This window comes from Anaerosporobacter mobilis DSM 15930, from assembly GCF_900142955.1.
Classification (GTDB): Bacteria; Bacillota; Clostridia; order Lachnospirales; family Lachnospiraceae; genus Anaerosporobacter; species Anaerosporobacter mobilis.
In genome coordinates, this window is the sequence record NZ_FRCP01000011.1 from 57,672 (window position 1) to 115,342 (window position 57,671).

Genomic DNA, 57,671 nt, shown 5'->3' on the forward strand with positions numbered 1-57,671 from the left:
GTAGGACAGAAATTTTAGGTTTTTTGGACTATATTTAAAATTAATCCCTTAACTAAGAATTAAAAGGTATAGAATAGAAAACAATTGTTCTATAGGAATGAATATTGTTATGTGCTTACCTTTTTAATTGAAAGAAGAAATTGAGGAGGATTTAGTGATGAAGAAAAAAGTTTATTTATTTCCGGGGCAAGGTTCACAATATATTGGAATGGGAAAGAAATTATGTGATACATACGAAATAGCAAAAAAAACTTTTGACGAAGCAAACGAAATATTGGGGTTTGATTTGAAAAAATTGTGTTTTGAAGGAAACATTAATGAATTAACAAAAACGATTAATTTGCAACCTGCACTACTTACTTATAGTGTAGCATCATATCTAGCTTTCACAGAAGAGTATGGTGCAAGACCAGATTATTTAGCTGGGCATAGTCTAGGCGAAATATCAGCGTTAACTTGTGCTGGAGTTATTAACTTTAATGATGCTATAAAAATAACATATAAAAGAGGAAAACTAATGCAGGAAGCTGTTGCAGACGGAATTGGTTCAATGGCAGCAATACGTAACATAGAGGCTGCAAAAATTGAGCAGGTTTGTCATGAAATTTCTGGACAAAATGGGTATGTTGCTATATCTAATTATAATTCCAGAAACCAGATAGTAATAGCGGGATATAAAAATAATGTGGAAGCTGCTATAAAGAAGCTGGAAGCGATAGGCGCTGATGCAAAACTTTTAAATGTTAGTGCACCATTTCATTGTAAATTAATGGAACCAATTACATCGGCTGTTCAAGATGAATTAAGCAAGTATACATATAATGATACAAAATATAAAGTAATGTCAAATGTGACAGCTAGACCATATGAAGGCAAGGCGGAAGTAGTTAAATTACTTACTGAACAGATAACAAAACCAGTACGATGGATGGAGATTATGGATTATTTACGTAAAAAATCCGTTGAGATAGGTATTGAACTAGGTGCAGGGCATGTGTTAAGAAGTCTTGATTCAGCAATTTATGTTTTCTCATATGATGATGACAATGATAAAAAAGCTATTAAAGACTTAGATTTGGAAAGTAAGTTGCCGTTTTTCTCAAGAGCTATGGGAATTATAACCGCTACTCCAAATACAAATTGGGATGAAAATGAATATCAAAAGGGTGTTGTTGAGTCATATAAAGTAATTCAGAAATTAAGTGAGACTTATGAAGCTAATAAAACAGAACCTAGTGAAGAAAATATGAGATTTGCAACTGACATGTTAGTAACAGCACTTAAGACAAAGGGAGCAAAGAGAGATGAAATTATATCTAGATTAGAACAATTATTTTGGGACACCAGAACAGAAAATATATTTACAAATATAACAGCTTTTCTGTAAAAGAATGCAAACACATAGGGGGAATTGTTAATGAATCTGGACGTAGATATGAGCAAAATATCCTATAATATTAACAATGATGATACTAAGAAAATATTTATGAATAATGAGCAGCTCCTTGATCATGATATAGCTGTTATAGGAATAAGTGCTAGAATTGGAAGAGCCAATAATGTAAATGAATTTTGGGAATATATTAGTAGTGGAATAGACTTAATAGAAAAATTTCCAGATAATAGACAAAAGGATATTGATACATATATAAACACTGTATTTGGTAAGAAAAAAAATGATTTTGTTGAGATGGCATATCTAAAGAATATTGATCAGTTTGATGCAAATTTTTTCCGTATGGCGCCGATTGAGGCAGAATTGCTTAGTCCTGTGCAGCGAGTGTTCTTAGAGGCTATGGTTGTAGCAGCAGAAGATGCAGGGTATGGTGGCGATCAACTTAATGGAACCAACACTGGAGTTTATGTAGGCTATAACAGTAGTAATATGAATAATTATTTTTCGATGATATCTAATTTATGTTCAGACAAAATGGATTTAGCTTTAACAGGAAATATTGATTCAATTATTGCAAGTAGATTTAGCTATTTATATAATCTCAAGGGTCCGGCTGAAGTAATAGATACTGCATGTTCTTCCTCATTAGTGGCTGTACATACTGCATGTCAGGCTATAAGAAGTAGAGAAGTAGATATGGCTTTTGCGGGCGGAATTAAGATATGTCTTATTCCTAGAAATCAAGAAGATAGGGATATTGGTATTACATCTTCCTCTGGAAGAACGAAAACCTTTGATGAGAGTGCGGATGGAACTGGTGCGGGTGAAGGGGTAGGCATTGTTCTACTGAAACCTTTACTGAAAGCGATTGAAGATCATGATGTTATACATGCTGTGATTAAAGGCTCTGCAATAAATCAGGATGGTTCATCCGTTGGAATAACAGCGCCAAATTCGCAGGCACAAACAGATGTATTAATAAAAGCTTGGGAAGATGCAAATATAAATCCATTATCGATCCAATATTATGAAGCTCATGGAACAGCTACAAATTTGGGAGATCCTATTGAAATAGAGGCCCTTAGTAAAGCAATAAGAAAATACACTATGAAAAAGCAAGCATTTGCTATAGGCTCTGTAAAAACAAACGTTGGGCATTTGGATTGTGCTTCTGGTATAGCAGGTCTTATAAATGCAATTATGATGTTAAAGAACAAGAAAATTGCACCAAATATACATTACAAACGTGGTAATAAAAAAATAGACTTTATAAATAGCCCTGTATATGTAAACGATAAACTTCGTGATTGGGAAAAAAATAAACATCCAAGGAGATGCGGTATTAGTTCTTTTGGAATCAGTGGAACAAATTGTCACATGATATTAGAGGAAGCACCTGTTGAAAAGAAAGTTGAAAGTAAGGTGAGTTCTCAGTCTTACCTTTTGACAATATCCGCAAAATCCAAAGATGCATTACAGGAACTTATGAAACAATATAATGAGTTTTATCTGCAACATCCAAAAGAACGCAAAAATATGTGTTATACTGCCAACACGGGAAGAGGGCACTATAATTGGAGAATGGCAGTAATTTTTAGGGAAACTCAAGAAAGTTTATTTACTGATGAAGAATTAGAAACGTGTAAAGGGTTGTTCATTAATGAAGTGAAAGTTGGAGATTATGAACTTCACCAAGAAGATGATAGATTTATTTCTTATGAGAAGAAGCTTGAACTTAATAGTAAGGCTAAGCATATAATGAGAAATATTAAGGTTGGACTTGAAGATGGTGAAAGAAAAGTTCTATTAAAGAAATTATCTGAATGTTATGTTCTTGGTGCAGATATAGAGTGGAGTCAAATATTTATAGGTGATGATATTTGTAAAGTTAGTATTCCAACATATCCTTTTGATACTAGGAGATGTTGGATAAACAATGGGAATTATATCAATAATAGTTTAAGTATGAGAGAAAGCATCAGAATGCACCCATTAATTGGCCAATGCTTAACAAACTTTACGGATGTCATCTTATTTGAAACAGACGTTAATATTAATAATACTTGGGAATTAAAAGAACATATTATCGGAAAAAATTATGTATTACCGGGTACTGCATTTGTTGAGATGTTACACGAAGCTGGAAAAATCTTTTTTAAAACAGATGGAATTACCATTCTTAATACTGTTTTCCTTATACCATTCATGTGCAATAGAGAAGAAACAAGAAGAGTACAAATTATTGGTAGAAAGCAAAATGATATTCTCGAAGTAAATATAATAAGTACATTGGATACAGAAGCGAATGACAGTTGGGTTAATCATGTATCCGCTAGAATTAGTAAGAGGAAAGAAGAAAAACATGAAAATTTAGATATTGAGTTATTGCTAGAACGATGCAATAAAATAATTCAAGTGTATTCACAAGACAAAAAAGACAATGGTCATGTTAAAGTAGCAGATAGTTGGAAAACAAATAAATTGCTTCAGTTTAATGATGAGGAAATTATTGGTTATTTTGAATTATCAAGTGAGTATTTGGTTAAATTAGATGGATACTTTTTATACCCACCATTATTAGATGGTGCTGTAAATATTGGCAATGTACTTACAAAAAGTGGGGTGTGTTTGCCGTTGTCTTACGGTAAGGCGGATTTTTTTAAACCATTGCCAAAGGCTTTTTATAGTTACTTGCATAAAAAGAAAGATGGAAATAATGGTAATATCACTACTTTTGATGTTTCTATTATATCAGATGAAGGAGAATACATAGGATTCATTGAAGATTATGTTTTAAAAGAATTAAGTAATCTAGAAATGAAAAGAATTAAAGGAGAAACCTCTTATTCATTAGTTTTGAAAGAAAAAGAAAATGAATCAAAAAACCTAATAAATCAATTTCCGACAAAAACTGCATTGCTAATTATGAGAGATACACAAAAAGGAAATGATATCTATAAGAAAGTAAAGTCACTAAATTTTGAAAACTATATTACAATTATTCTATCAAATGTATATGAAGAAAAGAATGAGAATTGCTATCAGATAAGATGTAATGAGGAAGATTTTAAGATGGTATTTACCCAAATATCCAATCAACACATTGATACGATAATTCATATTGCATCCTATGAAGATAATAGAGAAGATACGATAGATGACTTAGATAAAAAAGTCAGTAATAGTATGAAAAGCCTATATCTCTTATTACATAGTATGTCATCTCTTCATATGAAAGTGGATAATTTTACGGCAGTCATTGACAACTCAATCAGCGTAAATGGAAAAGAAGATGGAATTAATCCCATAAACAGAGCCTTCACAGGCATGATAAAGTCAGTTGCCAAGGAATATACAAGTATGAATTTCAAAGTAATCGATTTGGATACCATAACTGATATGGGTAAGTTTGGTTTTGAGATTCTCTCAAAGGATCAAACAATACTAGTTGTCTTTCGTAATAACGTAAGATATATTGAGTATTTTACTGAAAGTGTAGAAGAGGTACAGACAGACTTTGAGATAAAATCTAATGGTGTATATATTATAGCTGGTGGACTTGGAGGTGTTGGGCTAGCACTTACTCAAAGCTTAGTGCAATTGAATAACAAAATTCATATAACTATATTATGTAGACATAGTATGGATCAAATAAATGATCAGGTGAAAGTAAAAAGAATACAAAGGCAACTGAATGAAATTCGAGAGATATCAAATGGACATACAACGGTAGAAATTTTGCAAGCGGATATTACAGATTATGAAACAATGACCCATACAATTGACGAATTACGTTATAAGTATGGGAGAATACTAGGTGTCATTAATTGTGCAGGAGTTTCAGGAGATGGTTATCTGATTCGAAAGCGATGGGCGGTTTTTTACCAAGTTCTTCAACCTAAAATATTTGGAACATGGATTTTAGATAAGCTAACGCAACAAGATAATCTGGATTTCTTTATTATGTGCTCATCGTTATCCTCAATTTTTGCTTCAAGTGGGCAAAGTGATTATGCCGCAGCAAATTCTTATTTGGATAGCTATTCTGAGATGAGAGAAAAAAAAGGAAAACCTACCTTGGCTATTAATTGGACAGGATGGAAAGAAGTTGGTATGGCTGTAGATAACCAAGTTAATCAGAATGAAAGTATATTCCAATTTGTAGATACACAAAGAGGGCAGGAAGCTTTTGTATATGCACTTTCACTCCAACAACCACACTTAATAGTAGGTGAACTGAATTATGAGTTTGTGCAAAAACATAAAGAATTTTTTAGGAATAATATTGAATTTTCTCAAACAATAGAAAATAAATTGAGAAGGTTTGATCAATCAAGTGTGTATGATATGGAGAGAGAGGAGTATACAGTGCAAATTATTAGCAATGGTAAGAAAGAAGTGACGCAAACAGAAAAAACCGTTGCGAATGCAATGGCAAGAACACTAAATTTTAGTGAAATTAATATTGACGATAAGTTTTTTGAAATGGGGGGAGATTCCTTATTGGCGACAGCCTTAAAGAAAGAATTAGATAAAGATTTTCCTGACGTTGTTGATATTACCGATATATTTACTTATGTATCTGTTACAGAAATAGCAAAGTATATAGATGGTATTATTAAGGCTCAAGAGCAAAAACAAGAAATGGCAGAAATGGATGATTCAGATGTGGAACTGAAAGAATTACTTAAATTACTTGATGCTGGAAATATTGATTTAGAAGATGCAAAAAAAATGTTGATAAATTAGGAGAAATTACATATGGATCGAATAAAAAATTATATATTAGAACAGGTAAGTAATAAGAAGATATCTCAAGAAGATGCATTTAGTATGTTAAAAGAATTAAAAAATACTGATGAATTACATGAAGAGGTAGCGATTATAGGATTAGCATGTACATTACCAGAGGCTGAGAATCCTGAAGAATTTTGGAATAACTTAATTAATGAATATAAAAACCTTGTTCCTTCACCACCAGAAAGATACGCACTATTTGAGCCACTTCAGAACCCACATTATGCAGAGTTTTTAGGAATGCACCCATTAGGAAAAAGGGATAGCAATGAAGAATCTGATAAAAACTTAGTTGCTTTTATTAAAGATATTGATAAATTTGATGCAGCGTTTTTTGGGATTCCTCCAAGAGAAGCAAGATTTATTCATCCAGGACAGAGAATTTTCTTGCAAACAGCATGGTCTGCTATTGAGGATGCAGGATATGGTTATGATACAATCGTTGGTAGTAATACTGGAGTTTTTGTAGGAGAAGATCATAATAACACGTTACCTTATAAATATATCACAGAACCAGATCAGATGCATTTAACAGGATCTTGGGAAGGTATAATGGCTAGTAGAATTAGTTATATATTTGATTTAAAAGGTCCTGCAATGGTTCTTGACACGGCTTGCTCTTCTGGTTTAATCGCTATACATCAAGCATGTAATGCGTTGAGAAACAAGGATTGTGAAATGGTAATCGCTGGTGGAATTTCTTTAGGCGGAGGTACAACAGGAACAGCACTAGAGGAAGGGGAGGATACAGCTGACGCGCTTGCATCGGTTTCTTCTGATGATGTTGTTCGTACTTTTGATAAAAAGTGTTCAGGAACCGTTTTTGGAGAGGGTTGTGTGGCTATTACATTAAAGCTACTAAAAAATGCAATCAAGGATGGCGATCATATATACGGGGTTATTAAAGGTAGTGCTATTAATAATGATGGTGCATCGAATGGTATAACGGCTCCGAATCCTCTAGCACAAGAAGATGTAATTAAAGAGGCTTGGGAAAAATCAAACGTTAATTGTGAAAGTATTCAATATATAGAAGCACATGGTACAGGTACGATATTAGGTGATCCAATTGAAATTAAAGGAATTACAAATGCATTTCGTAAGTATACAAAACGTAAACAATTTTGTGGAGTAGGTTCCTTAAAAACAAATATGGGGCATATGGTTGCAGCAGCTGGTTGTGCCAGTGTTATGAAAGTAGTATTAGGTATGAAACACAATGTAATACCTGCTAGTATGTATTTTGAAGAGCCAAATCCACATATCAATTTCTGCGAATCACCTGTTTTTGTAGTTGACAAGCCATATAAATGGAATAAGAGAGAAATGCCTAGAAGAGCGGGAGTAAGTGCCTTTGGCTTTAGTGGAACAAATGGACATGCAGTAATTGAGGAGCCACCAGTATTGCCAGAGCGCATTGAGGTTGTGGATAATAAGTTGAATGTAGTTTGTCTTTCTGCAAAAACCGAAACAGCATTATTTAACCTGCTAAAAAGCTACCAGACCTTTTTAGCAGACAATGAAGAATTAAATATGAAAGATGTTTGTTTCACTGCAAACACAGGTAGAGGCCATTATGACTTCCGAATTGCAATGTTAGTAGATGGACAACAATCTTTCAGAGATAATATCAATTTGTTAGTTAATGAAGGATTACAGTCTTATATGGAACGAAAGATATATTTTGGACAATATAAAACAGTATCGGACATGAGACAATTATTAAATGAGAATGAAGTTAAGGAGAGTAGCATTCATCAAATGAATAGTGAAGTAGAAGAACAATTAAATCACATAGATTCATTGGATGACAACAGTTACAATGTAATGCTAGAGTCCATCTGTGAAGCATATACAAAAGGAGCGACGATTGCATGGAAAAAACTGTACATAAATAGACAAAACAGAAGAGTAAGTTTACCAACGTACCAATTTGATAAGACGTTTTTCTGGGCAGATGTGAAAAAAACGAAACTTACCAATTCCGTTGTAGACGATAACAGTGAAAAAATTCATCCATTGGTTGATAAACTAGTTGTTTCAACTATGAATGAAGATATTTATAGTGTGAAGTTATCACCTAACTCTCATTGGGTATTAAAGGAACATGTGATTCTAGGGAACAGTACAGTTCCAGGTACGGCCTATATTGAAGTAGCTAGAGCTATAGGAGAACGCTACTATCATACGGATGCTTTAGAACTAGAGAATGTAATGTTCTTAACTCCTTTAGTAGTACCAAATGATAGTGTAGTGGATGCACAAATAGTTGCACATAAAGACGTGAACAAAATAAGTTTTGTCATTTCAAGCTTAGTAAAAGATGAGAAAAATGAATCTGAGACTTGGGTTATATATTGTAAAGGTGATATTAAGGTAAATACAAATGCTACATTAGAAAAGTTAGAGTATAATCAAATGTTTGAACAAGAAGGTATCGTTAATTCGCCTACAAACATACCAGCGATAAATGCACAAGGTTTGATGGGGCTGGGAGATCGTTGGAACAATGTTTTACGTTGTGGCAGATTGGATAACATTGCAGTTTGTGAAGTAAAGTTGCCTGATGAGTATATAGGGGATTTAGAGCAATTTAAATATCATATAAGTGTACTTGATATGGCGGTTAATCGACCTGTTCAAGAATTTACTTCAGGAATATATCTACCATATTATTACAAAAAACTCACGATGCATGGACCACTACCAGGACATGTATTCAGTAAGGCAATTTTGCTGAACAAAAATTCCAATAATGATGAAACTAAAACATATGACATAATTATTTCGGATATAGATGGGAAGGTGATTGTCACCATAGAAGGTTATGTAGTTAAGAAAGTAAACGTACTAAATGATTATGTTGCTAATGCCTTCTTTGGAATTGAATGGGTTGAGGTGGAATCGAGAATTGCATTTAAGAATGCATTTAAGAATGTATTGATGTTTAGAAACAAAACGAAATTCTCGTCACAATTAGAGGAAAAGGTAAAGAGTAGCGCACAGAGAGTAATTACTGTTGACTATGGAAAGCAGTATGAAAAAGTCAATGAAAATGAATATATCATTTCAACAAAGGAAGAAGATTATTACACATTGATGAAAGAAATCTCTTCTTGCGAAATCACAGATATTGTACATGCAAAGACACTTGATTTTAACATGGAATATAAAGATATTATTGATTATGAAGATGCACAAAAAAATAGCATTTATAGTTTATTCTTTATAACTAAGTCAATGCTCAAGAACAAGATTGGAAGAAATATCAACTTCATTTTAGTTACGGATTATGCACAAGAAATTGATAAAACGGAGAGAACGATAAAACCTCTAAATGCTGCATATATAGCATTAGCCAAGACAATTAATATGGAATATCCAGATATTAAAATTAGAAGCATAGATATTGATGAAAGTACGGATTTTGATAGGATCTATGAAGAAATTCAAAATGGAGAGTATAATTTACGTACTGCATTTAGAAATAATAAGAAATATAGAGAGAGATTATATAAAAAGGATCTAACATCTACGGAGAAAAAAATCAATGAAATAAAGGTTGATGGTACTTACATAATTACTGGAGGGACAGGTGGTCTTGGTTTAGAAGTTGCAAGATATTTATCAATGAAGAATAAGTGTAATATTATTCTTATATCAAGAAAGACTTTGCCTGATCGAACAATATGGGCTGATATTATTGAAAATGGAAGTGACCAAAAGTTATGTAAAATTATCAATAAAATTAATGAAATTGAAAAAGAAAATTCAAATGTTGAAGTGCTATCTGGAAATGTAAATGATTATACCAGAATGAAGGAAATTATAGAGTATTTGATAACGAAATATCAAACAATTAATGGTGTATTTCATTGTGCTGGTATTGCAGGAGATGGTTTCTTATATAATAAGAGTGAAGAAGCGTTTGCAAGTGTATTAGAACCAAAAATTGCTGGAACTAAAGTTATGGAAGCTTGTACCAAAGAGTTGAATTTGGATTTTATGATATTATTTTCTTCAATGATTACCTTTTTTAGTGCGCCTGGTCAAGGAGACTATACCGTTGCGAATGCGTATCTAGATTCATTTGCCCAATATAAAAATAAAATGAATCAAAGAACATATGCGATTAATTGGCCTGGTTGGAGTGAAACTGGTATGGCAGTTGATCACAACCTAGTAGATGGTGCAACATTATTTAAGTCATTATCAACAAATCAAGCCCTTTCTGCGTTGGATACGGTACTTAGTACAGGGATAACGAATATTATTCCTGGTGAAATTGACTATGATTTATTAAGTACAGTAACTAATTCTATGCCTATGACACTTTCAAGTGAAATAGAAAAAATAGTAGCAAGAAGGAAGGATACAGGAGAGGTTAAGCAAAGAAGTAACAAATCATATGAGAATATTGAATCGAGAGAAGTACTTATTTTAGGAAAAGCGCAGGACGAATTTACAGAGACGGAAATTAAATTGTCAAAGTTGTATGCAGCGGTATTAGAACTAAAAGAAATTGATATTTATGAAAGCTTTAATGCTATGGGGGGCGACTCTATTATCGCAACAGAAGTGTACAAGTTACTGAATCATTTTTATGAAGGAGTATCGGAAGTTTCTGATATGTTTGTGTATCCAACAATATTTGAAATGGCTCACTACATTGATAGTAAGCTTCAAAATGAAAACAATGAGAATGTTTTATTAACGGAACATAACATTGACAACATGATGGAAAAATTTGAAGAAGGCGAAATAGATGTTGATGATATGATTAGTTTCTTTGATTCAGATGAAGAGTAATTTCATGAGTTCAGAATCTAAAATATAATTTTAGATTCTGAACAGCCAATGTTTTATAACAAGGAACGTAGAATAGGAGCATCTATGAATAATCTAGCAGTAATTTTTCCAGGAGATGAATCTTTTTTTCCTGGGATGGGTAAAGAATTACATATCAATTTCTCTAGAGCGAGAGAGTTATACAAGGCATTAGAGACAATAATAAAAAAAGATATTATTATAAGTCTATTTGACGATATGAGTGATACAAGGTTGACGCAAGAAGAAAAGAATCTCTGTGTCTTCATAGCCCAAGTTATTAATTATGAACTATTTACTGATATATATGCAATAACACCAAAGTACTTAATAACAGAGGGAATCGGTCTGTTAGCTGCTTTAGTATGCGAAAAGTCTATTACGTTAGAAGAAGCAGTACATATTATACAAGCGGGATCGTCTTGTTCAAATATCAAATCTTATACTAAAAAGTATTCCATTATAGAAGTATCAAAAGAGATACATTCAATTGAAGAACAAGATTTGGTACGAATTCAAAATAATATATATAATGAAGCGGAATTTGATGAAGAAGCTTGTCTGAGAAGACTAACAGAGGTAGGAGTAGAATTTTTAATTGAAATTGGACCGAATAATCGATTATCAAAAGAATTATGTAATAAAAATAGTGAAATCCGTTGTAGTTATTTAGATGTTGAAGATGATCCAAATTGGATATTGGAAAATTTGTTATATAAAAAGTTCTTTAATATTCAAGTGATAATTAATCGGATGTTTGGTATTGCAGCAGCCACAAAAAACAATAATGAAAACTATTCAGATTATGAACAAGAGGTAATTCAAAATTATACAAATCTAAAAGTGTTATCAGAGAAAGAAAATCCTCAAAATACGGATATAGAAAAGGCATATGAATATTTGAAAAAAATTCTCACATATAAAAAAGTATCAACAGAGGAAATACTATATAGAATTCGAAACTTGAAAGTAGAGACTTTATGTAACACGGATAGTTTTGTAATTTGATATTGCGGGTAGGAGAATAGTATGATAGACGAAAAAGAGTTAAGTAAATACATCCTAAATGAATACAAAAATGGAAACATTAAAAAAGATATAGCGCTTGAATTGGTCAAAAAAGTAAATTATAAAGACTCAAAGGAAACGGATGTCGCTGTTATAGGAATGGGGTGTCGATTTCGAAAAGAAGATGATTATAACTTATATTGGAATGGACTAGAGAATAAAAAAACTTGGATTGACCGTTGCAAGTTAGATCGAGTTTACAGCTTTGAAAAGGTCCTACCTGAACATTGTCTTGATGATATAGCCACTCATAGCAAAGGATCATTTATTGACAATCTCTTTGATTTTGATTATGAATTATTTGGGTTGACAAAAGAAGAAGCAAAAGGAATGGCACCGGGACAAAGAATTATGTTAGAGACTGCATATAGAGCTTTGGAGGATGCTGGATATTTGGGTGAGAGATTGGTTCAGAATAAAACTGGTGTATATATTGGTAATAACTTTTTAAGTGAACTTATAGTATCGCATCCTGCCCTTATTATGCACAATGGAATTGGTGGTAATGAAGAATTATATTTTAACTGGTCAAGTGGCTTAGCAACGAGGATATCTAGGCAATTTAATTTGCGAGGACCGTCGTATGTGCTAGATTTGAGCTGTGCCTCCTCTAGTATGGCAATCTTAAATGGGTATCAGTCTTTATTAGATAAGAAATGTGATATGGTACTTATTGGAGGAATTAATGTTAGTTATAAGCCGTGTATTCGAGTACCAGGAACAGATTTAATACACGAGCATGAAAATGATATAATACAAAAACCATATGATGATAATCCTGGAGGATCCTATCTTGGTGAGGGTGCTGGAGCATTACTGTTAAAGCCACTGCGCAAGGCGCTTGAGGATGGAGACAATATACATGCAATTCTCAAAGGTGGAAGTATTATGAATACAGGATCTGAAGTGGGATTTTTATCTAGTAGTGCGGTATCAATAAAAAATATGATTACAGATTTGTTTAAAAAATTAGATGTTAATGTAGAAAGTATTGGCTATATTGAAGGAGAAGGATATGCTCAAAGAATTGAAGAGATTATACAAACTTCTGGAATTAATGAAGCATTCAAATCTTTGACGAATAAAAAGCAATTCTGTGCGATTGGAAGTATGTCTCCAAACGTAGGATATACACAAGCTGCTATTGGTGTTTTAGGTGCTATTAAGGGGATTTTATCCATGAAAAATAATATAATACCACCTATATATCATTTTATGAAACCAAATACAATGTTTAATTTCGCAAACTCTGCTTTTTATATTAATGATATAAAAAAACAATGGGACAGACTAGAGAATGAAAAACATTCTTTTGCCGCATATTCTTTTGCTTATGGTGGAAATAACGCCTTTACAGTCTATGAGGAAGCTCCAGTAAGAGATACTAAGCAATTTCCTCAGAAAGAATATTTATTTGTATTAACTGCAAAATCACAAGTAGCATTCAAAAGCAATTTAAACAAGTTTATTGAATTTCTTTCCGGTGAAGTTAAATCAAGTTTGTTAGATATATGCTATACAGCTGCGGTTGGTAGAGAGCTGTATTCAGAAATTCGGCTAGCTATTGTGACTAGTAATATCGATGAACTAAAAAACAAATTAATAGAATTTGCGAAAAACGGTACTGTTACGAATAGCGTTTACTATGGAGAAACTAACAAAAAAATAGAAAATTCGAAGAAGAGTACGGTACATATTATTGATGATCAAGATAGATTAGCTAGTATTGCTTCTCAATTTGTTCAAGGTGAGAAGTACAAATTTGGGAATTTGTATTCGGAAAGTAATGCAAGAATATGTCCATTACCTAACTATCAATTTGATAGAAAACGATGTTGTATATTTGATGATTTTACTAAAAATGAAAAACTAATGTCCTAATATATCTTATATTATTAAGTTGTTTATTCACACATTTATTCTCACATGTATATTTAATTATCAGAAGAAGATGTAAACACGTAGGCAAAATAAACTAATAATAGTAAAATAATAGAAAAATAAATTGACATAAAACAATATTTGGAATAATATAGTGTATATGTGATGCATACTAATGTGTGTGACACAATAGTTTGTATCATGTTAAGTTTTATGTATTTATTTAAATTATATGTTTATAACTTCTGTAGTGAAATTACATGAAAATGAGAGAAGGTGTAATATGGAAGCAAAACTTGTTACAGAGATGAGTAGAGGTTATCTTCAATTAATTGTTTTGGAGTTACTCGACGAGCCTATTCATGGTTATGGATTGTTGAAGAAATTGAGAGAGATTGGATATGATTCAGTCGAGGCAAATACTTTATATCCATTACTATGTCGTTTTGAGAAAAATGACTGGGCTCAAAGTCAATGGTTGCTAACAGAAGGGCAACCACAAAAGCAGTATAAGATTACTGAGACTGGAAGCGAGATTCGAAGACAGCTTAACTATTTATGGGAACAACAATGTGAGATTATGAAAAAAGTAAAGGGGAGATTAGATGACTAGCAATTTGAAAGAGTATTTGAGTGAAGTAAATCGTTATCTTTATATGAATGAAGATAGTGATAAAGAAGATATTATTCGAGAAATACAAAATTATATTCAGGATGAGACAAAAAGTTTGTATGGGATTGTAAATGAAGAAAATGTACAAATAGTTATTAACAAATTTGGTACAGCAAAGGAAATAGCAAACAAATACATGAATGAATTGGAAGATACTTCCTTGCCAAATAAAAAGTTTTTTTCCGTAATTCTGGGTGTTGTTTTTGTTATTAGTACAAGTATTTATCTTTTTATGATTGTTAATGGTGTAAATGGTTTTGAATTCTTAGAATCTTATTCCGATAGTAATCAGATTATTTTACGAGTATTAAGTATTGGTATCATTTTAATAATTGATTTAGGCTTATTATTACCTTTTGCAATCGGAATGCGTGGGAAACAGGACAATTATAAAGTTGCACGCTTCATCTATAGTGCAAACAAAGAGACTAATTTAGCGAGTATCAGTTTCTTTCGTTCAAGATCAAGAAAAAATAATTTCATTCAATTTCTAGTAAGTACAATAGTGCTATTAGTGGAAGGTATTATATTAAAAAAATACAACACGTTATTTGTTATAGCAAGTACAAATCAAGAAAATGTATTCAAAGCAGATAATGAGGTTTGTAGAGTTATATCTATGATTATCTTATTTACAACATTACTACATGTGATTTTTTATCTTGTTTCTATGTTACTTCACAAAACATCAGAAGGTATTGTTTTATCCTATATTAGATTTGTTTTATTATGGGCCGTTTTAAATGTACTTGCTTTTTATCAGTTAAACGATCCTAATATACAGTTGATTACTGAAGATATGACATATTTGAAAACCGTTTATATTATTGTAATTGTTATATTTGCATTTGATTCCATTAAGAGAAGTATTTCGTCAAGTATTAAATATAATTTAAAAAGTAAATAAACTTAAATAATTAGGAGGTAAGTAAATTGATTCTAGATGTTAAAAAAATAACTAAAAAATACAATAAATTAGTAGCCGTTAATGATATTAGCTTACAACTAGAGGAAAATGAAATATTAGGATTATTGGGCCCAAATGGAGCAGGAAAATCAACATTTATTAACATGATTTTAGGACTAACAAAGGTTGATAGCGGAACAATAGAAATATTTGAAAAGAAATTAAACCGTATAATTAAGAAAAAGATAGGATATGTTCCACAAGATATTGCAGTATGTAATGAACTAAATGCCTATGATAATGTAATGTTTTTTGGAAAACTGTATGGGCTAAGAGGTGATAAGTTAAAGGAGTCTGTTAAAAAAGCAATGGAATTCACTGGACTATGGGAACGTAGAAAGGAAAGTCCGAAGAAGTACTCAGGGGGAATGAAGAGACGACTTAATATTGCATGTGCAATTGTACATGAGCCCCAATTGCTTATTATGGATGAACCTACAGTAGGTGTTGATCCGCAATCTAGAAACAATATTCTTGAGACAATTAAGAAGTTGAATGAATCGGGTACTACCGTTATTTACACGTCACATTATATGGAAGAGATAGAAGAAATTTGTACGAAGGTTGCTATTATTGATAATGGGGAATTAATCATTGAAGGCACTAGTGATAGCATTAAGAATGAAGTTCTTACGGAAAAGTTAGTTAGACTACAACTTGAAGATGAAATAGAAAAAAGCATTGAATTAATTAATGATATAGAGGGGGTAATTAGCTTATCTATAAGTGGTGATACTGTGACGATTAAATCGAAAAAAGAGATTGATAATCTTGCTATAATCATTGAAAAGCTAGTGAAAGCGAATATAAAAATAATAAGCATTAACATTGAACAACCAACGTTGGAAGCCGCTTTTCTTTCATTGACAGGAAAAACACTAAGAGATTAGATATGGAGGATATGGATGAATATTATAGATATTGCTTATTATACAATAAAAAGAGTTCTTAAAGATAGAAAATCAAATATTGTAAAAATATTTGTACCAATAATAGCAATAATAATTTTGGGAGCTGCTTTGAAGGGATCATTTGAAGTTTCAAGTATGGATATTATTGAAGTAGGATATTTGAATCTTGATGAAGGTAGTACCGGTGATACAGTAATTGAGATGCTCAAAGAAACCGAATCCATTAACAAATTAATTCATTTGGTTGAAGTATCATCTATAGAGGAAGCAGAAGAAATGGTGATTAATGATAAAATTTCATCTTTTATAGTATTAGATAAATATTTTACTAAGAAAGCACAATCAGAAGAAAAAAACGCTATAAAGATATATTCAAGTGAGTATTCAGACTATCGATTGACAGTTGTACAAAACATTATGGATTCCTATGCCAATATATATAATACTTCAGTAGCAGTGATTGGAGTAACTAAAAATCCAGTAGAATTTGATACAACAGAGGTTGTGAAAACAAATAGTATTTCAATTGATGGTAAAAAACCTAAAGCAATTGACTATTATGCGGTAACCATTCTTGTCTTAACCCTCCTTTCTGGTGCTGCATATGGATGTGAGTTAGTTGGTGAGGATTATATTGATGTTATGGGTAAAAGAATTAGAAGTACTCCGGTCAATCCGATTCATCAATATGCAGGGAAGATGATTGGAGCTTGCTTGTCAAATTTTATCCAGGGATTAGTAATGGTTTTATTTACTAATTATATTTTAGATGTAAATTGGGGGAGTAGCCTATTGCCAATCATTGGATTTACCTTCTTGGCATCTATGTTTGCAACAGCAATGGGAGCAATGTTTTGCATTCTTTTTGGAGATATCAATCGTGCTGGTGCATTAACGAATCTGCTTGTACCTATTTTTACGTTTATTGCGGGAGGTTATATAAAGATTGATTTTGGTAATATCAAATATTTGTCTCCTAGCCAATGGGCACATACTGCATTTTTTAATACAATTTATGATGGGGACAAAAATCTTGTGCTTATGAGTGTGTTGATGCTATTTGGAGGAACGCTTATTTTATCAACTATTTCAATTATTGCAGCAAGGAGGCGAAGTATTTGACAATATTATTTAGTAATATTAAACGTATTTTCAAAAACAAATTAAATTTAATATTTATGCTAGTTATTCCAGTATTATTGACAGTGGTTGTAATTGTTGGATCTTCTGGTGGTGCGGTATATAAAGTAGCTTATATTGATAAGGATAATACTAAACTAACTGAAATGTTTTTGCAAGAGCTCCAAGCTAAGTCAGATACAATTAAATTAGTTGAATGTAAAGAAGAAGACATTCAAAATTCTTTAATAAATAACCAGTTTGATTGCAGTATTATTATCGAAAGTGGGTTTACACAACAGGTTATTGAGGGTAAGGAGGCACAAGTTGACTTTTATTGTATAGAAGGAACAAATGCAACTGAGCCAATTAAAATTTCGATAAGTAGCTTTTTTAATTCAGTGAAGACAATAGGTAATTCCGCTCAATCAGACGAAGAAGTTTTTTACGCTTGTATGGAAAAGTACTTAAATGGCTCAATTCAAATTGAAAACTTAAAGTTCGGTGGTCAAGAGGAAGGAACACAGAGAAGAACATTATCAATTGGATTTTTTGCAATGGGTCTGATGCTGTTAATGATGTCAGCGACTACTTTAATTCTTAAAGATAAGGAATCAAATGTGTTTACAAGAATTGCCACAACACCAGTGTCTTTGAAAAGTTATTTCATACAAAATATCTTGAGTTTTATCCTTGTTTCATTAATACAAATTGTAGTTGTCTTACTTATTTTATGGAAGGGATATCAGATGGATTTCTCAGGTGTATTCCTACAATTAGTATTATTGTCCTTATTTTTTGCATTATCATGTATATCTATAGGTATTATTATTTCAAGATATGCAAAGAAGTCATCGCATGTTAATGCTTTTGTAACGTTACTGACAATGCCTATGCTAATGTTAGGAGGATGTTTATGGCCATTTGATTATATGCCAAGTACACTTCAAAATATTGGGAAATTTTTGCCGACCAGATGGTATATGCAAGCTGCAACCAATGTTCTTGAAGGAAAAAGCTTATCCAGTTGTTACATTCAAATGCTGTTATTGTTGTTTTCTTCAATTATTATGCTAGTTTTAGCATTTGCAAAAAAAGTTAATGCAGCGGAGTAAGAAGTACAGAAGTAACGAATTGTCTTGATGCTAATTGCAAAGGATGGGTGAAGCGCATGAAAAAAATAATGTTTGTGAATCTATATGATTTTACAAGCTTAAAGAGAGTTCAGATTCCTTTGGGAATTCTTTCGCTATATTTCATTGTAAAAAAAAGTGATAAATATGACGTTGAGATATGTGACTTTAACGATATATATTATGAAGGTATTTTGAAAGATGAGTCTTTATTAGTTAATATCGAAAATATGTCAAACTATATTATACAAAAGAATACGGACCTAATCAGTATCTATACAATGTGCAATAATTATCATATCGCCGTCTACTTAGGAAAAAGGATTCGAGAATTACAACCGAATATAAAAATAGTATTCGCAGGTCCGCACGCAACTATGGTTGGAAAAGAAACATTAATGGATTTCTCGTTTGTTGATTATGTTGGACTAGGAGAAGGCGAAAAAACTATTATTAAGTTAATGGACGGTATATTCAATAATGATGTTGATACAGTGAATGGTATTGCATTTAGAAAAGGTGATCAAATCATATGTAATTGGGATAGAAAAGATGTTGTTGATCTTGAAGATATTGCAGTGATTGATTTCAATAAAATAGGAAATGAAAATGATAAGATACAAGCTATGAAATCACTTGATATTGAAGGAGGGAGAGGTTGTCCGTTCCGCTGTGCATTTTGTTCGACGCAACAATTTTGGGGAAATCATTTTAGAGTTAAAAGTGTAGATAAAATTATCTCTGAAGTTGAGTTTTATATGAAATCATTAGGGATAAATGATTTTAATTTTCAGCATGATTTATTTACATTTAATGAAAAGTATATCTTTGATTTTTGTGATGAATTAATTCGTAGAAACTTAAAGATTACATGGAAATGTAGTGCCAGAATTGATACGGTAAACAAAGATATACTAATGAAGATGTCAAAATCAGGTTGTGTTGGTATATTCTTCGGCATAGAGACTGGCTCAAAGACCGTTCAAAAAGCAGTTAATAAGAATTTAAAGCTGGAAAAAGTGGATGAGGTATTGGCTGGCTTAATAGAAAGTGACATATCTGCTGTTTTCTCATTTATTTATGGATATCCGATGGAAAATGAATCTGACCTAAATGATACGTTATATATGATATATAAAATTAGGAAAACTGCCACGAATAGAAAATCAAAATCAAAATTTCTCATAGAATTATGGCCACTGGCATTTTTGCCTGGTACTAAAATGGGGGAAGACTATTTTGATGAATTAGCATTCAACGAATACCGTGGAATGGATTTTAATAATAGTGACTATACAAGATGTAAGGAAGTTGATGAGTTAGTAAAAAATCACAAAAAGATATTTCTTAGCTATTATAACATTAAAAAGAATGGGACGAAAGAAATACAGTATTTGAATGTATTTATTATGTATTTGTTTAACTTTTGCTATTCTTTTATTTATGAAGCAGTTGACTTACTTATAGAGGAATTCAATAATGATATCTTAAAATTATACTATGCTATTTTTACAAATAATTCGGAAAAGATGATAAAATTCTTTAAAAATAAGACGGTTGGTGGTGTTTTACCAAAACATGATGAAATAGGAGAGTTTTTTGATATTATTCGTAACTATGTAGAAAATAGTGATTTGTATATAGAAAAAACCGGAATGTATCATCGGATTATGGAATCACTAGGAATGTTTGATTCTCTTTTCAAAGTAAAATCACAAAAAAAGCAATTCAAATGTTATGGAATAGAGTTATACGATTTGCTTTTGTATAAGTATCCTCAACTTTCCTTATCCGTTTCTAAGGGGATGTCTACATCTGAAATATATAATAATGTTGCTTTTCGTGGATTTGCTATACAGGAGAAGCAGAATAATTTTATGACCTCGGATAATGACTTTCTAATACATTCCAGTTTTGAGGGCAACCCAATTGAATTGCTGTACCTGCATAACAGACAAGATTTTGAACGATTTATTCAGATAATGGCGTATCGATGTGAACCTGTTACGATATCGAATAAATCGAAGGCATTTTCATTAACAGAAGTAATCAATTGGGGGAAGATAAAGGTACATAAGAAAGAGTATCTTAAATTAGGTGGAACAGAATGGAAGAAAGAGCTTGATTCTTTTATGAGTAATCGAAAGAATTACACTGAGACAGTGATTGTTATAGGTGGGGAAGTGGAAGAAGAGTATGAAGATATTTGTGAAAAGTCTGAACGAAGCGAAAAAATCAGGAATTATGCCAAAATCAGATTATTTAAGCAGCTTGCGAGTTTTATATCTATTAAGAAAGCTATTAAGAAGAAGATAGGTATAGAAAATCGATTACTAAATGATTGTATTAGCTTAGTATGTGTGACTGGAGAGTATGACATAGAAATAGCAAAACGATTGATCGGTTATGGAAAGGAACAGGGAGATGACAATTCAGGAATGACAAAATACTTGGTTGATAGTATGTCAATGGAGGAGTTACAAAATCAAGTGGCTTGTTATATGGAGCAATTGCAGAACTTATTAAGTAAATTTGATTATCGTTCTAGCGGGACAGATGAATTGACAGAGTATTTATATACACATATATAGTTAAGTAAAAGAGGAGAAGAAAAAATACTGTTTCGTTTTTTCTACTCTTCTTCTTACTATTTGATATGGTACTGTTGAAACTTATGATTTGCGAAAGGAGTATATGTATAATTATACTTGTACATAAAAAATGGTAATGAGAGAATACACAAAGCAAAAACATCTAATATATAGTATACAAAAAAATAATTATCCTGGATTAATAGAGGAGGATTGTTTTATTGGTTTTCCTGCTGATTATTCCTTAGTTCAAGAGGTTTCTTTAAGTAAGAAAATATTTGAAAAAACGTTGGATAAAGGTTTATGTGAAGCAATAGATAAGTTTCATGAAACAGTAAAAGTATCAAAGAAGAGCATCTTTTTATCGGCACTAATGATTCTATTAAATAATTATACAAGAGAATCTAAAGTCATCGTGCATAGTCCGATAGAGGACTGGTCGAATGTAGAAGTAAAGAACTTGTATGATTTTGTAAGTAATGTACTTGTTTACAAAGTAAGTATGGATAAAAGCAAATCCGTTAACAATACACTATGTGATGTCTCAGATATTATTATGGAGGCAAATCAATATCATAAAGAATTTATTCGGAATATAGATAATAGAAGTGAATTAGATGTGCTTATGGTAGATAAACAAATTCTTACGGTTCAATTTATCTATAGCGATATACATAATGCCAATACTGATACAAGTGATAAAAAAGAAAACCCCTTGTATGCGGACATAACGTTATGTGTAATAGAAAAGGGAAATGAAAATGAGGTGTATATACAATATAATAAAGAATTATATATGGACGTGACAGTACAGTATATACTTAATCATTATGTAAAAACTCTACATGAAATTATTGATAAAAGTAATAGTAGCGTAGGAGATATTGATATCATTACAGAGGAGGAAAAAAATAGTATTCTGAATTATTATAACAATACAACACTTACCTATCCAGACGATATGACAATTCCCGAACTATTTGAGAGACAGGTTGCTTTATGTGGTAATCACACAGCTGTTGTTATTAATAACGAGTCCGTTACGTATCAGGAGTTAAATCAAAAGTCAAATTGTATTGCTTTTCAACTTCGGACTGTAGGAGTACAAGCGAATGATATTGTAGGTATTATGGTTGACAGAAGCATAAATATGATTGCGAGTATTATTGGAGTATTGAAATCAGGCGCAGCTTATTTGCCGATTGATCCAACATATCCAGCGGAAAGAATAAAATATATTCTATTAGATAGTAAACCGAAGCAAATTATTACGGATTATTATAAGGAGCAAATACCAAGTAATATACAAATTATTGATTTAAAAAATAAAGATTTATGGAATAATGGTGGCGAAAATTTCAAGATCGCTAATTCTCAAAATGATTTAGCATATATTATTTATACATCAGGTAGTACGGGGAAACCCAAAGGAGTTATGGTTGAGCATAGAGGGGTAGTTAGTTTGAAAAGCTTCTTTTGTCAGGAATATAGAATTACAAAGGAAGATAAAATTCTACAGTTTGCCAACATATCTTTTGATGCTTCTGTATGGGAAATTACTATGGCATTATTGAACGGTGCTACTTTAATTTTAGTACCAACAGATACAATTGCAGATACAGAGAAATTTGAGCTATATTGTAAAGAAAAGAAAGTTACGGTAGCTACACTTCCGCCGATTTATTGTATGGCGCTAAAGAACTTTGCAGTAAGGTTGTTAATAACTGCCGGTTCAGAGGCGAATGAAAAATTAATACATAAGTATAAAGAGTGTTGTCATTATGTTAATGCTTATGGACCAACAGAAACAACAGTTTGTGCAACTCATTGGAGATATGATGAAAAAGAAGCATGTTCAGGAAACATTCCTATTGGTAAGCCAATAGCAAATACACAGGTATATATTTTAGATAATGATAAATTATGTGGAGTTGGAATACCTGGTGAGATATGTGTTTCAGGCGTAGGAGTTGCTCGAGGATATATCAATCAACCAGAACTTTCCAATCAGAAATTTATAGAAAATAAATTTGGTAGTGGGAAACTATATCGAACAGGAGATCTAGGTAGATGGCTTCCAAATGGGAATATAGAATTTATTGGAAGAATAGATATGCAAGTTAAGATTAGGGGATTTCGAATTGAGCTGGGTGAGATTGAATATGCAATTCGAAAAAATACAAGCATTAATGATGTCGCAATATTCACGCACAAAGATACGAATGGTGAGAATGTAATTTATGCATGTATGGTAGCTAATTGTATATTAAATATGGAGGATATGCGCGATTTTTTGGAGAAAACATTACCATATTATATGATTCCTAATCATATGATACAAGTTGAAGCAATACCAGTAACACGAAATGGAAAAATTGATAAACATGCTCTGCTTAATAACATGCGTAGAGATGATCGAATATATGAACCGCCAACCACAGAATATGAGAAACTAGCATGCCAGTGTTTTGAGGAAATACTTAAATTGAACAATGTTGGTATAAACGAGTCATTTTTTGAACTTGGTGGACATTCTATTGGCGTGGGCATTCTGGTAAATATGATTGAAGAGAAAGTACAAATTCGCTTACTTAACAAGGATATTTTTAAAGAGAAAACGCCTGCGAGAATAGCAGCATTGTTGGAACAAGGGAAAAAAGTTTCATACAATCCTATTACAAAAGTTGAGAAACAAGAATATTATCCTATAACATCACCTCAGCAACGATTATTTATGGTAGCACAAATGGATGAAACAGGTATCGCATATAATCTTCCTTGTGTATATAAAGTTAATGGGTTATTAGACAAATTACGGGTACAAGAAGCTTTAGAAGATATCGTTCAACGAAATGAGATATTCCGAACATGTTTTCATATTATTAATGGGGAAACAATGGCACATATTAAAGAAAAAGAAGAGATATGTCTTACTTTCATGAATTTAGAAATGAACAGGATAGACGATATTATGCTTACATTTAATCGCCCATTTAATTTGAATAAGGATCCATTAATGCGTGTGCTAATAGGATATACTGCTGATAATACAAGTATTGTATTTTTAAACTTTCATCATATTATAATGGATGGCATTAGCATGAATATATTTTGGAGGGAATTTACAAGGCTATATAATGGAGAAAAGCCTACTTCATCAGATATTCAATTTAAGGATTATGCCGCTTGGATAAGGAAAGAAGAGTTCATTCATGAAAATTTGTATTGGCGTGAGAGGTTATCAACAGAGGTGGAACCGTTTAATTTACCGGTTGATTATCAGAGACCGGCATTACAGAGTTTTGAAGGAAGATCTATATCAGAATACATGTCTATTGATAATGTTGACAATATTCATGAACTTGCGAAAAAAACAGGTTGTACAGATTTTATGATTTATATGAGTGCATTAATGTTGCTATTGAGTAAATATTCTGGTCAGGAAGATATTTTAATAGGAAGTGTCGTTTCGGGAAGAACCCATAAAGATCTGGAGTCCATTATGGGAATGTTTGTGAATACGATTATTTATAGAGGACACTGTAAAGAAAATCATAGTTATCTCGACTTTCTTTTTGAATTGCAACAACAGTGTATAGAAGTGTATGATAATCAACGATTGCCTTTTGAACAAATCGTTGCTTTATCTGGTGTAAAGAGAGAATTATCTCATAATCCACTCTATGATGTTATGTTTGTATTTCAAGATTATAATGAAGAAATACCGAAATTAGATGGTATGAGCTGTCATGAGCTTGCTAAAGATGAATGGAATAAATCATGTAAAAATGATCTAACAGTAATTATTCACAAGGTTGATAGAAGCTATCGTATTACATTTGAGTATTGTGATAAGCTGTTTTCTGAATGGAATATGCAGTATATGCTAGCTCATTATATTGAGATATTATCGGAAATCACACTGTATAGCGATAAAACATTAGGAGAAATTAATGGAGTCAATACCTTCGAAGAAAAAAGAATAATTCATGAGTTTAACAAAGCCTGTAGTGCTAATTACGAAGAGAGTAGTATTCAGAAGGTATTTGAAAACATTGTAGAGAAGCAACCAAATCATATTGCATTAGTTTTCAAAAATAAAAAGCTTACTTATAAAGACTTGAATGACAGGGCGAATGCAGTAGCAGAAGAGTTACAAAATCGTTCAGTTACAAAGATGGATATTGTGGGTATAATGGCAGAACGTAGTGTGGAAATGATTATAGGAATTCTGGGCATCATTAAGTCTGGTGCAACATATATACCAATTGATCCAGGTTATCCCAAGGAAAGAATTAACTACATGATATCAGATTGTAAACCTAAGATTATCTTGACTTATCATGTGCAAATTGATTCAGAAGTTCCAAGTTTACGCTTAGAGGAAATGTATCATTTGAAAACAACAAGAAATGTTATTGGAAATGCTGGGTTATCAGATTTAGCATATATCATATACACATCAGGAACAACAGGCAAACCTAAAGGGGTTATGGTAGAAAATAAAGGGGTTGTTAATCTGGCAAACTTCTTTCAAAGCAATTATCATATTGATAAAAATGATAATATATTACAATTTGCCAATATTTCCTTTGACGCAAGTGTATGGGAAATAACTATGGCTTTATTAACAGGAGCTACATTAGTCGTGTTGCCACCCGATTTAATGATGGACACAGAAAAATTCGAAGAGTATTGTCAGACAAATAAGGTTACAGTTGCTACGTTACCTCCACAATACTATTTATCACTTAAGAACTTTGAACCACGTTTACTAATTACTGCAGGATCAGAGTCAAGCAAAAAATTACTAAATAAAATTCCAAATACAGTTCAATATATCAATGCGTATGGACCAACAGAAACAACTGTATGTGCTACGCATTGGAAATATACAGACAAGGCATTTGATCGGAATAGTGTACCCATTGGTATACCAATTGATAATACACAAGTATACATATTGAGCAATAACAAATTATGTGGAATTGGTATCCCAGGAGAAATATATATTGGTGGCATAGGTTTAGCAAGAGGATATCTAAACCAAATAGAATTAACCAATAAAAAGTTCATAAAAAATCCATATGGAGAAGGGAAAATCTATGCTTCGGGTGATATAGGACGTTGGTTACCAGATGGTAAGATCGAATATCTCGGACGAGTTGATGAGCAAGTTAAAATTCGTGGATATCGAATTGAATTGGCTGAAATTGATAGTGCTATTAAGCAATGCTACGGAGTGGAAGATGCCATTACAATTGTTACTGAGGATTTTTCCGGTGATAAAATAATATGCTCGTATTATGTATCGGAGAGTAATATTTCAAGTAGTGAAGTAAAGCAACAAATAAAAACTATTTTACCAACTTATATGATACCAGTGCATATTATACAGACTAAGTCAATTGTATTGAATCGAAATGGAAAAGTTGATAAATCTAAATTACAGAAGCCTATCTACGTAGAATCGGATGAAATCATAACTTTTAGTAACGAGGAAGAACGTATCTTATTAAGGGCATTCCAAGACGTGTTGCAGTGTAGCGCGGTAAGTACGAAAGACGATTTCTTTGATTTGGGAGGAGATTCTATTAAGGCAATACGATTAGTATCCCAAATACGTGAAGATGGGTATTCAGTGACAGTGAAAGACATCATGTTGTATAGTACAGTTTCTGAGATTGCAAAACATATGGAAAAACAGGGGAAAACTCAAAACGTAGAAGAGAATGTTAATGGAGTATGTCCATTATCACATATTCAAAGGAAATTTTTTAAGTGGAATTTAAAAAACAGAAATCATTTTAATCAATCCATTATGTTAAGAACTAAGAAGTTAGACAAGCAGGCTTTGGAAAGAGTTCTTCATGCAATTGTAGAAAAACATGATATGCTTAGATCTACGTATCAAGGAGAGGAACAAGTAATCATGCCTGTTGAGGAAGCAAATTTATATGATATAGAGTATCATGACATCTCATCGTATAATAAAGAATCACAGAGTGATATTATTGAAAAATTATGTGAAGTAATACAAAGTTCGATAAATATTTTAAGTGGACCATTAATGAAAGTGGGGATTTTTACTGGTAAAGAAGAAGATTATGTAATGATTGCCATACATCATTTGGTTGTTGATGCAATTTCGTGGAAGATACTATTAGATGATTTGAATAGGGGATACAGTCAAGTAATCATGCAACAAAGCATACAATTAACTAAAAAAACAATATCCTATAAATCGTGGATTTTGCATGTCAACGAGTATGCAACTAATACAGGATTTGAAAAAGAAAGGAAATATTGGGACAAAATCAAGAAGTCTGCAGAGTTGTTCTATGTAAAGGATGATTGTTTTGTGTTTAATGCTTCAACAAACCGCGCTCTGTCATACAAGAAGAGTGTTGTCAATTCTGAACTGACAAATAAACTGACACATAAAGCGTTAAAGAAATATTCAACAAAAGTAAATGATTTATTACTTACTGCTTTGGCGCGAACTCTGTATCACGTCACACATAATTCTAATATAGTGATATCGTTAGAAAGTCATGGAAGACATGATGTCGGAAAGAACGTTCAAAATGATGGAACAATTGGCTGGTTTACTAATATTTATCCTGTAGAAATACCAGTAAAGGATTGTATCAAAGACGATATTATCACGACAAAAGAATGTCTACGTTCTATTCCTAATAACGGTATGGGCATTAGCTTACTAGAAGATTATGATTCTTTGATAACAGATGTAATTTTTAACTATTTGGGAGAGTTGAATTACAAGGAAGCGGATAAGGAAAATAAACTAGTAGTAGTCGATATGTCAACTGGAAAAAACATAGCAGATGATAATTTAATGGTATATGGAATAATGATTGATGCTCAAATTGTCAATGAAACAGTAATAATATCACTTCAATACGACAATGGAAGGTATAGTGATTGTTATATTGACAACTTTTTAAGTCACTATAACACGTGTTTGCAAGAAATAATAGAACATTGTACCAGTGACGAAGAAATAATTAAGACGGTATCTGACGTTGGTGCTAAAGACTTAGAGGAGTTTGAACTAGATGAATTAAATAATTTACTGGAGATGTTAAATTAGGAGGAGCTATAATGCTTAAATTGTACTGCGTACCATATTCGGGAGCATCTGCTACTATTTATTCCAAATGGACTAGAATAGTTAATGAAGGAATTGAAATAGTGCCTTTAGAATTAGCTGGTAGAGGAAGAAGAATGAAAGACGATTTTTATAAAGACGTTGATGAGGCGGCTGAGGAACTATCAGAGATTATTATTCATGATGCAGGTGATTGCGATTATGCCTTTTTTGGACATAGTTTAGGCGCCAGAATCATTTATGATGTTTACTATAAACTAGTTGATAAGGGATTTCGTTTACCAATAAAAATATTCTTTTCTGCTTCAAAGGCACCACAACTTCTCTGTGGCGAAACTAAGAGATATCAATTACCGGATGATCAATTTATTAATGTTGTACTTAATTATGATGTAAATACAAAAGCCGTATTTGAAAATAAGGAGTTATATGATATCTTTGTTCCATTAATACGGGCTGATTTTCGCATTTATGAAGAGTATAAGTTTGATAATCGAGAAGATAAGATTGTGGTTCCGGTAGTTGTATTCTATGGTGAAAGTGATGATACGTTACAAATTACAGATATAGAATCGTGGAGAGAAGTAACTAGTGGAGAATTTAAGTTGATTCCATTTGAAGGAACACATTTCTTTATTAATGAAAATGTAACAAAAGTAGTAAATGTAGTTAATGAGGAACTTATGCAAGTTATTGGTATACTTTAATGTCAATAGAGTAGGGGAGGTCGTAAGTTATGAAAAAAGAGATAAGTAATCAAGTGGAAGGAATATATTCATTGACTTCTATGCAAGAAGGAATGTTATTTTATAAGAACTTAGATGAAAAATCTACTAGTTATGTCATTCAATCAGTTTTGTTTGTAGCAGGTAATTTAGATTATGAAAAGCTTAATGAGGCGATTTCATTACTTGCAGTTAAGCATGATGCTTTACGAGCAACTTTCTTATATAAAAAGGTAGTAAAACCCCGTTTCGTCATCTTAGCAGAGAGAAATTTAGAAACACAGTTTATCGATTTATCTATAGAGATAGAAAAAGAAACTAAATTTGAGGAAATTAAAGAAGCGGATATTACAAGAGGATTTGACTTATCAGTTGACTCTCTAATGAGGGTAACGGTGGTAAAGATGGAAGAGAACACGTTTAAAATGCTATGGTGTTTTCATCATATTATTATGGACGGTTGGTGTTTCTCTATAATACTTAAGGATTTTATGTGTTTCTATGATAAATTACGTAATGGAGTTACAAAAGGGAAGTTAGTAGAAGAAATTAAGGGGGATAATTCAAGCACACAAAGTTATGCAAAGTATTTAAAATGGCATAGTGGGCAAGACAAAGAAGAGGGGTTGGCGTATTGGGATTCGTATTTAAAGGATTATCATAGTGACGTCGATATCATTCCACTTGGTATTGCAAAAAACACTGAAGAACAAGTTATGTCTCAAAATTTTTATGTGAGGCAAGAGCTGTGTGAACATATTCAGAAAATAAGTAAAGAACAAAAAATTACCATAAGTACATATTTGGAAGCTACGTGGGGGATATTGCTACAAAAATATAACAGAATAGATGATGTTGTTTTTGGTAAAGTAGTATCTGGAAGAAATGCTGATATTAGGAATATAAATGAAATAGTTGGTTTATTTATTAATACTATACCCGTAAGAGCTAAAGTCAATGAAGAAACAACCATTAAGGAATTGCTTGATAATATGATGTATGATTCTATTGAGAGTACTTCTTATATCTTTAATTCTTTGGCTGATATTCAAGATTGTACAGATTTGGGTAAAAATTTCATCAAGACTTTATTCGTATTTGAAAATTATTATGTTGATACAGAGGCTTACCATAATGGGATAGAGGGTTTCGATATTAAGATGGAATCTGCACGTGAGCAAACTAATTATGGTATTTCTTTTAAAGCATCTTTTACAAATGATGGTTTTATGAACACACAGGACAATGCGTTAGAGTTAAGTATTATGTATAAGCCTTCCCTATATTGTGAAAAAGAAATAAATCTTCTGTTACAAAGATTTGAAAAGATATTGAGTTATGTATTAACAGAGCAAGATCATAGAATACAAGATATTGAGTTAATTACACGAGAAGAATTGCATTGTATTCTTAATACATTCAATGCAACCCAAAAAACGTATCCGACGGATCTTTGTGTTCAAGAACTATTTGAACATGAAGCAGTAAAAAATCCATTGAATATTGCTGCAAGTTTTAAAAATCAGATAATAACGTATGAGCAATTAAATAAAAAAGCGAACCAAATGGCTAGAAAATTAATGGCATTAGGTGTAAAGAATAATGACTCTGTTGTGATTTTAGCGGAACGAAGTATTCAATTGTTAATTGGCATCTATGCAGTGATGAAGTCAGGAGCAACGTATATACCAGTTGATCCTAAGTATCCTAAAGATCGAATTGAATTTATTATTGAAGATAGTAAACCGACAGCTATTTTAACTTGTACGGAGTCTGAGATACAGAGGACGAATGTACCAATCATTCCATTATACGATGATAAGCAGTATAACGGAGACAGTTCAAATCTTAGTCGAATGAATAGTCCCGATGATCCAATTTACATTATTTACACATCAGGAACGTCAGGTCAACCCAAGGGAGTTGTTGTTAGCCATACTTCGGTTGTTAATCATCTTTTTATAGTTAAAGAGCGATTCTATAAGGGAAAAGTAGGTGTTACCCCTTTATTTACAAATCCTGTTTTCGATTTATCTGTACCGTCCATACTAGCACCGCTGTCGTTTGGAAGTAAGTGTTATATTTATGAAACTGCAGAACAAGGAATTGAAGAAATATTTACAAATGACGAAATAGTCTTAGTGAAGTTAACACCTTCCTTGCTTAAGGCATTGTGTCAGAATAATAGGTTAAAGGCACCAAAGAATTTACGATGTATTGTTCTTGGTGGGGAAAAATTAGAAAGTAAAGTTGTAGATGTAGCATATGAACGACTGGGAAACAAAATTGAGATATACAATGAGTATGGACCTACGGAAGCAACTGTATTTACAACAAGCAATTTGATAGAAAAAGAACATGGATCTATTATTCCAATTGGTTTTGTTGAAGACAATATGAGCATATATATTCTAGATGGAGTAAAACAATGTGGGATAGGTATGATTGGTGAGTTATGCATTGGTGGTGTTGGACTTGCTAAGGGATACTTAAATAATGATGCTTTAACACAAGAAAAGTTTATTGATAATCCATATGCAGAGGGGAAAGTATATCGTTCTGGTGACTTAGCCAGATGGTTGCCAGATGGTAATTTGGATTTTATTGGACGTGTGGATGAACAAGTAAAGATTCGAGGATTCCGGGTCGAAACTTCTGAAGTCGAAAGAGTGATTTGTAGTGTAGCTGGAGTTAGTGATGCGGTAGTCATTAGTAGAGAGGACGATAGTGGAGAGAATAATCTGTTTGCATATATTGTCCCAACGAGGGAAATTGAGTTAGAGCAAGTACGGTTAGCGTTACAAGCAAAATTACCAGAGTATATGGTTCCTAATTATATGATGATAATTGAGCAGATACCAATAACGACCAATGGAAAACTAGATAAACGAAAATTACCAATGATTTATGAAAAAAGTAAAGTCGAATATGTGGCTGCACGTAATGAGACAGAAGAAAAATTATGTATGATATTTGAAAAAGTTCTCAATCGTAATACGGTTAGTATTACAGATAACTTTTTTGAAATTGGTGGACATAGTTTACGAGCAATGCGCGTAATTAATCTTATTGATATTGAAATCGGTTATAAAATACCATTAAAATATTTCTTTGATAATCCAACAATTCTTGCAATTTCACAGGAGATAGTAAATAACGATAAAACACAGCATACGTTTATTCAAAAGGCATCAATTCAAGAAGCATATGCTATGTCATCTTCACAAAAAAGAATGTATTTTGCTTACCAGATGGAACCTACTAGTATATCGTATAATATGCCATATTTATTAAAAGTAAAGGAATCTGTGCTTGATATAGATAAAATAAAAGAAGCTTATACAAATCTTTTAATTAGACACGAGATATTAAGAACAAAATTCTGTATGATTGATGGTAATATGAAACAAACAATCGAAAGCAATCCGGTTGTTGATGTAGAATACATTGAAACAAAAAGTTGCATTGAAGAATTAAGCAGTCGACTTGTTTATCCATTTGTATTGGATAAGCTACCTCTGATTCGCATGAAAATTGTGGAATCAAAAGAGGGACAGTATATTTTTATAGATATGCATCATATTGTTTCTGATGGTGTTAGTCAGACGATTTTCATTGATGAATTATTAAAAAGTTATAATAGTATTGAACTTCCAAACAATGAGTTACAATACAAAGACTATAGTGAATGGTTAAGAACTCAAGATTTATCTAAGCAAAAAGAATATTGGATAAAAGAATTTCATGAAAATATTCCAATTCTTGATTTCCCTTATGATTTTCCTAGACCAATTAAGTTGAGCCAAAAAGGTAGGTTAGTGACAACAACATTTGGTGAAGATATTAAGAAAGAAATTGCACTGATAGGTAAAAAAACTGGGACGACAGAGTACATGATTTTTTTAACAGCAGTGATGATACTAATAGGAAAATACAGTAGGCAAGATGATATTATTGTGGGCAGTCCTATCTCGGGTCGAACAACGAAAGACCTAGAGAGTATGATGGGAGTTTTTATTAATACCCTAGCATTGAGGGCGAAACCTAAAAAAGAAAGTACAGTGTTAGAACTATTGAATAGTGTTAAGGATAAAACACTAAAAGCTTATGAGAATCAAATATATCCTTTCGAACAACTAGTGGAAGAATTAGATATCCATACTGATCTTTCTAGAAATCCACTTTTTGATGTAATGTTTGTCTATCAAAATTATGATAAAGTGCAACTAACTTCCAAGAATTTGACACTTGAACATTGTGAACCAAATTATGAGAATGAAAAATTTGATTTTACTATTCATGTGGATGTACTAGAAGATTCTTATTATACAGGCATCAGTTATTCGACTGATTTGTTTCATGAAAGTTCAATTCAGACTATGTTGTCTCATTTTAAGATGGTATTACTTAATATGATAAATAATATAAATCAAAAGATTGAACAAATTAATATGATGACATCAGATGAAGAGGAGTTAGTGATATCTAAGTTTAATCAAACAACGGTAGAGTATCCAGATAGCAAGACAGTTATTCAAATGTTTGAGGAACAAGTATTAGCAAATCCAAAAGGTATTGTATTGGAGGATGAGGGGTGTAAACTCACATATGAAGAGTTGAATGTGTATGCCAATCATACAGCAATGGAGTTACAAAATTATGGAGTTGGAATTGAGGATAAAGTAGCAATTCTAGCAGAAAAGCGCATAGAACTCATTATAGACATAGTAGCAGTCTTAAAAGTGGGTGCTGCCTATGTGCCAATTGATATACAGTATCCAAATGAACGCAAACGTTTTATGATAGATGATTGTGAGCCAAAAGCAATTCTTCTAACAAATAAAGAACAATATGCTGACCTATGTCTTGAGGAGGTAACAGAACCTATTCTGTACCCTGATTGCTATGGGTCGGAAGTTCAGAGTATTGATAATATAAAGTGTTCCGTGTCGAAAGAAAATCTAGCTTATATTATTTATACATCAGGAACAACGGGAAAACCAAAAGGGGTTATGATTGAGCATCAATCCTTAACCAATTATATAACCTATGCTAAAGAAGCATATGTAGATCATAGAATTTGTATGCCTTTATTTACAAATCCAAGTTTTGATTTAACGGTAACTAGTATTTTCTTACCTCTTTGTTTTGGTGGTAAACTTGTTGTATATAACAATACAATTGATGTTGATATTGATAAAATATTCAGAAATCAAGAATTGACTATAATTAAATTAACTCCAATTCATCTTAAGGAAGCGGTAGCTCTTACGCAGACAGAGAAACTTAATAATCTTCAAAGTTTAATCTTGGGTGGAGAAGAATTAGTTACTGATGTGGTACAGATGTGCTTGGAACAATTCGGAGAACATATAAAAATTCATAATGAATATGGACCAACAGAGAGTACAGTAGGATGTTGCGATTATATTTATACAAAAGATATAACGACAAGAACAGTATCAATAGGTAAGCCAATTGCTAATACACAGATACGTATATTAGATGGTATATTACCTTGTGGTTTTGGAGTTCCTGGAGAATTGTGTATTTCAGGGGTTGGATTAGCACGTGGATATTTAAATCAGCCAGTTCTTACCGTAGAAAAATTTCAAGATAGCTTGATTGATACAATGAGACTATATCGTACCGGAGATTTAGCACGCTGGTCTAGTGATGGAAATATTGAATATTTAGGAAGAATTGATGAACAGGTTAAAATTCGGGGTTTTCGTGTTGAACTTGGCGAAGTAGCAGCGAATATAAAAAATATTGATGGAATAAGTGATGTTGCAGTTATAGCAAACGATGATAACGGAACGAAATATCTAGCAGCTTATCTTGTAGCAAATGAGCCAATTGACCTGGAAGATATCAGAGGGAAATTAAGTAGAGAACTACCTAATTATATGATTCCTGCACGTTTTGCACAAATCAAAGAAATACCTGTTAACAGCAATGGAAAATTGAATAAACGAGCATTACCAAGTATTGATATTGTATCAACTAATCATTATGTTGCACCTAAAAATCAACTAGAATCTGTATTATGTGAGATTTTTGAGACAATATTACATGTTGATAAAATTGGTATAGAAGATAATTTTTTTGAACTAGGTGGGCACTCCTTAAGCGCTACCAAATTAGTGAATCAAATAGAAGCAAAATTAAGTATACGTGTTCCACTTAAGGATATATTCGTAGCAAGGTGTGTTAAAAATATTGCAATACTAGTGAACAATCAACATAATACAAAGCAAGAGTCCATTCCAGTTGCGAACAAGCAACAAGCATATCTTATGTCATCTGCACAAAGAAGAATCTTTTTACTAAATCAATTGAATGAAAAGAATACCGTGTATAACATACAGGATACGGTTGTTTTCCATGGTGATTTTAATCATGATTGTGCAAAAGAAGCGTTAACGGAAATTACTAAAAGACATGAGACCTTACGTACCCGCTTTAAGATTATAGGTGGGGAACCAGTACAGCTAATTGAAGAGGAGGCAAAGATACTATACTCTATAATAGAAGATACGGATACAGATATCAAGCAACTACAAGCAGATTTCAACCAGCCATTTAATTTAGAAGAGGCACCATTGTTACGTGTTTGTACGGTAAATCGGGGAGATAAAACTTTTTTGATTTTTAATACACATCATATTATTTCAGATGGTGTTAGTATTGAGATACTAAAAGAGGAATTTATCCGTCTTTATAATGGAGACAAGTTAGAAACTGTTACATTACACTATAAAGATTATAGTGAATGGTTAAGAACAAGAGATTTATCAAGTGAACAAGAATATTGGCTAAACCAATTTGAAAATGATACACCTGTACTTAATCTTCCATTAGATTTTATTAGACCTGCGACACAATCCTTTGAAGGAGCCGCGTTACAAGCATACATAGAACCGGAATTAACGGCTATGATGAAAGAGTTAGCTTTAAAAACGGGGACTACGGACTATATGGTTTTACTTAGTGTTACCATGATACTCTTAAGTAAATACAGTAGACAGAAGGATATTGTTGTTGGAAGTCCAATTTCTGGTAGAAATCATCATGATACAGAAAAGATGCTAGGTATGTTTGTTAATACTCTTGCCTTGCGAGGTTGTGTTGAAAAAACAAAATCTTATAATGATTTTCTAGCAGAGATAAAGGAAACTTGTCTTGCTGCTTATGACAATCAAGAATACCCTTTTGAAGAACTTGTAGAAGAAGTATGTGTAAATCGTGATATGTCAAGAAATCCATTATTCGACATTATGTTTGCCGTTCAAAATAATGCGGTTTATGATGATATGTTTTGCCAAAAAGATTTACAGACGATTCAAAAATTAGATCATGAAGTATCGAAATTTGATATTTCTATTAGTGTTGGAGAATGTCGAAATGGCTATGTTATGTTAGTTGAATATTGTACTGCTTTATTTAAAGAGGATACAATTATATATATAATAAAACATTTTAAGCATGTACTATATGAAGTTCTAACAAATCCAGACATAGAATTAGGAAGTGTAGGAACAGCAAATTTCCAAGAAAGACAGATTATATTAAATGAATTTAATAATACCGCAAAAGAATATCCACGGGATATGTCTGTAATTGAGTTGTTTGAGAAAAATGTTGAAAAAGCGCCTGATCAAGTTGCTATCACTTTTGAAAATGAGAGTATAACATATAAGGAATTAAATGAAAGGGTGAATAGTTTAGCGTATCGATTTCGCAAGTTAGGGGTAAGACCAGATGAATTTGTAGCTATTATTGCTGAACGAAGTATTGAAATGGTAGAGGGTATCCTTGCTATCATAAAGGCAGGAGCTGCGTATGTAGCAATTGACCCAACATATCCAAAACAAAGAATTGATTATATGCTACAAGATAGTAGTGCAAAAATGGTTTTAACTTATCAGGTAGAGCTGGAAACGGAACTTTTGGTAATTGATTTAGAAAAACAAGAGTTATGGGTAGGTCCATATGATAATTTGAGTATCGTAAATAAACCAACAGACTTAATGTACTTAATCTATACTTCTGGTACATCAGGAAATCCAAAAGGAGTTATGATAGAACATCAAGGTGTAATATCAATGGGCACCTATTTGAATGATCTTTACGCAATGACCGAGCAAGATGTTGTTTTACAATTTGCCAATACTATATTTGATGCTTCGGTATGGGAATTAACAATATCGTTATTACTTGGAGCAACCTTGTGTTTAATACCGAAAGAAATCATTACAGACTTAGTAAGTTTTAAGAATTATGTAGAGGAACACAAAGTGACTGTAACACTATTGCCACCACAATTTTGTGCACAAATCAAGATAGATGGATTACGTGTACTTACAACTGGTGGATCAGCTGCAAATCCAGAGATAATTGACGCTTACAAAAATAAAGTTAGATTTATTAATGCATATGGACCAACGGAGAATACCGTTCTTGCAACCCATTGGGAATATGAGAAGGAGATGTCTATCCCACATAATATTCCAATTGGAAAGCCTATATCCAATTGTAAACTTTATATAGTTGAAGAAGATATATTATGCGGTGTTGGTATTCCTGGAGAGTTATGTATTACTGGTGATGGTTTAGCAAGAGGATACTTAAACTTGCCAGAATTAACGAATAATAAGTTCTGTAATAATCTATTTGGCGATGGAAAAATGTATCGCTCTGGAGATTTAGCTAGATGGTTACCAGATGGTAATATTGAATATTTAGGAAGAATAGATGAGCAAGTTAAGATAAGAGGATTTCGTATTGAGCTTGGTGAAATAGAGAGTGTTATTCGAAAAATTGAATATATACAGGATTTGGTTCTGTTAACTAAGGTTGATGCAAGTGGGGATAATGTGATATATGCTTACTTAGTTTCTAATACAGAAGTTGATATTGATGAAATAAAGAATACTATGAGAAAAACATTACCTGATTATATGATACCAGCATTTATGATGCAAATTGATGCGATTCCGGTCACTCGAAGTGGAAAGACAGATAAAGAAAAGTTACCAAATATTGAAATAACAAGATTAGACACTGAATTTATACCAAGGAACAAATATGAAGAACTTGTATGTAGCGCATTTAAAGAAATTTTGTGTCTTAATACGGTTGGTATTCGGGATAACTTTTTTGAACTTGGTGGACATTCCTTAAAAGCAACAAAACTAGTAAACAACCTGGAGGAAAAAACAGGAATACGATTGCGATTAAAGGATTTATTTATTAATACAACTCCAGAGTTAATTGCTAGGCTACTAGAAACATGTTTGAAAGATACGTATGAAGGAATACCAATTGCTTCTGATAAGGAATATTATGATATGTCATCTGCACAAAAGCGTATGTATATGGCGAGTCAAGTGGATGACACAAAAGTAGCTTATAATATTTCAGGTATTTTAAGGATATCAGGTGACTTTGTAAAAGAAAGATTTAAGCAAGCTGTAGAGCAGCTAACCATAAGACATGATGCGCTTCGTACAAGCTTTGCTGTTGTAGAAGGTTCTCTTGTACAGATTATTCATAATGAACCCGTATTGGATATTGAATATGCGGATATAAAGAAAGTAGATGTTCAGGAATCTACTATCGCAGAACTATATCATAACTTTGTTCGTCCCTTTGATTTACATAAAGCACCACTGATACGTTTTAAGGCTGTAACCACTAGCATAGACAATACAGAAGTATTTATTGATGTACATCACAGTATTGCTGATGGTATGAGTATGGGTATAATTCAGCGAGAGTTAATACAGTTGTACGAAGGGGAAAGCTTAGAGAACATTCCTATTCAGTATAAGGATTATAGTGAATGGATGTTAACAAGAGATCTATCTTCACAAAAATCATATTGGATGAATCAATACGTTGATGACCTGCCTGTCCTAGACATACCATTAGACTACCCAAGACCTTCTACACAAAGTTTTAGAGGAAACTCAATAAAATACAGAATATCATCTGATGTGAAGAGTCAGATAAAGAAGCTAATAAAACAAACGAATACAACGGAATATATGGTTCTATTCAGTGGTTTAAGTATTCTATTATCCAAGTATAGTAGACAACAAGATATTATTATCGGCAGTCCAGTAGCGGGGAGAACACATAAAGATACAGAAAATATTGTCGGTATGTTTGTAAACACCTTGGCAATTAGAACACAACCTAATCCAGAAAAAGAATACATTTCCTATTTAGAAGAGGTCAAGACCACTTGTTTAAATGTGTTTGAAAATCAAGAGTATCCATTTGATAGCTTGATTGAAGATTTGGATGTGAAGAGAGAGATTTCTAGGAATCCGTTATTCGATATTATGTTTGTATTACAAAATAATGAGAGTGTTAATCAAGAATACAAAAGCTTATTAAAGGATGATGTGAAAGTAGATGATACACATAAGGAATCTAAATTTGACCTAACAGTTATAGTACTACATAAGAATGACGAATATGAACTTATATTTGAGTACTGTTCTGATTTGTTTAAACAAGAATCCATTATGAATTTAATTAAGCAGTATATTCATATTCTTCGTGAATTATCTCAAAGTCCACAATTATGTATTGGAGAGATTGAGGAAATAACTGAGGAAGAGAAACTTTGTATCCAGACATTTAATAATAGGAGAGACGTGCTGAATCATAATATAACAGTGCCTGATTTGCTGAAAGAACAAGCAAAACTTCATGCAAGACAATGTGCTGTTGTATACCAAGATAAGCAAATTACATACCAGGACTTAGATTACTATTCAGACATGCTTGCTACAAAATTACGTGCTCTTGGTGTTCAAAACAATGAGTCAGTCGCACTGTTAACAGAAAAAAGTATTGAGATGGTGATTGGTATTTGTGCAGTGTTAAAAGCTGGAGGAGCCTACGTTCCAATTGATACACGTTATCCAGAAGAAAGAATCAATTATATCCTAAATGACTGTAATCCAAAGGTAGTTCTTATATATGATCAAGAGTATACGGGTATGGTTCCAGTAATTGATTTAAAAAGTAGTAGTACTTGGATAGGGGAAACGAAGAAGAGTAACCAAACGATTTTATCAAATGACCTTGCATATATTATTTACACATCAGGTACAACGGGGAATCCTAAAGGAACGATGATTGCGCATAAGAGCATTATACATCTAGTAAACCAACCAAGTTTTATTCAATTAGATGAAAATAGTGTTATTTTGCAAACGGGAGCAATGGCGTTTGATGCATCAACATTTGAGGTTTGGGGCGCGTTGTTAAACGGCGGAAAGCTTATATTAGCTGATATGGATGTAATAATGAAACCGGAGTCCCTACATAGAATGATTACTCAAAATAATGTAAATATTATGTGGTTGACGTCTACGTTATTTAATCAAATGGTAGAATTAGATTGTACGGTATTTGATTCATTAACATATCTTTTGATTGGTGGTGAAAAGCTTTCAGAAAGGCATGTAAAACAGTTTAAACGACATAACCAAAGTACAATACTTATTAATGGATATGGTCCTACAGAGAATACGACATTTACAACAACTTATAAGATTCCGACTACATTTGAACGAATTCCAATTGGCCTGCCGATTAATGATACGAAGGTTTATATTCTGAATAATTCTGACAAATTGTGTGGAATAGGTGTACCTGGTGAATTGTGTGCAGCAGGAGCCGGAGTTGCAAGAGGATATCTGAATATGCCTGAATTAACACAGGATAAATTCATACCAAATATGTTTGGGGAAGAGGTATTATATCGTACTGGCGATTTGGCAAGATGGCTTCCTGATGGCAATATTGAGTATTTAGGTAGATTGGATGAGCAAATCAAAATCAGAGGTTTTAGGGTAGAATTGACAGAGATTGAAACTGTCATCAATGGACTTGAGTATGTAAGTGAAAGTGCAGTAACTGTCCGTGAAGATAGTAAGGGTGATAAGAGGATATATGCTTACATTGTTTCAAATGGTATGGAAGATAGTTACCAACTTAAAGAAGAGTTAAGAACAAAATTACCAGATTATATGATACCTTCTTATATTACATATCTTGAACAATTACCAACAACAAAGAATGGTAAGTTAGATCGAAAAGCGTTAGAAGTGGTCGAAGTTTATAGTGTTAAGGAATATATGGAACCGATAACGGAAACAGAGAAAAAAGTTGCCCATACATTTTCCAATGTATTAAACATCAATAAGGTATCAAGACTGGACGACTTTTTTGAATTAGGTGGTCATAGCTTACGAGCAATTCGAGTTATTAATGAATTAGAACAACTAATGAATGTTCGAATTACTTTAAAAGATGTATTCCAGCATTCTACGGTAAAATTGCTTGCAGACTTTATGGATGGTATACAAGTGGATAATTATCAAGCGATTCCTACATCAGAGGAAAAGGAACAATATATCATGTCGTCTGCTCAAAAACGAATGTATATGATTCATCAAATCAATACAAAGAGTCTAAGTTACAACATGCCTTATATCATGAAAGTAACAACAGGAAAGATAGATGCACAAAAACTAAAATTGGCACTTCAAAGATTAATACAAAGACATGAAATATTGCGTACCGTTTTTATTATGAAAAAGGGACAATTATGTCAAGAAACCAAGACTGAAGAAATCGTAGAGTTCACTGAAGTTACTTGTAATACAGATTTAAAGGATTCTATACAGAATTTTGTAAGACCATTTGTACTAGAACAACTTCCTTTGATACGAATGCAAGTTGTTACTATTCAGTTAGAACAATATATCATGTTAGATATGCATCATATAATTTCTGATGGAATGAGTGCAGGAATCTTATTTGATGAATTATTTGCTCTATATGAAGGGAAGGAATTAGCTCCATTAAGAGTACAATATAAGGATTATAGTGAGTGGATGAACGGTAGAGATCTTGCTATGCAAAGAAACTATTGGAAAGATATATTCTCTGATGAAATTCCGGTATTAGACTTTCCTCTTGACTATCAACGACCACAGATTCAAACTTTTAGTGGAAAAGAAACTAGATTGAAACTTGGAAAAGAAGTAAGAGAGAAAATAGTAGAATTATGTAAAAATACAAATACTACGGAATATATGGTTCTATTAGCTTGTTTTACATTATTGTTAAGTAAATATAGTAGACAAGAGGATATTGTGGTGGGTAGTCCAATTGCAGGTAGAACGCATAAGGACACAGAGAATATGCTTGGAATGTTTGTCAATACGATTGCCTTAAGAACAAAACCAGAAAAAGAAAAGAGATTTCTGGATTACCTGAAGGAGTTGAAGGAAATCGTTTTGGCGGCGAATGAAAATCAAGAATATCCGTTCGAAGAATTGGTAGAAGAACTGAATATTCAAAGAGATATATCAAGAAATCCTTTATTTGATGTTATGTTTGTATACCAGAATAATGAGGAATTGAAGCTTTCAACTGAAGAGTTCTGTCTTGCAGGTTGTGAATCAGAAATTAATATTGAGAAATTCGATATTACATTCTGTGTGTCCCCGACGAAGGAGGGATATAATATAGTTTTAAACTATAGCACGGATATCTTCAAAAAGGTGAGTATGGAACAATTGTTATTACATTATCAAACAATCCTTACGAATGCTTTAACTAACTGTAATTCCAAATTGGAGGAGATTAGTCCTGTAGATGCTAGGGAAAAGGTGAAGATTACAAAAGTATTTAATGAGAATACTACCAAGTATCCAAAGGATAAAAGTGTAGGAGAGTTATTTGAAGAACAAGTGAAAAGAACTCCGAATGCAGTTGCACTTGTATCTGGTAACGCCGTATTGACGTACAATCAAGTTAACTTACGTGCTAATAAGTTAGCAATGATGCTAGTTCAAAAAGGGGTGGTTGCTAATGATTTCGTTGCTATTGGAGTTGAGAGAACCATTGATACCATAATTGGAATTTTAGGAATTGTTAAGGCTGGTGCTGCTTATGTTCCAATTGATTTTAATTATCCTGCCGATCGTGTGCAATTTATGTTAGAAGATTGTACACCAAAATTCTTTATACAAGTTAATGAAATAAATACGATTAAAATCGATATACCAATCATACGATTACATGAAATTGATTTATATCCAGAAGCAGAATATGTTAATCATAATAAATCGAATGATTTAATTTACTTAATTTATACATCTGGTACAACTGGTAATCCAAAAGGTGTTATGATATCCCATCAGAATGTAGTTCGATTGATAAAAAATACAAACTATATAGAATTGACTGAAAAGAATAGAATTTTACAAACGGGCTCTTTAGCATTTGATGCTTCTACATTTGAAATTTGGGGTGCATTACTCAATGGCGGAATGTTGGATATTGTTTCAAATGACATTATAACGAATGATAAATTATTAGTTGATGAAATTAACAATAAAGAAATTAACACAATGTGGGTCACGGCATCTCTATATAATCAAATGATTTCAACAAATGCATGCATATTTGATGGACTAAACTATTTATTAATAGGTGGAGAAAAATTATCAGAAAAACATGTTAATATCCTAAAGAAGAGAAATAAAAAGATTCATTTGATTAATGGATATGGTCCAACGGAAAATACAACATTTACAACAACATACGAGATTAAAGATTGCATGGATAAGATTCCAATTGGTAAACCAATAGCAAATACGCAAGTGTATGTTATTGAGAATAAGGAGTTATGTGGTATTGGAATACCAGGAGAACTTTGTACGACAGGGGATGGTTTATCAATAGGTTATCTCAATAATGAGGAATTAACCTCCCAAAAATATGAACCAAATCGGTTTGGTGATGGGCTTATGTACCATACGGGTGATTTAGTAAGATGGCTTCCTGATGGAAATATTGAATATCTAGGTAGAATAGACGAACAAGTAAAAATTCGAGGATTTCGTATTGAATTATCAGAAATCGAAACCGTTATTCGAAGAGAAGAAAATGTCGAGGATGTTGCTATTATTGTAAGAATATTGGAAAACCAAGAAAAAGTAATCTGCGCTTATGTTGTTATGATGAGTAAACTAGATGTACAAGATATGAAGGGAAAATTACGAAAGATTTTACCGGAATATATGATACCAATGCAGATTGTACAGTTAGAAGAATTACCATTAACGATAAATGGAAAACTTGATCGAAGACGCTTACCTGAGATTGAATTTTGTAAAGATAAGACCTATGTGAAACCAAGAACTGAACTTGAGAGAATAATTGCATCAATTTTTATGGAAATACTGAGTCTTAAAGATGTGGGAGTCTATGATAATTTCTTCGAGTTAGGAGGGCATTCTCTAAGGGCTACGCGTATGATTAACGCAATAGAAGAAGCGACTGGGATTCACCTTACATTAAAGAATATTTTTGAAAATGCAACCATTGATTCAATTGCAGAGCTTGTCAAAGCGGGAAAAGGAGAATATGAGCAATTACAACGGGCAATTATAAAAGAATATTATCCTATGTCTTCTCTACAACGTAGAATTTATTTGGTAAGTAATATTAGCCCTAATAGTCTTGTGTATAACATGCCTAGATTTTTAACAATTAGTGGTGTATTTGACGTACTAAGAATAAAAGATGCATTAGAAGATATGATTGCAAGGCATGAAATACTTAGAACAAGTTTTCAGATGATCAATGGGGAATTAATGCAAAAAGTTCATGAACAGGGCACACTAGTATTCACTTATCAAGAACTTAGCGAGGAGGAGAATGAAAATAGATTAAAAAACTTTGTACAACCTTTCGCTTTAGGTAAAGAATCTTTGTTACGTGTAGAAATAAATAAAGTGGATAACATATACTATCTGTTATTTGATATGCACCATATTATCTCGGATGGAATGAGCATGAATATTTTCTGGAAGGAATTATTCCAATCCTATGTCGGAGAAACAGTGGAACAAGGAGCATATCAATATAAAGATTACAGTGAATGGGTTCAAAAACGTGATTTACAAAATCAGAAAGAATACTGGATTAGTGAGTTACGGGACAACTTGACAGAATTAAATTTACCTTATGATTATCCTAGAACTAGAATACAATCTTCGACTGGTGCAAGAACAGCAATCAATTTTTCTGCGGAATTAAAACAAAGCTTGGACGAATTTTGTAGTAATAATAATGTAACTTCGTATATGGTTATGCTATCAGCTATTATGATTACTATTTCTACATTCAGCGGGCAAGAAAGTTTACTGTTAGGAACTGTAATGTCAGGAAGAACGCATAAAGAAACAGAAAAAATGCTTGGAATGTTTGTGAATACAGTTGTTATGCACGGGGAACCAAAGTTAGAAATACCATATATAGAATTCCTACATACTATTAGAAGTAAGGCTTTAAAAGCATTTGAGAATCAAGAGTATCCGTTTGATAGTTTACTAGAAGATTTAGACATTAAGAGAGAAGTATCAAGAAATCCTATATTCGATGTAATGTTTGTTATGCAGAATAATGAAAAGTTGGATCTTACAGTAGAGGGATTAGAAATAGTAGATATACCAACTAACTATAGTGATGAGAAATTTGACTTAACGTTTACAGCAAGTGAAACAAAGGATTCATGTACGATAGATTTGGGATATCGTTCTGACTTGTTTAAGGAAACAACCATTACAATTATGTTGGATCGTTTACATACGATACTTACAAAGATACTTGCCAATCCACTTCAATTAATACAAGACATTAAGAAAATTAGTGATAAGGAAGAACAGTTAATATGTAATGTATTTAATGATACTAGGACAGCATATCTAGTTGATAAATCGGTTGATGATATATTGGAAGAGATGGTAAAATTATATCCAGATTCGGTTGCTGTAATTAGTGGAGACATTCAACTTACTTATGAAGAGTTAGATATAAAATCCAATAGTTTAGCAAACCAACTAATACAAATGGGAGTTGTAAGTAACGATTTAGTTGCTATTTTTGCAAGAAAAAGCATTGAGACTATTATTGCAATTTGCGCGATTATTAAGACAGGTGCCGCATACGTGCCTATTGATACAAGATATCCAATGCAGCGAGTACAATCCATATTACAAGATTGTAATCCAAAAGTTATAATGAAATATAAGACAGATATAGTTACGAACATACCAATCCTTGATTTGTTAGATGAGTCTTATTTAAGTAATTCAATAGAATTAAAACAACGTAGTGCTCAACCAAACAACTTATTATATGTTATCTATACGTCTGGAACAACTGGAAGACCAAAAGGCGTTATGGTTGAACACAAGAGTGCAGTTAGGCTTGTAAAAAATACGAATTACGTTACGCTGAATCATGATACAGTAATCTTACAGACTGGGGATATGGCTTTTGATGCTTCTACTTTTGAAGTATGGGGGGCTTTACTAAATGGTGGAACGTTAGTATTGGTTCCGACAGAAGTATTTGCTAAGGCTGATGTATTAAAATCTACTATAATTAAATATGGTGTTAATACGATGTGGTTAACAGCGATGTTATTTAATCAGGTGGTGGAGATAGATTTACATGTACTTGATTCTTTGCAATACCTCTTAATTGGTGGAGAAAAACTTTCTGAGAAACATGTTAAGATTTTCAAAGAAAATAATAACTATACGAATCTAATTAATGGGTATGGACCAACAGAAAACACAACCTTTACAACAACTTATTTAATACCTGATCAGTTTGAGAGAATTACCATTGGAACACCGATTGCTAACACTCAGGTGTATATTGTTGATACAAATCGCAAGTTATGTGGAATTAATGAGCCAGGAGAATTATGTACAACAGGAGATGGACTAGCACTAGGGTATCTAAATCATGAAGAATTAACAAAAGAGGTATTTATACAAAATCCATTTGGCGAAGGTAAGATGTACTGCACAGGAGATTTAGCAAAATGGCTTCCAGATGGTACAATTGATTTCCTTGGTAGAATGGATCAACAAGTTAAGATTCGAGGATTTCGTATTGAGTTAGCGGAGATCGAAACAGTAATTAATAATATTTCAGGAATTAGTGATTGCGCTGTCATAATAAAAGAAGATAGCATGGGAGATAAAAGAATATGCGCATTTATCGTGAAAAATGATAAAAATCTTGAAATACCAGTAAAAGAGAATTTGAAAAACATATTGCCAGAGTATATGATACCAACATATATCAGTGAGGTAGAGGTATTACCATTAAATCAAAATGGAAAATTAGATGTAAAAGCATTACTTGAAATTCCTATTGATATCAATAATGGGTATAGAGAGCCAGTCACAGATGTTGAGAAGAGTCTTGTTGCGATATGGGGTAAGGTGTTACAAGTTTCAAAGATTGGTATTTCGGATAACTTCTTTGAAAATGGTGGACATTCGTTAAAAGCAATGAAAGTTATTAACAAAATAGCGGAAGAATTAGGTATACGTTTAGAATTAAGGGATATATTTGAATATGCAACGGTAGAAGAATTAGCAACATATATTTCAAACAAAAACGATGTAATGGAAGAAATAGCCGTGGGCAAAGAAGAACAAAGAGAGTATTATCCTATGAGTTCAGCCCAAAAGCGTATATTTGTAGTAAGTCAATTAGATAGTACGCACACAGCTTATAATATGCCACAGGTTTATGAAGTTGTTGGAAAGCTAGATATTATACGATTACAAAGTGCATTCCATGAGCTGACAAATCGCCATGAAGTATGTAAAACACGATTCTATATGTTAGAGAATGAAGCCGTTCAAGAGGTAGATGGTAATATAGAATGTGAGTTTACATATGAAGTTGTGGAAGATTTCAATGTAGAAGATCTATTAAAGAGATTTGTTCGTCCATTTGAATTTGTAGAGGGAGGATTGATTCGCCTTAAGATTGTTCAATATAAAGAACAGTATTACTTGTTCTTAGATGTGCATCACATTATATCTGATGGAATGAGTATGTCCATTATATTTAAAGAATTATCCAATTTATATTCTAAAAAAACATTGCCTAAACTTAATATCCAATATAAAGACTATTGTATATGGTTACAGCAATGCAATATTGAGAAACAAAAAAGATATTGGTTGAAAGAATTTGAAGGTGATATTCCTATAGTAGAGTTGCCATATGATTATAAACGGGGTGAGATTCAGAGCTTTCGAGGTAATATACTAAATCGTGTTATTGATAGTAACACGAGACAGCGATTAATTGAGTTTTCAAAGAAAAGTCAAACCACAGAGTTTATGATATTTACTTCCGCTATTATGATTACTTTAGGAAAATACAGTAATCAAAAGGATATTATCATTGGAAGTCCGGTCTATGGAAGAACAAATAGTGAAGTGGAAAATTTAGTAGGAGTTTTTGTTAATACGTTAGCGTTACGTGGAGATATTAATGGAGAGAAATCGTATCTTGATTTTCTTAAGGAGGTAAAAGAGACTGCTTTACGTGCATATGAAAATCAAGAATATCAATTCGATGACTTAATTGATATATTGGAGATAAAGAGAGATATCTCTAGAAATCCATTGTTCGATGTTATGTTTTCCTACCAGAATAATGATTCTGTGGAACTAAACATTGATAATGTCTTTATGAAACCAGTAGAGCATAAGTTTGAAAGTCAGAAGTTTGACCTCACCTTTTATATTAGTGATTCTGAAAGCAATGAATATGATTTAAGTGTTGGCTACTGCACGGACTTGTTTATGGAAGAAACAATTCAAAAAATAATGGATAGTTTTCTTGATGTCATACAATCTATTTTGCTAGATGAAAATCAGAAGATAAAAGAAATTGATATAATCAAAGCGGAAGAAAGAGATAAAGTATTGCATCAGTTTAATAGCCAGTCAATGAGTTGTTCCGATTCGTGTACTATTTGTGAGATGTTTATGAAACAAGCAAATTTAACACCAAATGCTGTAGTTAGTGTGTATAAGAATACTAAGATTACGTATGCTCAACTTAGGGATTCGGCAAATCAACTTGCTAATTATTTGAGGAATCAAGGGGTTCAACGAGAAGATATAATAGGTATTATGATGGAACAATCCAATGATATTCTGGTGGGAATTTTTGGGATACTTTTCTCGGGTGCAGCCTATTTGCCAATTGATCCATCATATCCGAAGGATCGCATTGAATATATGCTACAGGATAGTGGAGCAAAGATTCTTGTAACCCAAGAACATCTAGTGGGAACAATTGACTACACAGGTAAGAGTGTATGCATTAATGATGAGCTTTTAGAAGAATCAAAAAATATACAAATAATCAATCAACCTTCTGATTTGGCATATGTTATTTACACATCTGGTTCGACTGGAAAACCAAAAGGTGTAATGATTGAACATCACAATATTGTAAATCTTGTAAACTGGCATAACCGTGAATATGAAGTTACAAGTGATGACTGTAGTACAAAATATGCAGGGTTTGGATTTGATGCTTCTGTATGGGAGATATTCCCTTATATTGTTGTGGGAGCACAGATACATGTAATTGATAGTGACTTACGAATGAACATACAAGGTCTAAACCAATATTTTGAGGAGAATAATATATCAATCAGTTTTCTGCCAACACAAATTTGTGAGCAGTTTATTACTTTACCAAACAAGTCTTTACGTACTTTATTGACGGGAGGAGACAAACTTAGAAAATATGTTCCTACGAATTATCGACTAGTTAATAATTATGGACCGACTGAAAATACAGTAGTATCCACAAATTATTGGGTTAATGCTGAAAACAGTAATATACCTATTGGTAAGCCAATTGATAATGTCAGAGCGTATGTTATTGATAAATATCATAGTTTAGTACCAATCGGTATCTGTGGAGAATTAGCTGTATCCGGTGAGAATTTGGCTAGAGGATACATACATAATGAGGAACTTACTAAGGAAAAATTTGTTGAAAATCCATTTGAACCAGGCAATAAAATGTATTTAACTGGAGATATAGTAAGGTGGAGAGAAGACGGAAATATTGAGTATATTGGTAGATTAGACAATCAAGTAAAAATACGTGGTAATCGTGTAGAAATAGGAGAAATAGAGCAAGCTGCATTGCAACATGTAGAAATCTCCGAATGCGTTGCTATGATATGGGAAGCTAATTCTGGAGATAAAAGAATTGTTTTGTATTATGTAGCGAGTAAAGAACTTGATTCAAAAGAAATAAAATCATTTCTTGCTACATTTTTACCAATCTATATGTTACCAACAATATACTATCCATTAAGCGAACTACCACTTACAGCAAATGGAAAGATCAACAAAGAAAAACTACCAAGTTTGCAAGAATTTTATAAGGAAAAACCAGAACAACCAGATGTTCAAATGACAACGGTTATAAAAAATATTCATGAAATTTGGAAGACGGTACTTGAAATGGGAGATATTAATATTTATGATAACTTTTTTGAAATTGGTGGAAACTCTATTTTGCTAATTAGTATGCATAACAAATTAGAAGAAATATATCCAGGAGCAATCTCAATCACAGAGATTTTTGCAAATCCATCAATTATTAAATTAGCTGAAGCAATTGAATATAAAAGTAATAAAATCTTATTAAAGGGAATTGTGCTACAAGATACAAGTTTTAGAACAGATGTACAAGATATAAGTAATGGAAAGTTGCAATATCAATATACAGAGGAAGCTACGAACAGTATATTGAATGAAGTAGAAGACGTGATTGAATTAAAAAACATTCTCATAACAGTGTTTGCTTTTGTATTGAAGCAAAATTCGATTGAGGAACATATTGTTTTACATTGTCAAGAGGAAGTTGGAAAATACTATACCCTAGATATTGATTTAAAGAATCAGACGAACTTAAATAGTATGCTGTTAAATGTACTAGAAGTTAAGAAATCCAGTCAGCAAATAACATATACATTGGAGTCAGCTACTAAAAATTACGATCAAAATACTTCTGTTACTGTATTGTTAAAATTTAATACCAATACGTGTACAGATGAAAAGAATCTTTACGATATTATATTAAGTGTAGATATCAGTAAGAAAATTGTTTTGGAATTTTCAAGCAATAATGTACAAATTGATATGGATTTTATGGGTAATATGTTCAACCAACTCATAAGTACAAGCTCAGTAATATTTAATTATTAATTTATACAAAAAGAAAGAGAGTGATGCAAATGATTGCTTTCGAAATCATTTGCATCACTCTCAATAACGGGGCTGTTACGAAACGGTTAAGAAAACCATTTTGTAATAGCTCTGTTTCATTTATCTTTTAATTAGATACATTAGTAACAAGTCTATTATATACTTCGTATGTCTTTTCATCTGTTGAACTGCTGAAGACATATTTTTTACCATTTTTCTTAGTGATCATGATGAAAAGGTGATTTTGTGGATTAAAACATACGGTACAAGAACCATTTCCGGATATGCTATAAGTACCCTTACAAAGAGTAGAGAAACCAGTTCCATTGTCTTTTGAGATATCAGGTAATTCATCCCATGTTTCAACTGTCTTAATATCATCAAAGTCTATGTCATAGGTGGTATGAAAGTGTTTGGCTGTGATGCTATCTTCATCAATGGTTAGTAGTAAGGGTGAAAATTCACTTTGAATTATTCCAATGGCAGAGATTGGCATAGCTAATATAACTAGTGCTATGAAAACGGTGAGAACTTTGCCTGCGGGTTTTGCGTATTTCATATCCGCTCCTAACCCTACTCTTTTTTGTACTATCAAATGCTTATCGTTGGGATTGTAATAAAGCAATCCATAGATCCAATAACAATCTTCATCTGTAGTCAAAGAATCCTCTGACTGTATACTGAATTGTTGTTGGGCTAAACGAACCTTAAACTCGGCGCGAAGTACCCACCATAATAGAAAGAAAGTATAGAGTAAGGTAATAGTTAAGAAGAGAATAATACTATCTATATAGTGATTAATATACAGACAAAATAAGATTGTGTATACAGCGTTGGTATATGATAGACCGATAAAGCATTTACCAAAGTTATATCGACGAATTCTTGTTAGGGTTTGATTGCGTAAAGAATCTTGACTAACAATTTCTTGTTTTGTCTTATATGCAATATGAAACAAGAAAGGGCATAGGAAGGTTACTAATCCAACCAATGTAGTCGTGGCAAGGGATAACAGATTAGAATCTTTGCTTATAATTATACTCAAATCAATAATGATTGGTATACAGGTTAATACTATAGCTGGTAAAAACCAATACTTGCTTGCTTTAATAGTTGATAGGCTTTACTAACAGTCATCATATTAATTCCTGATTAATCTGCAAGATTTCGTATCGTTGGTAATTGGTCACCAGGGAGTAATTTGCCATCAGAGATAGCGATAATTATTTGATTCCTAATCTGCTGATAGATAGGAATATCACTGGAAAAGTCAAGTGACAGAAGCATGTAATTCCTCCTTATCTATAAGGGTTAGCTGTTTCTTTGTATTAGTTATAGCAATGCATATAATGCAAAGTGTCAAGGTAAACTTGTCTAATGTTTGTTAAAAAACTAGGTTAGTACGGGAGTATTGAATTGGAATCTCAACGTATACTAACGAGGTTATTTATATTCTATCATTTACTTTTCATGAGATTTCACAACCTATCTCTAATTGCTGTTGTAGGACTGGAAGAGAAAAACTAAGGGAAGAAATTAAGAGAAAAGAGCAAAGGGAACTGTTTGATTTGAAAAATATAAGTGTATCCATTATGAAAGAGTGGCGATAGCATTTGTGTTCTATTGCCCCTTAATTGCTGAGTAGCGGAAGTGCCACTGTAAAACAATGGCGGCGAAGCCGTCAAAAAGCAAAAAATGCAATGTGGGTACCCACTTGTCCTGCTTGCCACTTATGTTCGCAAACAAAGAGCCGTATAGGAAAAGCTTTTTATATGATTAACAGCAAATGGGGTTGACTAAATACTAAAAGACTGCTAAAATTAAAACAAACCAACCGTCGGTTTATAAAGGAGGGCATCATGGGGCGAAACAAATATCCGGAGCAAACACAAGAAAAAATAGTCGAAGCTTCCATAAAATTATTTATTGAAAAAGGCTATGAGCAGACTACGATACAAGACATTTTAGATGCTCTAAACCTTTCTAAGGGTGGGCTTTATCATCATTTCAAGTCAAAGGAAGAAATCTTAGAAGCTGTAAAACAAAAAAGGGCACAGTATGCCGCTGACATGCTGCATGATTTAATTGATAATACCAAGGCGGCAAATGCAAAGGAAAAGCTAAAAAAAATTCTTTACCAGTGGGGTGCAAGCACACAAACACATTCGTTTGATACAATTTTGAGCTCTCAATCAAACAATCCTCATTTTGTGATGGGAGCTTTGCAAAATGCTGTTAATCAAGATGCTCCTATTATTTCAAAGCTAATAGAGGAAGGTGTCAAAGATGGTTCAATACAAACCACAGAGCCTGCCCTATGTGCGGAAATATTTTTACTGCTTTTAAACTTTTGGACAAGTCCTGTGCTTTTTAAGCGAAATTTAGATGAAACAAAAAAACGTCTATCCTATTTGCAGTCGCTTATGTGCCTGCTTGGATTGGATATCATCGACAATGAATTTATTGAGAATATTGCAGGTAGTTATGATAAAACTGGAATGTTTTAAATATTTACGGGCTAAAAATGGCTGTTATAATACAGTCCATTTTTTAGGAGATATAAAAACCGACAGTCGGTTTATTTAGGAGGAATTGAATGAGCGGAAAAATAGCAATACAAACAACTCGCTTGGTTAAAAGATTTGGAGAAAATGAGGTTATCAAGGATTGTTCTATGTGTATCGAGGAAGGTACAATCTATGGTTTTCTTGGCGTAAATGGTGCAGGAAAGACCACGGTGTTTAAATTGCTTATCGGATTACTGACACCCGATTCCGGTAGCGTTGAAATTTTAGAACATAATATGTTTCAAAATCGTGACAAAATGCTTTCGCAAATTGGAAGTTTGATTGAAACACCCACTTTTTATGAGCATCTTTCAGCACGAAAAAACTTAGAAATCCATTTAGCATACATGGGTAATTACGGATATGAAATAGACAAGGTATTGCAAATGGTGGGATTGTCCGATGTAGGAGAAAAAGCGGTTGTCAAGTTTTCGCTTGGAATGCGACAACGATTAGGAATTGCGAGAGCGTTAATTCATCAACCTAAAATTCTAATTTTAGACGAGCCGATTAACGGACTTGACCCTATGGGCATTAAGGCAATGAGAGAATTGTTTTTAAGCCTTGCAAAAGAATATGGGATAACAATCTTATTATCCAGCCATATCCTTAGTGAAATTGAACACGTAGCCGATAAAATTGGAGTAATCGTTGATGGAAAAATAGTATGTGAAACCGACTTGGCACAAGTCAAGGCGGAATATAAGAATAGCTTGGAGGACTATTTTTTTACTATCATGAGCGGAGGGAAACAGTTATGACAAAACTTATCAAATTAGAACTTGAGCGTATCAATTTGCGTCCATATTTTATCAGCAGTGCTATTTTTGGCATTGTTCAATTAGTATTTACTTATTTTGTAGCTTATGTGGCACAAGTGGAACAAGAAGTGCAGTTTATGAATTATGGGAACATTCTTTTGTTTACAGGTGTAATTAGTACTTTTCTTTTTGGTATTTTGTCAGCAACGATGTATGCAAGACTGATTGTTGAGGAATATTCGGGCAAACGGTTAGCATTGCTTTTTTCATATCCTGTTGGTCGACAAAAAACATTTATAGCAAAAACATTGATTGTTCTCTTGTTTGTAATGCTATCCATGTTCCTCTGCACAATGTTGTCTATTGGTATTTTCGCCATAACGGAAGGTTTTTGCCCAATTGTTTCGGAGGTTATGACGAGTGACATATTGATAACAGCTTTCTGTAATATGCTTGTATCTTTAGTCGCTGTCAGTGCAATCGGACTACTATCAATGCGTATCGGATTTATAAAAAAATCCATCTCAACCACGCTAATCAGTGCGTTTATATTGTCGGGTATTTATGGAAATATAGCCATTAGCAAAGTGGGAAACTCAGCTATTTCTTTGATAATTGCCACGGTTTCACTGCTTGTTATATTGGCGATACTTGTCACTTTATCCTGTAAAATCAATCATATGGAGGTAGAATAAATGAAACAGGACAGAATTTCTGAAATCACAAGAAAAGCCATAGAGGTACCTATGGGGTTTACACAGTCACTTATGGAAAAAACAGAGAAGGTAAAAACACCTTCTCCAAGAGTTGATAAAATCGGGCGGTCAATCGGTGCTTGTGTTGGTGTTTTACTATTGCTTACAGGCGGAGCTGGACTTTTAGTTGGTAAATCTTCGTGGGCGATAGGATCATTATCCGTAGGAGCGGTCACTATACTGTCAAATTTTATTTGTATCGGCAAAAACAAAAAGTAAAAATGATTACAGTATGAAAAATTTTCACATAGTACCCTAACGAAATGCCATTTTCGGGCTTAAAGGTTGAGGGGATAAAAATTAACCCTATACCGTATGCCCTCACCCGAAGAAATCTTCATACAAAAGGTATCAAGCGAGCAGCTTTACAAGGCAATCAAGGCACTGCCACCACTACAAGGCAGAGCATTATCCGTGGAATTGAGAATTTACGAAAATACTATGCCAAGAACGGTTGGCGACTTTAGGAGGTATTTTACCATGAACAATAATAAAAAACAGATTGCACCACTGGAAACCGAATTTGGATAGAAGAAGAGTATGAGGTAGATAATACGGTTATGGTTCACATTAGAAATCTGAGAGAAAAAATAGAAAAAGATAAAAAAAATCCAATCTATATAAAAACCGTATGGGGTGTTGGATATAAATTTGGTGAATAAAAGAAACAACCCCTTGTAATTTTGTGAGTTTGTGTATATAATAAAACAAAATGTGTTATTAAGTATTTGACTTATATATAACATACTAACGTGAATAAGAAACAATAATGATGATGAAAGCTACGATTAAAGAATTTCTTCAGAGAGCCGATGGTTGGTGCGAATCGGTGAAAGGATTAGTCTTTCCACTTTCGGAGTTGTCAGCGATGAGCTGAAAGGTTCGTACCCTTTATCGTACAATGAAGTGGCTGAGAAATCAGCAATTTGGGTGGCAACACGGAAACCTTTCGTCCCATATCGTTAGATATGGGATGGAAGGTTTTTTTATTTATAGGAATCGAGTGCAAAAGCTAGTTTATTTTTGTTATCTCGTTAATTTGCATTAATTTATGTGGAATAAGTTATGCCAAACGTAGTTCATCCGCAACGTACTCTTTATTCCAGGAAATCCCACACTATCATTACCTTACTCTTATTCATGAGACTACTATTTTAAGGTTATTAAAATTATTAAAGTAATGGAGGAACAATCATGTTAGATTTAAGATTTGTAAGAGAAAATCCAGAAGTTGTAAAACTAAATATTAAGAACAAATTCCAAGATAGCAAATTACCTTTAGTGGATGAAGTAATAGCACTTGATCTTGAAAGCAGAACAGCAAAACAAGAGGCAGATGCCCTTCGTGCCGAAAGAAATGCTATATCAAAACAAATCGGTGGATTAATGGCACAAGGCAAAAAAGAAGAAGCGGAAGAGTTAAAGAAAAAAGTTACTGCTGAATCAGAACGTCTAGCTGAATTAGAACAAAAAGAAACAGAATTACAAGAAAAAATCACTCAGATTATGATGACTATTCCTAATATCATTGATCCATCTGTTCCAATTGGTAAAGATGATAGTGAGAATGTTGAAATTACACGTTATGGTGAGCCAGTTGTTCCTGACTTTGAAGTACCTTATCATGCTGAAATTATGGAAAAATTCGATGGTCTTGACCTAGACAGTGCGCGTAAAGTAGCAGGTAATGGATTCTATTATCTTATGGGAGATATCGCTCGTTTACATTCAGCAGTTATCTCTTATGCTAGAGATTTCATGATTGAACGTGGATTTACTTACTGTATTCCACCTTATATGATTCGTAGCGACGTTGTTACTGGCGTAATGAGTTTCGCTGAGATGGATGCCATGATGTACAAAATCGAAGGAGAAGATCTATACCTAATCGGTACAAGTGAACACTCAATGATTGGTAAATTCATCGATACAATCAATCAAGAAACCTCATTACCATATACATTAACAAGTTATTCACCATGTTTTAGAAAAGAAAAAGGTGCTCATGGCATTGAAGAGCGTGGTGTATATCGTATTCACCAATTCGAAAAACAAGAAATGATCGTAGTTTGTAACCCAGAAGATAGTATGATGTGGTTCGAGAAATTATGGCAGAACACCGTTGATTTATTCCGTTCACTCGATATTCCAGTTAGAACACTTGAATGTTGCTCTGGAGATTTAGCTGATCTTAAAGTGAAATCA

21 protein-coding genes, 1 pseudogene and 1 other annotated feature (1 of these 23 only partly in view) are annotated in these 57,671 nt (G+C 32.6%); of the genes and pseudogenes, 20 read left to right on the plus strand and 2 right to left on the minus strand.

The window, feature by feature from the left end:
• The first annotated feature begins 157 nt into the window (after positions 1-157).
• From fabD to BUB90_RS11070, 14 genes are all read left to right on the plus strand, one after another.
• Complete coding sequence (fabD, locus tag BUB90_RS11005; RefSeq protein WP_073287627.1) at positions 158-1,387, plus strand: ACP S-malonyltransferase; 1,230 nt, start codon at positions 158-160, stop codon at positions 1,385-1,387.
• Positions 1,388-1,417: 30 nt separating this feature from the next.
• Positions 1,418-6,145, plus strand: coding sequence for an SDR family NAD(P)-dependent oxidoreductase (locus BUB90_RS11010; RefSeq protein ID WP_073287629.1), 4,728 nt, complete (start codon positions 1,418-1,420; stop codon positions 6,143-6,145).
• Positions 6,146-6,157: 12 nt separating this feature from the next.
• Complete coding sequence (locus tag BUB90_RS11015) at positions 6,158-11,002, plus strand: SDR family NAD(P)-dependent oxidoreductase (RefSeq protein ID WP_073287631.1); 4,845 nt, start codon at positions 6,158-6,160, stop codon at positions 11,000-11,002.
• Positions 11,003-11,086: 84 nt separating this feature from the next.
• Positions 11,087-12,028 carry a hypothetical protein gene (locus BUB90_RS11020; protein ID WP_073287633.1) on the plus strand — a complete coding sequence of 314 codons (942 nt, stop codon included), beginning with the start codon at positions 11,087-11,089 and terminating at the stop codon, positions 12,026-12,028.
• Between the two features lie 21 nt (positions 12,029-12,049).
• A complete protein-coding gene (locus BUB90_RS11025) occupies positions 12,050-13,969 on the plus strand; it encodes a beta-ketoacyl synthase N-terminal-like domain-containing protein (RefSeq protein WP_073287634.1) in 1,920 nt (639 codons plus the stop codon).
• Positions 13,970-14,252: 283 nt separating this feature from the next.
• Positions 14,253-14,582 carry a PadR family transcriptional regulator gene (locus BUB90_RS11030; RefSeq protein ID WP_073287636.1) on the plus strand — a complete coding sequence of 110 codons (330 nt, stop codon included), beginning with the start codon at positions 14,253-14,255 and terminating at the stop codon, positions 14,580-14,582.
• Positions 14,575-15,549, plus strand: coding sequence for an HAAS signaling domain-containing protein (locus tag BUB90_RS11035; protein WP_073287638.1), 975 nt, complete (start codon positions 14,575-14,577; stop codon positions 15,547-15,549). Before BUB90_RS11030 ends, BUB90_RS11035 begins: the two co-directional genes overlap by 8 nt.
• Positions 15,550-15,575: 26 nt before the next feature.
• Positions 15,576-16,499, plus strand: a complete 924-nt coding sequence (locus BUB90_RS11040; RefSeq protein ID WP_073287640.1) for an ABC transporter ATP-binding protein — start codon at positions 15,576-15,578, stop codon at positions 16,497-16,499.
• A 15-nt stretch (positions 16,500-16,514) separates the two neighbouring features.
• Positions 16,515-17,642 carry an ABC transporter permease gene (locus BUB90_RS11045; protein WP_073287642.1) on the plus strand — a complete coding sequence of 376 codons (1,128 nt, stop codon included), beginning with the start codon at positions 16,515-16,517 and terminating at the stop codon, positions 17,640-17,642.
• The gene (locus BUB90_RS11050; protein WP_073287644.1) at positions 17,639-18,754 is read left to right on the plus strand and encodes an ABC transporter permease; all 1,116 of its coding nucleotides are present in this window, start codon (positions 17,639-17,641) and stop codon (positions 18,752-18,754) included. Before BUB90_RS11045 ends, BUB90_RS11050 begins: the two co-directional genes overlap by 4 nt.
• Positions 18,755-18,810: 56 nt before the next feature.
• Complete coding sequence (locus BUB90_RS11055; protein WP_073287646.1) at positions 18,811-21,363, plus strand: B12-binding domain-containing radical SAM protein; 2,553 nt, start codon at positions 18,811-18,813, stop codon at positions 21,361-21,363.
• 136 nt (positions 21,364-21,499) lie between these two features.
• Positions 21,500-28,477, plus strand: a complete 6,978-nt coding sequence (locus BUB90_RS11060; RefSeq protein ID WP_170865479.1) for a non-ribosomal peptide synthetase — start codon at positions 21,500-21,502, stop codon at positions 28,475-28,477.
• Positions 28,478-28,488: 11 nt separating this feature from the next.
• Positions 28,489-29,202 (plus strand): thioesterase II family protein, encoded by a 714-nt coding sequence (locus tag BUB90_RS11065; protein ID WP_073287650.1) that lies wholly within the window; start codon positions 28,489-28,491, stop codon positions 29,200-29,202.
• A gap of 29 nt (positions 29,203-29,231) precedes the next feature.
• Positions 29,232-51,383 (plus strand): non-ribosomal peptide synthetase, encoded by a 22,152-nt coding sequence (locus BUB90_RS11070; protein ID WP_073287652.1) that lies wholly within the window; start codon positions 29,232-29,234, stop codon positions 51,381-51,383.
• Positions 51,384-51,510: 127 nt separating this feature from the next.
• On the opposite strand, the gene BUB90_RS23270 is transcribed toward BUB90_RS11070, so the two are convergent.
• Together BUB90_RS23270 and BUB90_RS11080 are read right to left on the minus strand one after the other, a co-directional pair.
• Entirely contained in the window at positions 51,511-52,428 is a 918-nt protein-coding gene (locus tag BUB90_RS23270) for a hypothetical protein (RefSeq protein WP_139241746.1), read from the minus strand.
• 107 nt (positions 52,429-52,535) lie between these two features.
• Positions 52,536-52,670 (minus strand): GntR family transcriptional regulator, encoded by a 135-nt coding sequence (locus BUB90_RS11080; RefSeq protein WP_084139207.1) that lies wholly within the window; start codon positions 52,668-52,670, stop codon positions 52,536-52,538.
• A 572-nt stretch (positions 52,671-53,242) separates the two neighbouring features.
• Between BUB90_RS11080 and BUB90_RS11085 the strand changes: the two genes are divergently transcribed.
• The 6 genes and pseudogenes from BUB90_RS11085 to serS all read left to right on the plus strand — a co-directional run.
• Positions 53,243-53,890 (plus strand): TetR/AcrR family transcriptional regulator, encoded by a 648-nt coding sequence (locus tag BUB90_RS11085; protein WP_073287656.1) that lies wholly within the window; start codon positions 53,243-53,245, stop codon positions 53,888-53,890.
• A gap of 89 nt (positions 53,891-53,979) precedes the next feature.
• Positions 53,980-54,711 (plus strand): ABC transporter ATP-binding protein, encoded by a 732-nt coding sequence (locus BUB90_RS11090; RefSeq protein ID WP_073287658.1) that lies wholly within the window; start codon positions 53,980-53,982, stop codon positions 54,709-54,711.
• Complete coding sequence (locus BUB90_RS11095) at positions 54,708-55,406, plus strand: ABC transporter permease (RefSeq protein ID WP_073287660.1); 699 nt, start codon at positions 54,708-54,710, stop codon at positions 55,404-55,406. The genes BUB90_RS11090 and BUB90_RS11095 overlap by 4 nt, the downstream gene beginning before the upstream one ends.
• Complete coding sequence (locus BUB90_RS11100) at positions 55,407-55,685, plus strand: hypothetical protein (RefSeq protein WP_073287662.1); 279 nt, start codon at positions 55,407-55,409, stop codon at positions 55,683-55,685.
• A 299-nt stretch (positions 55,686-55,984) separates the two neighbouring features.
• A pseudogene (locus BUB90_RS11110) lies at positions 55,985-56,128 on the plus strand (winged helix-turn-helix domain-containing protein); the annotation flags it as partial.
• A gap of 101 nt (positions 56,129-56,229) precedes the next feature.
• Positions 56,230-56,426, plus strand: a binding site (T-box leader).
• A gap of 234 nt (positions 56,427-56,660) precedes the next feature.
• Positions 56,661-57,671: the 5' portion of a serine--tRNA ligase gene (gene serS, locus BUB90_RS11115; RefSeq protein WP_073287666.1), read on the plus strand. The gene runs 267 nt beyond the window's last position; only the first 1,011 of its 1,278 coding nucleotides appear in the window; it begins with the start codon at positions 56,661-56,663; the stop codon falls past the right edge of the window.

What these genes read in the sequence shown, in the direction of transcription:
- fabD (WP_073287627.1), top strand. Translation starts at nt 158, where the DNA reads ATGAAGAAAAAAGTTTATTTATTTCCGGGGCAAGGTTCACAATATATT.
- BUB90_RS11010 (WP_073287629.1), top strand. Translation starts at nt 1,418, where the DNA reads ATGAATCTGGACGTAGATATGAGCAAAATATCCTATAATATTAACAAT.
- BUB90_RS11015 (WP_073287631.1), top strand. Translation starts at nt 6,158, where the DNA reads ATGGATCGAATAAAAAATTATATATTAGAACAGGTAAGTAATAAGAAG.
- BUB90_RS11020 (WP_073287633.1), top strand. Translation starts at nt 11,087, where the DNA reads ATGAATAATCTAGCAGTAATTTTTCCAGGAGATGAATCTTTTTTTCCT.
- BUB90_RS11025 (WP_073287634.1), top strand. Translation starts at nt 12,050, where the DNA reads ATGATAGACGAAAAAGAGTTAAGTAAATACATCCTAAATGAATACAAA.
- BUB90_RS11030 (WP_073287636.1), top strand. Translation starts at nt 14,253, where the DNA reads ATGGAAGCAAAACTTGTTACAGAGATGAGTAGAGGTTATCTTCAATTA.
- BUB90_RS11035 (WP_073287638.1), top strand. Translation starts at nt 14,575, where the DNA reads ATGACTAGCAATTTGAAAGAGTATTTGAGTGAAGTAAATCGTTATCTT.
- BUB90_RS11045 (WP_073287642.1), top strand. Translation starts at nt 16,515, where the DNA reads ATGAATATTATAGATATTGCTTATTATACAATAAAAAGAGTTCTTAAA.
- BUB90_RS11055 (WP_073287646.1), top strand. Translation starts at nt 18,811, where the DNA reads ATGAAAAAAATAATGTTTGTGAATCTATATGATTTTACAAGCTTAAAG.
- BUB90_RS11060 (WP_170865479.1), top strand. Translation starts at nt 21,500, where the DNA reads ATGAGAGAATACACAAAGCAAAAACATCTAATATATAGTATACAAAAA.
- BUB90_RS11065 (WP_073287650.1), top strand. Translation starts at nt 28,489, where the DNA reads ATGCTTAAATTGTACTGCGTACCATATTCGGGAGCATCTGCTACTATT.
- BUB90_RS11070 (WP_073287652.1), top strand. Translation starts at nt 29,232, where the DNA reads ATGAAAAAAGAGATAAGTAATCAAGTGGAAGGAATATATTCATTGACT.
- BUB90_RS11080 (WP_084139207.1), bottom strand. Translation starts at nt 52,670, where the DNA reads ATGCTTCTGTCACTTGACTTTTCCAGTGATATTCCTATCTATCAGCAG.
- BUB90_RS11085 (WP_073287656.1), top strand. Translation starts at nt 53,243, where the DNA reads ATGGGGCGAAACAAATATCCGGAGCAAACACAAGAAAAAATAGTCGAA.
- BUB90_RS11090 (WP_073287658.1), top strand. Translation starts at nt 53,980, where the DNA reads ATGAGCGGAAAAATAGCAATACAAACAACTCGCTTGGTTAAAAGATTT.
- BUB90_RS11095 (WP_073287660.1), top strand. Translation starts at nt 54,708, where the DNA reads ATGACAAAACTTATCAAATTAGAACTTGAGCGTATCAATTTGCGTCCA.
- BUB90_RS11100 (WP_073287662.1), top strand. Translation starts at nt 55,407, where the DNA reads ATGAAACAGGACAGAATTTCTGAAATCACAAGAAAAGCCATAGAGGTA.